General features: G+C 41.5%; 61 protein-coding genes and 1 tRNA gene (1 of these 62 only partly in view). 19 read left to right on the top strand and 43 right to left on the bottom strand.

Annotated features, from left to right (window positions below; genetic code table 11):
* From EHS15_RS16655 to EHS15_RS16695, 9 genes are all read right to left on the bottom strand, one after another.
* Positions 1-75, bottom strand: the start of a protein-coding gene (locus EHS15_RS16655) for a VOC family protein (RefSeq protein ID WP_135761712.1). The gene continues 384 nt to the left of window position 1, outside the view; the window shows 75 of its 459 coding nt (coding positions 1-75); its start codon is at positions 73-75; its stop codon lies off the left edge, out of view.
* Positions 76-148: 73 nt separating this feature from the next.
* Positions 149-970 carry an AraC family transcriptional regulator gene (locus EHS15_RS16660; RefSeq protein ID WP_135761713.1) on the bottom strand — a complete coding sequence of 274 codons (822 nt, stop codon included), beginning with the start codon at positions 968-970 and terminating at the stop codon, positions 149-151.
* A 747-nt stretch (positions 971-1,717) separates the two neighbouring features.
* Positions 1,718-2,335, bottom strand: a complete 618-nt coding sequence (locus EHS15_RS16665) for a hypothetical protein (protein WP_135761714.1) — start codon at positions 2,333-2,335, stop codon at positions 1,718-1,720.
* Between the two features lie 188 nt (positions 2,336-2,523).
* A complete protein-coding gene (locus EHS15_RS16670; protein WP_246052254.1) occupies positions 2,524-4,473 on the bottom strand; it encodes a PP2C family protein-serine/threonine phosphatase in 1,950 nt (649 codons plus the stop codon).
* A gap of 3 nt (positions 4,474-4,476) precedes the next feature.
* Positions 4,477-4,884, bottom strand: a complete 408-nt coding sequence (locus EHS15_RS16675; protein ID WP_135761715.1) for a peptide chain release factor family protein — start codon at positions 4,882-4,884, stop codon at positions 4,477-4,479.
* A 52-nt stretch (positions 4,885-4,936) separates the two neighbouring features.
* A complete protein-coding gene (locus EHS15_RS16680) occupies positions 4,937-5,623 on the bottom strand; it encodes a hypothetical protein (protein WP_135761716.1) in 687 nt (228 codons plus the stop codon).
* A 48-nt stretch (positions 5,624-5,671) separates the two neighbouring features.
* Complete coding sequence (locus EHS15_RS16685) at positions 5,672-6,724, bottom strand: Mrp/NBP35 family ATP-binding protein (protein WP_135761717.1); 1,053 nt, start codon at positions 6,722-6,724, stop codon at positions 5,672-5,674.
* 11 nt (positions 6,725-6,735) lie between these two features.
* Positions 6,736-7,611 carry a metallophosphoesterase family protein gene (locus tag EHS15_RS16690; RefSeq protein ID WP_135761718.1) on the bottom strand — a complete coding sequence of 292 codons (876 nt, stop codon included), beginning with the start codon at positions 7,609-7,611 and terminating at the stop codon, positions 6,736-6,738.
* A complete protein-coding gene (locus EHS15_RS16695) occupies positions 7,608-7,850 on the bottom strand; it encodes a biotin/lipoyl-containing protein (protein WP_135761719.1) in 243 nt (80 codons plus the stop codon). The genes EHS15_RS16690 and EHS15_RS16695 overlap by 4 nt, the downstream gene beginning before the upstream one ends.
* An 86-nt stretch (positions 7,851-7,936) precedes the next feature.
* On the opposite strand from EHS15_RS16695, the gene EHS15_RS16700 reads away from it, so the two are divergent.
* Both EHS15_RS16700 and EHS15_RS16705 read left to right on the top strand, forming a co-directional pair.
* Positions 7,937-8,770, top strand: coding sequence for a hypothetical protein (locus EHS15_RS16700; protein WP_135761720.1), 834 nt, complete (start codon positions 7,937-7,939; stop codon positions 8,768-8,770).
* Complete coding sequence (locus tag EHS15_RS16705; RefSeq protein ID WP_135761721.1) at positions 8,686-10,638, top strand: bifunctional chorismate-binding protein/class IV aminotransferase; 1,953 nt, start codon at positions 8,686-8,688, stop codon at positions 10,636-10,638. Before EHS15_RS16700 ends, EHS15_RS16705 begins: the two co-directional genes overlap by 85 nt.
* On the opposite strand, the gene hslU is transcribed toward EHS15_RS16705, so the two are convergent.
* From hslU to xerD, 5 genes are read right to left on the bottom strand one after another with little or no spacing between them, the layout of a single operon-like run.
* Positions 10,635-12,056, bottom strand: coding sequence for an ATP-dependent protease ATPase subunit HslU (gene hslU / locus EHS15_RS16710; protein ID WP_135761722.1), 1,422 nt, complete (start codon positions 12,054-12,056; stop codon positions 10,635-10,637). The genes EHS15_RS16705 and hslU overlap by 4 nt on opposite strands.
* Before the next feature lie 6 nt (positions 12,057-12,062).
* Positions 12,063-12,596, bottom strand: coding sequence for an ATP-dependent protease subunit HslV (hslV, locus tag EHS15_RS16715; RefSeq protein ID WP_135761723.1), 534 nt, complete (start codon positions 12,594-12,596; stop codon positions 12,063-12,065).
* Positions 12,597-12,647: 51 nt separating this feature from the next.
* A complete protein-coding gene (locus tag EHS15_RS16720) occupies positions 12,648-12,872 on the bottom strand; it encodes a DUF167 domain-containing protein (protein WP_135761724.1) in 225 nt (74 codons plus the stop codon).
* 6 nt (positions 12,873-12,878) lie between these two features.
* Positions 12,879-13,313, bottom strand: coding sequence for an ATP-binding protein (locus EHS15_RS16725; protein WP_135761725.1), 435 nt, complete (start codon positions 13,311-13,313; stop codon positions 12,879-12,881).
* Positions 13,313-14,209 carry a site-specific tyrosine recombinase XerD gene (gene xerD / locus EHS15_RS16730; RefSeq protein WP_135761782.1) on the bottom strand — a complete coding sequence of 299 codons (897 nt, stop codon included), beginning with the start codon at positions 14,207-14,209 and terminating at the stop codon, positions 13,313-13,315. Before xerD ends, EHS15_RS16725 begins: the two co-directional genes overlap by 1 nt.
* Positions 14,210-14,317: 108 nt before the next feature.
* Between xerD and EHS15_RS16735 the strand changes: the two genes are divergently transcribed.
* Both EHS15_RS16735 and trxB read left to right on the top strand, forming a co-directional pair.
* The gene (locus tag EHS15_RS16735; RefSeq protein ID WP_135761726.1) at positions 14,318-14,842 is read left to right on the top strand and encodes a tetratricopeptide repeat protein; all 525 of its coding nucleotides are present in this window, start codon (positions 14,318-14,320) and stop codon (positions 14,840-14,842) included.
* Between the two features lie 64 nt (positions 14,843-14,906).
* Entirely contained in the window at positions 14,907-15,848 is a 942-nt protein-coding gene (gene trxB, locus EHS15_RS16740; RefSeq protein WP_135761727.1) for a thioredoxin-disulfide reductase, read from the top strand.
* A 2-nt stretch (positions 15,849-15,850) separates the two neighbouring features.
* Here trxB and EHS15_RS16745 read toward each other — a convergent pair whose 3' ends face one another.
* From EHS15_RS16745 to ilvB, 3 genes are read right to left on the bottom strand one after another with little or no spacing between them, the layout of a single operon-like run.
* Positions 15,851-17,692 carry a peptidase MA family protein gene (locus EHS15_RS16745; protein WP_135761728.1) on the bottom strand — a complete coding sequence of 614 codons (1,842 nt, stop codon included), beginning with the start codon at positions 17,690-17,692 and terminating at the stop codon, positions 15,851-15,853.
* A 35-nt stretch (positions 17,693-17,727) separates the two neighbouring features.
* Complete coding sequence (ilvN, locus tag EHS15_RS16750) at positions 17,728-18,216, bottom strand: acetolactate synthase small subunit (protein ID WP_135761729.1); 489 nt, start codon at positions 18,214-18,216, stop codon at positions 17,728-17,730.
* Positions 18,213-19,919, bottom strand: coding sequence for a biosynthetic-type acetolactate synthase large subunit (ilvB, locus tag EHS15_RS16755; protein ID WP_135761730.1), 1,707 nt, complete (start codon positions 19,917-19,919; stop codon positions 18,213-18,215). The genes ilvN and ilvB overlap by 4 nt, the downstream gene beginning before the upstream one ends.
* Positions 19,920-20,030: 111 nt before the next feature.
* Between ilvB and EHS15_RS16760 the strand changes: the two genes are divergently transcribed.
* Positions 20,031-21,137 (top strand): tetratricopeptide repeat protein, encoded by a 1,107-nt coding sequence (locus tag EHS15_RS16760; protein ID WP_135761731.1) that lies wholly within the window; start codon positions 20,031-20,033, stop codon positions 21,135-21,137.
* 64 nt (positions 21,138-21,201) lie between these two features.
* Complete coding sequence (omp85, locus tag EHS15_RS16765) at positions 21,202-22,731, top strand: Omp85 family outer membrane protein (RefSeq protein ID WP_135761732.1); 1,530 nt, start codon at positions 21,202-21,204, stop codon at positions 22,729-22,731.
* A 292-nt stretch (positions 22,732-23,023) separates the two neighbouring features.
* On the opposite strand, the gene EHS15_RS16770 is transcribed toward omp85, so the two are convergent.
* The gene (locus EHS15_RS16770; protein ID WP_135761733.1) at positions 23,024-24,709 is read right to left on the bottom strand and encodes a P83/100 family protein; all 1,686 of its coding nucleotides are present in this window, start codon (positions 24,707-24,709) and stop codon (positions 23,024-23,026) included.
* A gap of 128 nt (positions 24,710-24,837) precedes the next feature.
* On the opposite strand from EHS15_RS16770, the gene serC reads away from it, so the two are divergent.
* From serC to EHS15_RS16790, 4 genes are read left to right on the top strand one after another with little or no spacing between them, the layout of a single operon-like run.
* Positions 24,838-25,935 carry a 3-phosphoserine/phosphohydroxythreonine transaminase gene (gene serC / locus EHS15_RS16775; protein WP_135761734.1) on the top strand — a complete coding sequence of 366 codons (1,098 nt, stop codon included), beginning with the start codon at positions 24,838-24,840 and terminating at the stop codon, positions 25,933-25,935.
* Between the two features lie 7 nt (positions 25,936-25,942).
* Positions 25,943-26,566 (top strand): hypothetical protein, encoded by a 624-nt coding sequence (locus tag EHS15_RS16780; protein ID WP_135761735.1) that lies wholly within the window; start codon positions 25,943-25,945, stop codon positions 26,564-26,566.
* Positions 26,566-27,006 (top strand): ribose 5-phosphate isomerase B, encoded by a 441-nt coding sequence (gene rpiB, locus EHS15_RS16785; protein ID WP_135761736.1) that lies wholly within the window; start codon positions 26,566-26,568, stop codon positions 27,004-27,006. The genes EHS15_RS16780 and rpiB overlap by 1 nt, the downstream gene beginning before the upstream one ends.
* A gap of 2 nt (positions 27,007-27,008) precedes the next feature.
* A complete protein-coding gene (locus EHS15_RS16790; protein WP_342775529.1) occupies positions 27,009-28,667 on the top strand; it encodes a concanavalin A-like lectin/glucanase in 1,659 nt (552 codons plus the stop codon).
* Here EHS15_RS16790 and EHS15_RS16795 read toward each other — a convergent pair.
* Genes EHS15_RS16795 through EHS15_RS16810 form a run of 4 tightly spaced genes read right to left on the bottom strand, consistent with a single transcriptional unit; the run spans position 28,632 to position 30,865 of the window.
* Positions 28,632-29,045, bottom strand: a complete 414-nt coding sequence (locus EHS15_RS16795; RefSeq protein WP_135761737.1) for a hypothetical protein — start codon at positions 29,043-29,045, stop codon at positions 28,632-28,634. The two genes, EHS15_RS16790 and EHS15_RS16795, sit on opposite strands and share 36 nt — an antisense overlap.
* The gene (locus EHS15_RS16800) at positions 29,042-29,233 is read right to left on the bottom strand and encodes a ribbon-helix-helix domain-containing protein (protein ID WP_135761738.1); all 192 of its coding nucleotides are present in this window, start codon (positions 29,231-29,233) and stop codon (positions 29,042-29,044) included. The genes EHS15_RS16795 and EHS15_RS16800 overlap by 4 nt, the downstream gene beginning before the upstream one ends.
* Positions 29,233-29,838: a tetratricopeptide repeat protein gene (locus tag EHS15_RS16805; protein ID WP_135761739.1), complete on the bottom strand. Its 606-nt coding sequence runs from the start codon at positions 29,836-29,838 to the stop codon at positions 29,233-29,235. Before EHS15_RS16805 ends, EHS15_RS16800 begins: the two co-directional genes overlap by 1 nt.
* Complete coding sequence (locus EHS15_RS16810) at positions 29,810-30,865, bottom strand: hypothetical protein (protein ID WP_135761740.1); 1,056 nt, start codon at positions 30,863-30,865, stop codon at positions 29,810-29,812. The genes EHS15_RS16805 and EHS15_RS16810 overlap by 29 nt, the downstream gene beginning before the upstream one ends.
* 162 nt (positions 30,866-31,027) lie before the next feature.
* Between EHS15_RS16810 and EHS15_RS16815 the strand changes: the two genes are divergently transcribed.
* On the top strand, positions 31,028-31,996 hold the full coding sequence (locus EHS15_RS16815) for an alkaline phosphatase family protein (protein ID WP_135761741.1): 969 nt from the start codon (positions 31,028-31,030) through the stop codon (positions 31,994-31,996).
* A 13-nt stretch (positions 31,997-32,009) separates the two neighbouring features.
* On the opposite strand, the gene EHS15_RS16820 is transcribed toward EHS15_RS16815, so the two are convergent.
* Both EHS15_RS16820 and EHS15_RS16825 read right to left on the bottom strand, forming a co-directional pair.
* Entirely contained in the window at positions 32,010-33,218 is a 1,209-nt protein-coding gene (locus tag EHS15_RS16820) for a tetratricopeptide repeat protein (protein ID WP_135761742.1), read from the bottom strand.
* Complete coding sequence (locus EHS15_RS16825) at positions 33,215-34,906, bottom strand: tetratricopeptide repeat protein (RefSeq protein ID WP_246052258.1); 1,692 nt, start codon at positions 34,904-34,906, stop codon at positions 33,215-33,217. Before EHS15_RS16825 ends, EHS15_RS16820 begins: the two co-directional genes overlap by 4 nt.
* A gap of 91 nt (positions 34,907-34,997) precedes the next feature.
* Here EHS15_RS16825 and EHS15_RS16830 point away from each other — a divergent pair, with 91 nt between their 5' ends.
* A complete protein-coding gene (locus EHS15_RS16830) occupies positions 34,998-35,654 on the top strand; it encodes a class I SAM-dependent methyltransferase (protein WP_135761744.1) in 657 nt (218 codons plus the stop codon).
* A gap of 22 nt (positions 35,655-35,676) precedes the next feature.
* Positions 35,677-36,393: a DUF4846 domain-containing protein gene (locus tag EHS15_RS16835; RefSeq protein WP_246052260.1), complete on the top strand. Its 717-nt coding sequence runs from the start codon at positions 35,677-35,679 to the stop codon at positions 36,391-36,393.
* Between the two features lie 10 nt (positions 36,394-36,403).
* On the opposite strand, the gene EHS15_RS16840 is transcribed toward EHS15_RS16835, so the two are convergent.
* Positions 36,404-36,727: a DMT family transporter gene (locus EHS15_RS16840; RefSeq protein ID WP_135761745.1), complete on the bottom strand. Its 324-nt coding sequence runs from the start codon at positions 36,725-36,727 to the stop codon at positions 36,404-36,406.
* Positions 36,728-36,793: 66 nt separating this feature from the next.
* Between EHS15_RS16840 and EHS15_RS16845 the strand changes: the two genes are divergently transcribed.
* Together EHS15_RS16845 and EHS15_RS16850 are read left to right on the top strand one after the other, a co-directional pair.
* A complete protein-coding gene (locus tag EHS15_RS16845) occupies positions 36,794-38,092 on the top strand; it encodes a UvrD-helicase domain-containing protein (RefSeq protein ID WP_135761746.1) in 1,299 nt (432 codons plus the stop codon).
* A gap of 15 nt (positions 38,093-38,107) precedes the next feature.
* Positions 38,108-38,184: transfer RNA gene (locus EHS15_RS16850), tRNA-Val, on the top strand.
* Positions 38,185-38,191: 7 nt separating this feature from the next.
* Here EHS15_RS16850 and EHS15_RS16855 read toward each other — a convergent pair.
* The gene (locus EHS15_RS16855; RefSeq protein ID WP_135761747.1) at positions 38,192-38,677 is read right to left on the bottom strand and encodes an RrF2 family transcriptional regulator; all 486 of its coding nucleotides are present in this window, start codon (positions 38,675-38,677) and stop codon (positions 38,192-38,194) included.
* Positions 38,674-39,150: a carboxymuconolactone decarboxylase family protein gene (locus EHS15_RS16860; RefSeq protein WP_135761748.1), complete on the bottom strand. Its 477-nt coding sequence runs from the start codon at positions 39,148-39,150 to the stop codon at positions 38,674-38,676. The genes EHS15_RS16855 and EHS15_RS16860 overlap by 4 nt, the downstream gene beginning before the upstream one ends.
* 124 nt (positions 39,151-39,274) lie before the next feature.
* On the opposite strand from EHS15_RS16860, the gene EHS15_RS16865 reads away from it, so the two are divergent.
* The 4 genes from EHS15_RS16865 to EHS15_RS16880 are packed head-to-tail and all read left to right on the top strand — an operon-like array spanning position 39,275 to position 43,649.
* The gene (locus EHS15_RS16865; RefSeq protein ID WP_135761749.1) at positions 39,275-39,955 is read left to right on the top strand and encodes a DUF6989 domain-containing protein; all 681 of its coding nucleotides are present in this window, start codon (positions 39,275-39,277) and stop codon (positions 39,953-39,955) included.
* 2 nt (positions 39,956-39,957) lie between these two features.
* Complete coding sequence (locus EHS15_RS16870; RefSeq protein ID WP_135761750.1) at positions 39,958-40,929, top strand: hypothetical protein; 972 nt, start codon at positions 39,958-39,960, stop codon at positions 40,927-40,929.
* A gap of 42 nt (positions 40,930-40,971) precedes the next feature.
* The gene (locus EHS15_RS16875; RefSeq protein ID WP_135761751.1) at positions 40,972-42,219 is read left to right on the top strand and encodes an LA_2490 family SGNH/GDSL-type esterase; all 1,248 of its coding nucleotides are present in this window, start codon (positions 40,972-40,974) and stop codon (positions 42,217-42,219) included.
* Complete coding sequence (locus EHS15_RS16880) at positions 42,219-43,649, top strand: MBOAT family O-acyltransferase (protein ID WP_135761752.1); 1,431 nt, start codon at positions 42,219-42,221, stop codon at positions 43,647-43,649. The genes EHS15_RS16875 and EHS15_RS16880 overlap by 1 nt, the downstream gene beginning before the upstream one ends.
* A 64-nt stretch (positions 43,650-43,713) precedes the next feature.
* Here the strand turns inward: EHS15_RS16880 and EHS15_RS16885 are convergent, their stop codons facing one another.
* The 16 genes from EHS15_RS16885 to infC are packed head-to-tail and all read right to left on the bottom strand — an operon-like array spanning position 43,714 to position 56,868.
* Positions 43,714-44,304, bottom strand: coding sequence for a LemA family protein (locus EHS15_RS16885; protein WP_135761753.1), 591 nt, complete (start codon positions 44,302-44,304; stop codon positions 43,714-43,716).
* Between the two features lie 56 nt (positions 44,305-44,360).
* A complete protein-coding gene (locus EHS15_RS16890) occupies positions 44,361-45,515 on the bottom strand; it encodes a DUF1343 domain-containing protein (protein WP_135761754.1) in 1,155 nt (384 codons plus the stop codon).
* A complete protein-coding gene (locus EHS15_RS16895; protein ID WP_135761755.1) occupies positions 45,502-46,410 on the bottom strand; it encodes a prephenate dehydrogenase in 909 nt (302 codons plus the stop codon). The genes EHS15_RS16890 and EHS15_RS16895 overlap by 14 nt, the downstream gene beginning before the upstream one ends.
* Positions 46,407-47,495 (bottom strand): prephenate dehydratase, encoded by a 1,089-nt coding sequence (gene pheA, locus EHS15_RS16900; protein WP_135761756.1) that lies wholly within the window; start codon positions 47,493-47,495, stop codon positions 46,407-46,409. Before pheA ends, EHS15_RS16895 begins: the two co-directional genes overlap by 4 nt.
* Positions 47,492-48,157 carry an SMC-Scp complex subunit ScpB gene (gene scpB, locus EHS15_RS16905; RefSeq protein ID WP_135761757.1) on the bottom strand — a complete coding sequence of 222 codons (666 nt, stop codon included), beginning with the start codon at positions 48,155-48,157 and terminating at the stop codon, positions 47,492-47,494. Before scpB ends, pheA begins: the two co-directional genes overlap by 4 nt.
* Positions 48,158-48,160: 3 nt before the next feature.
* A complete protein-coding gene (locus tag EHS15_RS16910; protein WP_135761758.1) occupies positions 48,161-48,904 on the bottom strand; it encodes a segregation and condensation protein A in 744 nt (247 codons plus the stop codon).
* Between the two features lie 4 nt (positions 48,905-48,908).
* Complete coding sequence (locus EHS15_RS16915; RefSeq protein ID WP_135761759.1) at positions 48,909-49,271, bottom strand: response regulator; 363 nt, start codon at positions 49,269-49,271, stop codon at positions 48,909-48,911.
* Between the two features lie 3 nt (positions 49,272-49,274).
* Positions 49,275-50,333 (bottom strand): protein-glutamate methylesterase/protein-glutamine glutaminase, encoded by a 1,059-nt coding sequence (locus tag EHS15_RS16920; RefSeq protein WP_135761760.1) that lies wholly within the window; start codon positions 50,331-50,333, stop codon positions 49,275-49,277.
* Complete coding sequence (locus tag EHS15_RS16925) at positions 50,333-53,548, bottom strand: chemotaxis protein CheW (protein WP_135761761.1); 3,216 nt, start codon at positions 53,546-53,548, stop codon at positions 50,333-50,335. Before EHS15_RS16925 ends, EHS15_RS16920 begins: the two co-directional genes overlap by 1 nt.
* A 19-nt stretch (positions 53,549-53,567) precedes the next feature.
* Positions 53,568-54,071: a chemotaxis protein CheW gene (locus tag EHS15_RS16930; RefSeq protein WP_135761762.1), complete on the bottom strand. Its 504-nt coding sequence runs from the start codon at positions 54,069-54,071 to the stop codon at positions 53,568-53,570.
* A gap of 37 nt (positions 54,072-54,108) precedes the next feature.
* Positions 54,109-54,693 (bottom strand): 5-formyltetrahydrofolate cyclo-ligase, encoded by a 585-nt coding sequence (locus EHS15_RS16935; RefSeq protein WP_135761763.1) that lies wholly within the window; start codon positions 54,691-54,693, stop codon positions 54,109-54,111.
* Positions 54,690-55,007 (bottom strand): cell division protein ZapA, encoded by a 318-nt coding sequence (locus tag EHS15_RS16940; RefSeq protein ID WP_135761764.1) that lies wholly within the window; start codon positions 55,005-55,007, stop codon positions 54,690-54,692. Before EHS15_RS16940 ends, EHS15_RS16935 begins: the two co-directional genes overlap by 4 nt.
* A gap of 5 nt (positions 55,008-55,012) precedes the next feature.
* A complete protein-coding gene (locus EHS15_RS16945; protein ID WP_135761765.1) occupies positions 55,013-55,681 on the bottom strand; it encodes a hypothetical protein in 669 nt (222 codons plus the stop codon).
* 56 nt (positions 55,682-55,737) lie between these two features.
* Positions 55,738-56,091, bottom strand: a complete 354-nt coding sequence (gene rplT / locus EHS15_RS16950; protein ID WP_135761766.1) for a 50S ribosomal protein L20 — start codon at positions 56,089-56,091, stop codon at positions 55,738-55,740.
* A gap of 3 nt (positions 56,092-56,094) precedes the next feature.
* Positions 56,095-56,295 (bottom strand): 50S ribosomal protein L35, encoded by a 201-nt coding sequence (rpmI, locus tag EHS15_RS16955; protein WP_135761767.1) that lies wholly within the window; start codon positions 56,293-56,295, stop codon positions 56,095-56,097.
* A gap of 15 nt (positions 56,296-56,310) precedes the next feature.
* Positions 56,311-56,868, bottom strand: a complete 558-nt coding sequence (gene infC, locus EHS15_RS16960) for a translation initiation factor IF-3 (RefSeq protein ID WP_135761768.1) — start codon at positions 56,866-56,868, stop codon at positions 56,311-56,313.
* Positions 56,869-57,083: the final 215 nt, after the last annotated feature.

A 57,083-nucleotide genomic window follows, 5' to 3' on the forward strand; every position in this document is an offset into this window, starting at 1 on the left:
AACTTTATCTTCTTTTTTGCAATTGCTCATTCCCATTCCAAGAATGATTGCAGTAATGATTAACAATTGTTTCATTGATTCCTCGTTTCTTTTTCATAGTTTATCCCAAAGAAGATGAACAAAATTGTAAAAATACGACAGATTAAGATTATTCTTCTGAATAAATAAGAGAGGATAGAATCATTGTTTCGTTACCAAAGAACTTTTTAGGATTCATTCCTGTAAACTCTTTGAAATCTTTTATGAAATGAGCTTGGTCGAAATAATCACTCTCGTAAGCAATTTGAGTCAGACTTGTAGATTGTCCTTTGAGAAGCATTTTTAAAGCGGTTTGCAAGCGAATGATTTTCCCCAGTTTTTTTGGACTGATTCCAATCTGCTTTTGGAATTTTCTTTCCAACTGCCTTCTTTTGGCAAGGTCCTCTTCCAGAATATCATTGATAGAAATACTTCCGTTTGCCGTCATAATTGCATCAATCGTCGTCTTTACGATCTGATCTACCGTTGATTTTTCTCTCAGTTTACTCAAAAGAAAAGCTTCTACAATTCGTATTCTCTCTTGTGTATTTGCCGCTTGAACGATTTTCGATTTCAATTCCTTGGCAATCTCTTCACCGAATAAAAATTCCAGAGGTGTTTCTTTATTTGCCAAACTCTCAACAGACACATTCACAAAGTTAGCAATTCCATAAGGATAAAACTTAACCGCAAAGGAATCCACATATCCTGTCGGTTCAATGTAAAAAGGTTCGGTGATTTGTCCGATCACCATTGCTCTAGGCTGAAAAATAAAATCATTTTCAAAAGTATAACGTTTGATATCTTCTCCCAGAATAAAAGCCATTTCGATACAGCCATCAGGAAGAATTTGTTGTCGTTCATAATGACTTTCAGCCGGTATTTCCAACGTCCAATAACATTTAACAAGAGAATCTAAATCCGCTTTCGGTGAGAAGGTTTCGTATTTCATAAAAAAATCCTTTTAAATTGCATTGCAATATAACCATATAATTGAAAATTTATTTCTGTGTTTTTATTTCATTCTATAAAATATATCAAAGCAGATAATGCCGATTTAGTTCTCTGCTTTATCGTATATGTTTCTTTAGCAAAATAAATGCTCAAGGACAACCGAGACTCTTCCGAAAATTTCAAATATTTCAACATACAAACTCAATTCAATGCCTTTGCGATTGAAGGCTCTTGCGATATATCCATTTTAGGCAAGCTCAAAGAACATAAGAAAGTATACATTCCTGATGTTTATGAAAACTCTAAATTATATTCCAAACCTTTCTTTCTCAGGACCGAAGTTCGATGTACATCACTTTCGGATCTCTCCCAATATAAAAATAGGTTCCATAATTTTCGGATTGTTTCATTACAATTTCGACTCAATTTCCTCTTCAAGGAAAGATATAATGGTAAATCAAAATCTTTCATAAATTTATGGACAATCCGCTTCACTTACGATTCAAGAAGATTCGAATTTGCACATGGATTATATCATATACATTACGAAGACAATGTTCTTATTACTTATATTTTTCGTTATCGGGGAGTTTTTCTATCGATCTTCTCAAATTAAGTTTTTTGATCCCGCATTGTCCGAGGAATTGAACATGTATAGCCAAAGAGATGATATATTGATTTCTGATCTAAGCGAAACCAATTCAATAATTTAAATATGTAAAATCCGGCTCTTAAAAATACACTATTATAACATAGAAGGATAACTAAGAATTATATATGTGCCGCAGAATGGCATGGAAAGAAAATACTTGAAAGATTTATGATCAAAATTTCTTCCTGTAGCTTCATTTCTAAATCCGATAAAACATACAGCGCCAAAAGGCATTCCGATTGTATGAAGGGTACCGGCAACTAAATCATAAGAAAAAGCCAAAGGATATACAGGCATCAAACCAAACCTCATTTGATTTGTATTCATTTTAGAAATACTATGATCAGAAATATTCTCAAATTTAGGAACACCGGTTATTTCATAATAATCAACTTGATTTTCATCCTGTGCAAAAATAGGGATCTTAAATTTCATGTAGACTGAATCTGTATTGATCCATTCTTCTTTACTCAATAATTTAGCATCTATTTTCTTTGTATTTGGGATAGGCTTACATTCGGAAAAGACTACTTCCAAATATCGATAAGGGGATTTAATGTAAGTGCAAAGATTTTTAAATATTACTGATTCATTCTGAATATCGGCTTCAATGATTATAACATTTTCAGGCGTAATACTCCAAGAGTGAAGTTTTTTAATTTTATATACACTTTTTTCATTTGTGATGGCGTTAGTAACCTTTTCGGTCATTCGAAAAGTATAACATGAAGTCACAAGAGTCATTGTTATAAGGATTATATTTAGCTGGCGATATCTCATAAGTATTTTCTTTATTGAGTAAGATCAAAGAATCTTACCATCCTCTTCCGGATTTGCTAATCCTGCCTCGCTCAGACACATATCCCAGACCTATTTCATTGTAAAAGAAAAAAATACCATTATAAAACTTCCAAAATAATCAAAGTGATGTCGTCGTGAGGGAGACCATCTAACGAAAGTTCTTTTTTGAACTCATCGATGATGGAATGAACCGCCAAATTACTTGGCAGACTCACCGCATCGAAAAAACATTTTTTCAATTTTTCGGAGCCGAATTCCTCTCCTGTTTTATCCAGCTCTTCCGTCAAACCGTCCGTATAAAACAAAAACTTATCCCCTACTTCAAAAGGATACTCCTCTTCAAAAAAACTCAAGTTTTCCAGAATGCCCAGAGGTTTGCCTTTTGGTTTGATTTCGTTGATCTCTCCCTTGGAACGACTCCAATGAAAACAAGAAGGATGCCCCGCACTGGAAACGGTAAAATGCATCTTTTCCCGATCCAAATAAAAATAAGAAGCAGTTGTGAATCTTCCCTGAGATCTTTTCACCAAATCGTCGTTCATTGCAGCCAATAAAAAACAAGGATTCGTCCAATATTGATGATTTTGAAAAAAAGCGAATTTGGATAGGGATGCAATAATAGACGCACCTAATCCATGTCCTACGACATCTGCGATTAAAATTCCGTATTTACGGTTTCCAAGGGCCTGAAAATCGTAAAAGTCTCCCCCTACTTCATGGGAAGGCTGATAATAAACGGCGATTTTCATATTTTCCCAATTAGGCGGGCTGGGAGGTAAAATCGCATTTTGAATTCTCGCGGCAGTTACGATCTCTTTCTGCAAAGCCACATATCTCACTTCTGAATCGCGAAAGATATGTTCTCCGTAAAGAGACAAAGAAAGTACGAATAAAAAAAATCCCCAAGGCGCCAGTCTACCGATTGCGTGAACCAAATCCATCGCAACAAGAATGTCATGTCCGTTGAAAACCAAAAGTATCAATGCACCGATGGCAAGTATCCAGGCTCTAGGTTTACCGGAAACGATTTCACTCCATGCGATTAAAACCTGAAGGATGAGAGACGGCAGAGAAACCCATGCAAATGTAATCAATGCTAAAGTAAAAGTGACCGCACCAGAAAACGCTAAAGTCAGTATCACAATGCTGAAAACGATATGGAACTGCCATAACATTCGTATGATGTTCATCCTTCCGACTCCGAAGAGTTTATCGAAAAAATACAAACCGGAGATGGGGATGGCAAACAATGTCAGAACGAAAATATAAAAATCAGGAAGACTGTCGTCATAGAAAAAATATCCCCAAAAACCTACCTGGGACATAAAATGAAGCCCTGATACCAAAGAGAATATGGTAAATGCGATGAGAGATCTTTTTTTTCTGCGCAGATAAAGATAACTGGAAAATACACCTAACACAATGAAGAAAAAACCGATCCCTGCGAAAGACTGATTTCTATTTTCCAATGCTTTGTAATTCGAAGTCAGATCGGAATAAACGGGAGACTCGGTAAAACCAACGGGGAAATTATTTTCCGAGAAGAAAATCACATATAAGTTTTGATTTTTGCAGGATTCGGGAAGAGCAATGACAGGAAAAAAGGAAGAATCGTATTTTCTTTGATAGGTGATATTTCCGGAGGCATTCGCTTTTTTTTCCAAAGAGAATTGTCTGGAGATTTTTTCAGAGCCGCAGTAGATATCATACAACCTGGCCCCTCCCCGAATGTAAAGGGAAGGGTGTTCATTCTCTCCCCCTCCTGTCCATTTTTTGCGGGCAATGAAGATGTTTCCTGTAGGATGTTCCATCGAGATATGAGGGATTCTATATTGTTTATAACCGGGAGCTTTGTTTTCCTCATCGGGACTAAACTCGAAAAACCTTTCTTCATCGACCCAGCGCATTTCCCACCCGCTTCTCCAATCCTCCGCATGATACGGAAGAAAAACATCGGAACAGGAAAAAAACAAAGGCAAACAAATAACAAATGAAATGTGAAAAAAAGGACGTAAGCCGGAAAAAATATTCATCTGCGGAAAAGACATATCTCAATCATCCTCATGATTTTCATTCGATTCGACGGATAAGTTTTTCCGCTCATTGATCTTATTTTTGATCCTTCTCGCTTTGTCCTTTTTTCTTTTTGCAATTTTTAATCTTTCCGTTTCTTTATCGGAAGCAGATCCTTCGGTAATTCCCGATAGGCGCTCACATAACAAAGCTCTTGCTTTATATCGATTCAATCCCTGCGTGCGATACACGGAACATTTTACGCTGATACCTGTCGGTTTATGAACTAGAAAAACTGCGGTAGATACTTTATTGACGTTCTGTCCCCCTTTCCCACCGGAACGGACAAAACTTTCATCCAAATCGGATTCTAAAATTTTGAGTTCCCCCATTCTTTTCCGAAGCGATTCGTTTTTTTCCACCGATACGGGAAAGGATAGGGGCATTTGAATATCTTAGGTTTTGGAATCTTGTCAAGAAATTTTTGACGAATTTAGATTAAGACATCGATTCGATAGCAAGGATTCTGCGGCGTAAGTCTGAGGCATCCTCGTAATTCTCGATCTGAATGGCATTGAATTTTTGGATATAAAGACTGACTAGTTCATCCCCTAACTTTCCGGGAAACACAAGCGCCTTTCTGAAATTATCGATATCCAATTGAGGATGGTGGTTTTGGAAATAATCCACAATGCGATCCATTTTCAAACGAGTCGCTTCTTTGGCGATCCCGGAAGAATTACGAAACTCCAAAGAAAGATTGGCCAAAGTTTCCAAAGGCTGTGCGATTCCCTCGATTTTATCGTCAACGACTGTAGACATTTTCTTTTCCTTGGATTTACAGAACTCTACGTAACGCATCACCATGGAATTGAACTGCTCCATCCTTTCTTGGATGTATTGATTTGCTTGGTCTTTTTCTTCCGGCATTTGGAAGTCGGGAAGCTGAACCACATCGTAAAGTTGGATGTTGTCCGATAAAATTTTCAATAATTCGTCTTTAGAGGATAAGGCGACAGGAGGAAAGGTCACTACCGGATAATTGTCCCCGATTTTGAGGAAACTCACTACTACATTGGAAGCGATGATTTTCCCTCCGGGGGCGATCGGATTCTCCCCGAAGACATGGCAATAGGCAATTAGATTGCCTGTAGGATTCGGTTTGGAGCCTCGTTCAAAGTTCATACTCTTACTCTCTTTAGACTCCAAACTCTTGAAAGAAACAACTGATTTTTAATCTTCCCATAAAGCAATTTGAGATTCTAGATTTTTCACTATGTTTGCATACGAATCGTTCAGTGGTCCTTTCGATTCCGCTAAGATCGCAGGCGTTCCCGATTCACCGGATCGCATTACCTCCACAGTAAGAGGAACGGAACCTAGTTCAGGCACTCCTATCTGCGCCGCCAATTTTCCTCCTCCCCCTTTGGAGAAAAGATCTGTGACATGTCCGCATTTAGGGCATGCAAAACCCGACATATTTTCAACGATACCTAAGATAGGGATTTTCACTTGTTTGAACATCGCAGCAGCTCTTCCCGCATCCAGGACGGCTACATCTTGAGGAGTTGTCACAATCACGGCGCCATCCAAATCGATGAGCTGCGCCAAAGACAATTGAACATCTCCCGTACCGGGAGGAAGGTCGATGAGAAGATAATCCAACTCTCCCCATACCACATCGTATAAGAACTGTTCAATCGCTTTTCCAAGCATAGGTCCCCGCCAAACAACAGGTTGATCCTCTGCCACCAAAAACGAGAAGGAAATAAGTTTTAATCCGTGTTTGTCGAGAGGATAAATTTTATCTTCTTCCGACTTCAAAGCGACTCTACCATTCACTCCGAACATTTTTCCCAGAGACGGTCCGTAGATATCTGCATCCAGAATACCTACTTTTTTACCAGCCTTCAAAAGTGCAGAGGCTAAGTTGGCGGTGACGGTAGACTTTCCGACTCCCCCTTTTCCGGATCCGACCGCGATCACTTTTTTGACTCCGACGATTCTATTCCCGTCTTCCATCTTCATATTCTGGTCGACTTCGAACTTAATCTTTACCTTTCCGGCACCTTCCAATTTGGAAACAAGCTGTCTTGTTTGTGCTTCCAGTCCGATCTGCAATCGTCTGTCATTATTAGGTGTTTTGATGAAAATTTGAATTCCGTCGTCGGTAGGTTCCACCTTCGCGACCATTCCCAAACTCACTATGTCTTTTTTGAGTTCGGGGTGTTTCACTTGCATCAACTGTCTTTGTATGGAAGTCAGGTCCGGTTTTGCATTTGCCATATAATCTATCCTTACACTACGCCGTTTTCTTCATCGAGAAAAACAAGAGGGCTTTCCTTAAATTCGTTTTTATTTTTCAAATATATATATCGTTTGAATGAATACTGACCGTTGTTATCTTTTTCGATCAAATGGAATCCGCATTCATGGCCTGAATCGGAAAGTCTGGTACTGGATGCGGAATTCACGATGTAAAACGGCATCAAGTTCCCCGGTTTTTTGATCCAATTCGTGTGCGTATGACCATGTAAATATAAGGACGGCGGTTGGGAATTTAAAGATTTTGCCACATCGGCACGATTGCTCATTTTATGACCGCTTGATTCCTCCTGCCCTTTGGGATTCCAGAGGGGATGGTGGCAGACAAGCACGTAGTCTTTTTTCTGTTTTTCAAATGTTTCGCCGATCACTTCCAAAGGAACGTATCCGTTGGCCTTGGCAATGGGCAAAGGTTGGTTGGAATCCCATCCGATAAAACTTTGGCCTGCGATCTCTTTTCTTCTTAAATAATAAGAGGAAGAAAGGGATTCTCCCAAATAATCGCCGAAATGTTTTTCGAACAAAGATTCGGGTTTTAAGGACTCTTTTTTATAACGATCGTGATTTCCTGGAATGAGGAAGGCTTTTTCATTTAAAACGGGACTTAGTATTTTTTTTGCGCGAATAAATTCACTTTCATGGGAAACATTCGTAATGTCCCCTGAAATCACTAATGCATCATATTCTAAATCTTGAATGGTAGAGATAAGAGTCTCTACCAGCTTCATGGGATATTTTTTTCTTCTGCGAAGACTGTAATTCAAATACCCTATGACGGATTTCCCTCTCAAGGAGAACAAAGGCAGATGAGTCGGAAAATGAAGATCGGAAATATGAATGATTTTCATTCTGAGATTTCCATTACCCCCAGAACATCCCCTTTTTTAACGACGGAGCCCGATTCTATTTTGATTTCTTTCAGGATTCCCGTGTAAGGAGATTCTACAGGGAATGCGGCTTTGTCCGTAACTAACTCTATGACTTCGTCTCCCTGATTGATTTTTTGACCGGGAAGAAACAACCAGCGCACCAATTCTATCTTTTCCGTATCACCTAAATCGGGAGTTTTTAAGAGGAATTCTTTCATTAGACCAAACCCTAAAACCAGATGGAAAACTGGTTTACAAATCCATCTTTCCCTAGTTTTTTAACATAAAAGTTCTGAATAGCCCAATGGGAAACGAGAAAATCAAATACAAGGGTCAAGAAATCATAGAAAACCTTGACTCCATTCTAAAGAGTGACCACTTTCATTTCGAATTAAAAGGGCTCACAAAACCGACAAGAGACATCATCAACGAGGTAGTGCAGAGGATTTTGGATCGAGTGGGCGCCAACCCGCTGACCTCTTTCCATCTTTTCAGCGGCCTTATGGAAGCGCTTCTCAATGCAGTAAAAGGTAACATTCGTTTTGTGATCTTTCAGGATGAACTGCTTTCCAAACTAAAAGGTGCAGGACAAACTCCCGAAGAAGAAGCGGAAGAATTATTAAACACCATTTTGCAAACGGAACCTCTTCGGGACGCAATGCAGCGTTATATTGTTCCTGATAAAATCAAAAAGACGGTTCAAAAAATTCTCACTCTTACCGACAAAAGAAAATCCAAAAAACAGCTCACTGAGAACGATTTGGAGTTTCTGGATTTGGTTCGGGAAAAAGTTAAAAAATACGATCTTCGTATTTCTTTGAAAATCGAAATCCGACCTACTACACTTTACATCCGAATCCGTAACGATTCTCCTATTATGGGAATGGATTTGTCCCGCATTCAGAAAAGTCGGGGAAGACATGCAGAACTTGCCAAAGAAGGAAAGTCCGCAGAGTTTTTCCGTCCCGACTTTTTGGATGAGAAAGAAAGTGCAGGTTTCGGAATTGCGATGATCGACGAAGGGTTTTATAATTTAGCGTTAGATCCTCTCGATTGTTTCGACATTCAAACGAGCAAACATGCTACTTCCGTTTACCTCAATTATCCGATCGATGCGCTGCAACGGATGGAGTTCTAACCACGAAAGAAATCCTAAGCTGGAACGCATTTTACGAAGAGTATTCCCTCACCAAAGGAGTGCTCTTCGAAGATAATGTCAGCGCCCCAGGAATCACGACCGCCGATTGGTATCATACCCTCCAAGAAGAGTTCACGGTATTTTCAGAAAACTCTCAGCCGGAAACAACTCTCCAAAAACTGAAACAAACCCTGGATGATCTGGAAGCTCGCGCCAAATCGGGATCTTTCATCATCTGTGCGATGAATTACGAAGCAGGTTTTTTATTCGAGCCGAAACTTCATCAGGTCGCAAAACAGTTCACAAACGAAATAAGGCTTCTTCAAGCTTTCGTTTTTCAATCTAAAAAGAAAATCAGATACCAAACTCCCAACCTAAACGAACTTGGTGTTTCTGAAATCGAATCCATCCTTCCTGAAAACGCAAAACAAATCTATACGGATCAAGTGAAACGAGGACAATCCTTCCTAAAAGAAGGAGAGAGTTACGAATTGAATTTGAGTTTTGAAACCAAGGTCAAAGCCAAAGGAAATCCGTTTTTTATTTATCAAAAACTCAAACGTAAACAGAAAACGAAATATTCCGCCTATCTTCCCTTAAATAGAAGCGTGATTTTATCCCTCTCTCCCGAATTGTTTTGGAATCTGGAAGATAAAAACATCACTACCGAACCAATGAAAGGCACGTCTCTACGAGGGATCTCCTATCAGGAAGATCTGATTGCCAGAAAAGATCTGGAAACTTCAGAAAAGGAAAGAGCGGAAAACGTGATGATCACCGATTTATTCAGAAACGATTTGGGTAAAATTTCCGAAATCGGTTCGGTGGAAGTTCCTTCTTTGTTTCAGACAGTTCCTTTGGATTCCGTATGGCAGATGGTGTCTGTCGTAAAATCAAAGTTAAATGGAAACATTTCCTTTTCCAATCTGGTATCCCAACTTTTTCCTTCCGGATCGATTACGGGAGCTCCCAAAATCAGATCCCAAGAGCTCATTCGGGAAATCGAAAACAGGGAAAGAGGCATTTATACAGGATCCATTTTCAATCTGGAATTCGAAAAAGGAAAAATGCACTCCACTGCCAATGTTGCCATCCGCACACTTGAATTGAAAGGGGAAGAAGGAACACTGGAAGGAAACTATTCCGTGGGCAGCGGGATCACCGTTTTGTCCGATCCGGAAAAAGAATATAATGAATGTTTATCGAAACTGCACTTTCTTTCTTCGGAAGACAAGCCGGATTTCGAGATTTTGGAAACCTTACGTTTTTTCGACGGAAGATACAGATTAAAATCCCTTCATCTGAAAAGAATGAAAGAATCCGCATTCCGATTCGGATATCCCTTTTCGGAACAAAAAGCGAACGAGGCATTGGAATCCATTTCCCAAGTAGCATCCGGTTTATTGAGAATCAGGTTGTTATTGAATCGAAAAGGAGATTTCAGAGCGGAGTCCTTCGCTTTCACAAGAACAGGAAAATCCAGAACAGTCACACTTTCCTGGTCGAAAAACAAATTGAATCCGAACGATTTGTTCTTATATCACAAAACAACTGTTCGTAATTTTTATCAGGAAGAATTGGAAAAAGCCCAAGAAGAAGGATGTGAAGACAGCATTCTGATCCAGGAGAACGGGGATGTATCCGAAACCTGCATTCGAAATTTGTTTTATCAAAAAGAAGGAATCTGGTTCACACCCGATCTGCATTCAGGAGGACTTCCTGGAACTTTCAGAGAATATCTGATTCAAAAGTCTTGGGTAAAGGAAAGGAAAACCGCTCCCAAAGATATTTTGGAAGCGGACTTGGTGTTAGTAGGAAATTCTTTGAGAGGACTAGAAAGAGTTTCCTTAAGAGAATCGATTTCCTAAAGAATAAATCGACTCAAGTCTTTATCTTCGATGATTCCTTTCAGTTTGGATTGAACGAAATTCTGATCGATTCGAATTTTCTTTTGGTCCGCAGGTAAATCCGGCGCATCGAAACTGGTGTCTTCCAAAAGTTTCTCCATGATGGTATTGAGCCTGCGGGCACCTATGTTTTCGTTTTTCTCGTTCATTTCGAAAGCTAAGTTTGCAATCTCTCTCACACCGTCTTCCGTAAAGTCCAAGTGAACTTCTTCCGTTGCCAAAAGAGCTTCATACTGTTTGGTGAGAGAAGACTTAGGAGTGGATAATATCTTTACGAAATCTTCCCGGGAAAGAGTGTCCAATTCCACACGGATAGGAAAACGTCCCTGTAGTTCCGGAATCAAATCGGAAGGTTTGGACATATGGAAGGCGCCCGCAGCGATAAACAGAATGTGATCGGTGCGAAGAGGTCCGATTTTAGTCGTCACGGTAGAACCTTCTACGATAGGAAGAAGGTCTCTTTGCACTCCTTCTCGAGATACATCCGCCCCTTGCCTTCCTTCCCGCCCCGCGATCTTATCGATCTCGTCGAGAAAGATGATTCCCATTTCTTCCGCACGGCGAATCGCTTCCGACTGCATCTTCTCCGCATCGATGAGCTTTTCCGCTTCCGCATCACTCACCAATTTTTTTGCCTCAACTACTTTGATTTTTCTTTTGCCTTGTTTTTTAGGCATCAGATCACCCAATATGTTTTGGATTTGATTGTCCAAGTCTTCCATATTTCCTGCACCGAACACTTGCAACATAGGCATCCCGGAAGGAGAAGGAAGTTTAGGAATGTCGAGTTCGATTTCTTGATCGTCTAACTTTCCTTCTCTGAGTTTGGCCCTGAATTTTTCACGGGATTGTTTGTAACTCTCGAAACGTTCCCTATCTTCCGCACTCAACTCTTCTTCTTTTTTATGGAAGATGGGAGGAAGTATGATATCTAAAATGGTTTCTTCCGCTCTTTCTGCAGCCTTCTCCTTAACTTTTTCTCTGAATTCGTTTCTCACCAAATTCATGGAGATGTTTGCAAGATCACGGATCATGGACTCCACATCCCTTCCCACATAACCGACTTCCGTGTATTTGGTAGCTTCCACTTTCAAAAAAGGAGCACCGCATAACTTGGATAATCTTCTTGCGATTTCCGTTTTTCCTACACCGGTAGGTCCGATCATGATGATATTTTTAGGATAAATTTCTTCTTTCAGATCGGCGGAAAGTTTTCTACGACGAGTTCTGTTTCTCAAGGCAACTGCTACCGCTTTTTTTGCTTTGGATTGACCTATGATGTGTTCGTCCAATTTCGTTACGATTTCTCTAGGAGTCAGATCGAACGAAGGGTTTTCAATGTCGGAAGCCACTTCCGCTATAATTTCTTTCATTTCCATATATGATTATAATTCCTCTAACACCAAATTATGGTTTGTATAAATGCAGATTTCCGCAGTGATCTTCATCGCTTTTTCTACGACTTCTTTAGGAGAAAGGGAAGTGTTTTGCACAAGCGCCCTGGCGGCAGAAAGCGCATAATTTCCACCGGAGCCGATGGCAAGAACTCCGTCATCCGGGGAGATCACATCCCCTGTGCCTGAAATTAAAAAACATTCGGACTCGTCACAAACGATGAGAAGCGCCTCCAGCCTTCTCAACATACGATCCATTCTCCATTCACGAGCCAGCTCCACCGCCGCTCTGGAAACGGAACCGCTGTGTTCGTTCAGTTTTTTCTCAAATAACTCAAACAAGGTGAAAGCGTCTGCGGCGGATCCTGCGAATCCTGCCAGCACCTTACCGCCGTAGAGCCGTCTCACCTTACGGGCAGTATGTTTCATAACCGTATGACCCATGGAGACTTGGCCGTCTCCTCCCATAGCGGTTTTGCCGTCTTTTCTGACGCAAAGGATTGTAGTGGCGTGAATGGCTTCCATAGGGATAGAATCTAAAGGCAGGAAAGAATGTCGAGGAAAATGGATTTGAATTTAATCCAGATTCACAAGTATCTTTTTTTTCTTAGAACTGAGACCGGAAAGAATCGAAACCTTCGATTTTGCTATATGAAATTCTTCTGCGATCCTGCGGATCAATTCCTCATTCGCCTTGCCGTCTACAGGAGGGGAATTAAGACGCACGATCCATTCGAATTCTGAAATTTTTTCGATGCCAGGTCTCTTGGAACCGGGACGAACCTGGACGGATAAAACCAACGATCGTTACTTCTTTTTGATGAGGACCATCTGGTTTCCCTGTTCGAAGGATTGATCCAAAAAATAATAATCTGTCAGATGTTTGATGAGAAAAATTCCGATCCCACTTTCTCTATAATCGCTTAGATCGAAACTCTTTAGATCTTTTGCTTGCGTTTTGACTCCGTAGTCCCTGATTCTAATTTCCACTCGATCCCTCTCGAAATAAAAATCGATAAAGATTGGTTTGTCGGTATGTCCCTTATACGCATGTTTAATGACGTTGGAGACAGCTTCCCCTAGTATGAGCTTCAGATCGACCGCATCGAACAATGTGTAACCATGATCGAGTGCTAAGTTAAAAAAATAGTTTCTGGTTTGGGAGATGTATCTGGGGTGAGAAGGAATTTGAATACGGACTACTTTTCCATAGTCCGTTTTTTTCAATTTAGAAGCGGACATTATCCACGCGGATGGAACTTTTTATGCACTTCTTTCAGTGTTTTGTTCGCCATATGCGTATAAATCTGAGTGGTAGAAATATCGATATGTCCGAGCAGTTCCTGAACCGATTTGAGATCTGCATGGTTTTCCAAAAGATGAGTGGCGAATGAGTGTCTGAGAGTATGCGGAGTCACTTTCTTTTTGATTTTGGTTCTTTTGATGTAATGGTTCAAAAGACGCCAAACCGATTTACGATTGATATATGATCCTTTTTTGGAAACAAATACGAATTCGCAGGTTCTTTTTTTCAAAATTTCAGGGCGGCTCTCTGTAAGATATTTTTTTAGAATCTCCAAAGATTTTTCACCGAAAGGAACTAGTCTTTGTCTTCCGCCTTTTCCTTCCACAGTGATGGTCATATTTTCCATATCCACATCACCGATTTTCAGGTTGCAGGCTTCCGAAATTCTGAGTCCGGAAGAATATAATAATTCAAAAATACATTTGTCTCTCAATTCGTAGAGATTGTCTTCTTTGATGTTTTTGAAGAGCTCATCGATTTCGTTTTGAGTCAGATAGTCGGGAATGGTTCTCGCGACTTCGGGAGTTTCTATCTTTTCCGTAGGATTGGAATCGAGTCTCTTTTCATCACGCAGATACTTATAGAACTGTCGGATGGCGACCACTTCCCTCGCCAAAGTCTTCGCAGAGATTTTTCTCTCTCTTTCTTCTTCCAAAAAGCGCATGATATCATTCGCTTTGACTTCAAGGAAGTTGATATGCTCCTTTTCTAAGAAGATCGCAAACTTATTGAGATCGTAACCGTAGGAATAAATAGAATTATCGCTTAACCCTTTTTCAACGGAAAGGTATTCTTGGAATGTTTGCAGAAGCTGATTTTGAGAACTTGGCAATTTGGAACCCATTGTGACTCTCTTATGTTACTAAAAGAGTCGGACAAAAACCTTAAAGAGACTTATTATTTTTTTGCCACATGGGTGAATGATTGGAAAAAAGGTTAAGTGAGAGATTTTAGCAAAAGATTCTTCCTTCTGGCATTAAGCGCCTTGTTAGTTGCTTCCTGTGCGGAAAAGGAAAAAAAGCTCTTCCAAGAGGGAAAATTTTGGGAGGAAAAAGGAGAAAAGACGAAAGCTCTTTATTATTATGAACTTTCTCTTAGGGAAAACTCAGACTATCCCCCTGTTTTAAAAAGAATGGGTCTCCTTTTGGCGGAATCCGGTGGGTCCACAGCCACTTCCCTTTATTATCTGGAAAAATATTACAAAACCCACAAAGAAGACCAGGACATACAAAGAGAACTCTTCCGTCTTTACCTCACTACCGGTTACGAAAAGGAAGCTCTTCAAATCCTGGAAGAAGTGCGCTTTTTAGGGAAAAAGGAGGTAGCAGATTTTTTCGAATCTACCTACCTTTGTTTGACAAGAAATTACAAACAAAAAGATTATCTGCAAGCCCTAGAAACGAACATTCTTTCCAACGATCCCTACTACGCCCCTTGGGTGAGAGCTTGTGAATCCAAGATTTAAGAATACGGACTCGTTGACAGAAAAACCGTCTAAGAATTAGAATCATTATAAATTGGAGTAAAATATGGCACATAAAGTCGTAATCATCGGATCCGGTCCAGCAGGACACACAGCAGCAATTTATGCAGCGAGAGCAAATTTGAATCCGGTGATGTATGAAGGCTTTATGGCGGGAGGAGTCGCCGCAGGCGGTCAGCTCACTACCACTACCGAAGTTGAAAATTTTCCAGGTTTTCCTGAAGGAATCGACGGAACCAAACTCACTCAGCTTTTCAGAGAACAATCCGCAAAATACGGAGCTACCATCCATACCCAAACCATCACCAAAGTCGATTTTTCCAAAAGACCTTTCGTTCTCTGGTCGGATGATGAAAAAATAGAAGCGGATGCTGTGATCATTGCAACCGGGGCAACTGCAAAACGTATGCATGTCAAAGGAGAAGAAACCTACTGGCAAAGAGGAATCTCCGCTTGTGCCGTATGCGACGGAGCTTTGCCTATCTATCGAAACAAGGAACTCGCCGTCATCGGAGGAGGAGATTCCGCAGTCGAAGAAGCCAACCATCTTACCAAATTTGCGTCCAAAGTGTATCTTGTGCACAGAAGAGACCAATTGAGAGCTTCTCAAATCATGCAACAGAGAGCGCTCAATCATCCTAAAATTGAAATTCTTTGGAACCAAACCGTTACGGAAGCTAAAGGGGAAAACTCAGGACTCACTGCGATCACTTTGGAAAACACTGTGGACAAATCTGCCACAGAACTTAAAGTAGGCGGTCTTTTCTATGCAATCGGCCACGTTCCTAATACTGAAATTTTCAAAGGCCAATTGAATTTGGACGAAACAGGTTATATCATCACAAAACCAGGAACGACTCAAACTAATGTAGAAGGTGTTTTTGCCGCAGGAGACGTTCAGGACAAAGTGTACAGACAAGCCATCACTGCGGCAGGAAGCGGATGTATGGCAGCGCTCGAAGCGGAACGCTGGTTAGAAGGCCACTAGAATCAAAGATCGATTTTTTTCCCCGATTTATCGAAGTAACCTTTTTGTTCTCTGGACCAAAACATAACCGATGTTCCGTCCGGAGACATCGCTTTTTTCGTTCCATCCTCCCACTCTATAAACTGCCAACCGTCCTTTTGTAAAACGATTTGATCGCCTGGAAATACTCCTACTTCCCAGGTAGAAGTGAACCATTTATAGAGTCCGTTTTTGAACAAAAAGAAAATCGCATTTCCAGGAGCATCAAACTCCCCTTCTCTCAGCTTGGAATAATCTTCCACGTTTGCCTGAAAGATTTTCTGAAGATTGGGCACATCGTCGTAATTCCGAATGTCTGCGATAGAAGAAGGAACGGTATATTCTCTGGATACGAATGCATCGTATTCTCTTCTGTTTTTCGGCATCATTACCGTAAAACCTTGCATAGACGATTTTTTCATGTCTTTTTGTTTCAAAGACTGCATCTTGGTTTGAAAATCGGATACTACCGTTTTTATAAACTGATCCGGGTTCATTCCTGTCGTTTTTTCCAAAGCGGAAGATAGATCCATTCCCAGACAAGTGTTCTTGTGGTATTCCGTAACCGCCCTTCCTCCGTAACGGGAATGCATATATTCCACCATATATGCGCCTAACGTATAAGGAATCATGTCCTTGTATCCTTGATCCACAAGTGTTTTGAATGTTCTGGGAATTTTACCTTCTTTGATTCTTTTGTCTAATTCCGTATATATATAGTTTTTTTCACGAGGAGAGAATTGCCCCGCCACATAGTTTGCAAATCCTTCTTCAAACCAATGGTCGATCGTCACAGGAAGACTCAGTTTATCCGCCTCTGCTTTATAGGAAGTGCATGTAATTTGAGTTAAATTATGGGTCGCTTCGTGATAAAAGGTTTCATATCGTCCTCTTCTTTTTGCATCCTCGTTCAAAACGGAACTGTCAGTTTCTTGAAATTGTTTGTTCCCGCAGCAGAGAGTGATCGCATTTTGACTTCCGAAACCGCCTTCTTCGGAACCGCCGACTAGTTTTTTTCCTTCATAGGTAGTGATCTCCGCATTGGAGGCAAACATCAAAACGGGAACCTTTCCCCGATTCTCCAAATTGAATTCTCTCCTTACGAATTCAAAGAACTCTTTGTCTTTGAAATTTTCTTTAAGGCCTTTCACGAAAAGATTCCAGTTAGGAGAGTGATACAATTCATAAATGGAAACATTGCTTTTTTGGAAACCTCGTTTCGAAGGATCTACGATCTGCCAATTCAGAAGAGGAGGTGTTGTCTTTTGAAAGACCCATTCAAAATCTTTACGATGAGGGATCCACTCTTTCCAAATCTGAGTTCCATCTCCCCATCTCCAATGCAACTTCGGCAAACAACCGCTACAGTTCAATGTATAGGAAATGAAGCTGGAACCGTTGCTTAATTCAAGCCTCCAGTTGCCTCCTTCAAATTCGAAAAAGGTGCTTCCGTCTTTTCTTTTCCATTGGTATTGATTCGGCTTGAAAATATATACTTCCCCACCGTCCGGACCGGTATAATACCCAGGGATTTGCGCATTGAATTTTAAACGTAGATCTTTTAGATTCGGTTCTTCCAAAGAGGACAACTGGTCATATTCTCTAGGAGCTGTAGACCCGAAATCGTATCTTTTGGTTTCTATTTTACGGGAAGGATCCGAATAAACCGCCTTAGGTTTTGCCTCTTGAGAAAACAGGGAAAACGAGGAACTAACAAAGAGAAGGGAAAAACAGAATAGAAAAAAGCGGGTTTGATTTTTCGAAAACATGAACTTACCGTTAGGGGAGATGAGGTAAGTTTCCGGTTTAATTTTGATTCCGGTCAAGTTTCTTTCATCAAAGAAACCCACCGGAAACTTATTTATGTAGCGATTTGATTTCTATAGGCGATTGCGATTTGGCCGGTTCTGGAAATTTCCCTGATTCCGAATTGTTTCATCAAAGAAATCATATTTCCTACCTGTCTGGAATTGCCTGAAAATTCGAGTAAAAGAGAATCTTCCGTGAGTTCCAAAATTTTCGCACCAAACCCATTGCATACGGTCAAAGCTTCCGAACGATTTGTCTCTGTGATCACTATGGAGATGAGGACCAGTTCTCTTTGCACGGAACTGGCATAGGCCATATCCTGCACTTTCAGCACATCCGGAAGTTTGAGTAATTGATTTTTTACCTGGCCGACGATGGTGTCGTCTCCGTTGAGGACGATGGTCATGGAAGATACTTCGGAATCGTCTGTGACCCCTACTGCGATGGAATCGATGTTATATCCTCTTCTGGTAAAAAGTCCGGAAACATGGCTCATCACTCCCGGATGATTGTTCACAAGTATGCTTAATGTATGTTTCATTTTTTTAACTTAGCCAAGTCCTTAAATTCAAGAAGATCTCTTTGCGATTTTCCGGCAGGGATCATAGGGAACACTTTTTCCTCAGCAGGAATCATCACTTCGATGAGAGAAGCTCCGTCGTCTTTCAGAAAAAAATCGAGCCCTTTCTGGATTTCCGATTTTTTCTCGATTCTCATAGCAGGGATATCGTAAGATTCGGCAAGCTTCACAAAATTAGGGTTATAGGTCCATTGGGACTCACTGAAGCGTTCTTCGTAAAATAGCTCCTGCCATTGACGAACCATTCCCAAAAAGTTGTTATTAAAAAGAAGGATTTTTACACCTAACTTAGACTGTGCGATTGTAGCCAATTCCTGAATGCACATTTGAAAGGAACCGTCTCCGGTTACGCAAATTACAGTTTTATCCGGGTTTCCGAATTTGGCACCTATTGCGGCAGGAAGTCCGTATCCCATCGTTCCTAGTCCGCCTGAAGTAAGCCAAGTGTTCGGTTCGTCAAAAAGAAAGTATTGAGCCGCCCACATTTGATGTTGGCCCACATCCGTGGATGCGATGAATTTTCCTTTAGTGCGCTCATAAACTTGTTTTAGGAAATCTTGAGGTTTGATGTCTTCCGTGGAGTTATCGAAAGCGAGAGGATGATTCTTTTTCAGATCGTTGATTTGAGAGATCCAGTCGGTTCTGTCGGAAGTTTTGATATAAGGAAGAATTTCACGGACTGCATCTTTCAGATCTCCGTGCAGAATGTAATCAACATTGACCCTTTTATTGAATTCGGCTGCATCAATGTCCACATGGGCACGAACCGCATTAGGAGCGAAGTCTTGGTAACGAGCGACTCGATCGTCAAAACGAGCTCCTAAATTTAGAATATAATCGCATTCTAAAACTGCTTTATTCGCATATGCAGTTCCATGCATTCCTAACATTCCCACGCTCAAAGGGTGAGTTCCGGGAAAAGCTCCCAGTCCCATAAGAGTGGTTGTCACGGGAGCATTCGCTTTTTCGGCAAGAGCTTTGATCTCTGCGGATGCGAAAGAGTTGATGGCTCCTCCGCCCACATAAAGTAACGGACGTTTTGCGTTATTTAAAGCTTCCGCAAATTCCTGAACATCCCCTTTTACCTTTTGTCTTTCGTAATGATGAGTTGCGATTTTCAGAGAGGTAGCTTTTCTCACTGTGGTTTTTTGGTTTTGAACATCTTTCGGGAAGTCCAAAAGAACGGGACCGGGACGTCCTCCCAGTGCGATTTTCATCGCTTCTTCAAAATGACGGGGAATATCGTCTGCGGATTTGATCAGTGCATTGTATTTCGTGATGGGAATGGTGATTCCATAGATGTCCGCTTCTTGAAAAGCGTCCGTTCCTATGTCGGTTGTAGGAACTTGACCGGTGATCGCTAAGATGGGAATGGAATCTAGTTTAGCATCAGTGAGCCCGGTGATTAAATTAGTAGCACCCGGACCGGAGGTGGCGATACAGACTCCCAACTTTCCTGTGGATCTGGCGTACCCTTCTGCCATATGTATGGCACCTTGCTCATGTCTGACAAGAATGTGTTTGATTTTTTTGCTATGATAGAGCTCGTCATAGAAAGGAAGGATCGCTCCACCGGGATAACCAAACACGATTTCGACACCTGCTTCTTCCAAGAGTTCGACCATGAGTCTGCCGCCGGTAATGGCTTCGGATGATGATGACATGTTGATTCCCCCTATGTCATTTCTGCAAAAAAGGGCAATCCGTCAATGTTCTCTCGTTTTTGAGTCGATTTTTGCTGTCTAAAATTTCAAACTGATTATTGAGCCTTCCTCATGGACAACACCGAAATAGAAAAACCGCAAGAAGACGAAAAATTCTCTAAAATCAAATCGCTAGCTAAGGAAGCCTATCGCTTCCTCGACCAGGGCCGCTTTCGAGAGGCAAAGGAACGCCTGGAGATCCTATTGGAAGAGGATCCTACCAATACCTACGGACTGGTAGGTCTCGGAGACTATTACGCCAAAACAAAACAACCTGCGGAAGCCATTAATTATTACAGACGATGTTTGGCTCAGGACGGAACCAATAAATTTTCCCTAATGGGGCTGATGAACTGTTACAGAGACTTGAACAGTCTCAAAAAAATCATAGAAGTAGCGGAAGAATTTCATCATATAACAATCACAGATGCAAGTATCCTTTCCAGAGTGGCAGACGCTCATAGAAAATTAAAAAACTTCAAAGAATCGGAAGTTTATTATATGGAAGCGCTTCAAATCAATCCCAACGACCAGTATGTGATCGTAGGTCTAGGCCATTTATTTTTCGCCTGCCAAAGATATGCGGAAGCAATCCAATGGTGGGAAAAACTGCTTTCTACACAACCTAACAATATTAAAATCCTGACGGAAATAGGAAACAGTTACCGCAAAATCAAGGACTTCGACAAAGCGGTGATTTATTACGATCGAGCCAAAGAACTGGACCAAAAGAACTTTTTCGCTCTCTATGGGCTTGCGGAATCCTATAGAGGAAAAAAAGATTTTCAGACCGCCATCCAATACTGGGAAAGAATTCTGGAATTCGATCCGGACAACAAACTCATTATCAACCGTTATGCGGACTCACTCAGAGGTCTGGGAAAATACGACAAAGCTTTGGAATGTTTCAATAGAATTCTAGCTTCCGGAGACGATTATTTCGCCCTCTTGGGAAAAGCGGCCGCATTGAAGCTGATTGGTGACCTAAACAAAGCGGAAGAAATTTATATTTCCCTTCTCAGCAAGTCCCCGAACGATCCCAGACCTGCGTTGGAACTTTCCGACCTTTGGGATACGATGGGAAAAAAGATCCAAGCGATCAAAATGTTGGAAGATTTGTCGAAGAAAATCCCCTCGAACGAAGCCATCCGAGAAAGAATCGAATACTTAAAAGATTAATCTCTTTTTCTTATTGACTTTGATTCATTTCGGTTTATCCCCATGACAATCACGGGGATCCCAAATGAATCAATGGAAATCTTTCTTTTTGATTTGTACGTTTATTGCGTACGTTGTGTCCATTAAAGAACAATCTGCGGAAGATGTCACTCCGGAGGCCGGCTGCGAAAAACCTGCCCCCAGAACCGACCTCCCCTTTCCGATGGATCCTTCCAAACAACTTTGTAAAAAAGATATTGATAATAAGAAAGACGGATGGTATCCCACCGGGCTTCCTCTCATCAATTCCGATCCGAACGAAGGGATCGGTTACGGAGTAAGGGCCTATCTTTACGACAACGGAAAAAAGGAAGATCCCCTTTTTCAGTATACTCCCTACCGAATGAGGTTGTTCGCTCAGTATTTTAATACCAATAAAAACGCTCAATACCACCAGCTCAGTTTGGATATGCCTTTCATCGCCGATACGAAATGGAGATTGAGAGCGGACGCATTTTTGACGATCACTCCCACTACACTCTATTTCGGTGTAGGGGAAGACAGTATGAAGCCACTTTCCTATTTGGACAGAAATCAACCTGACGGAAGATATGTTTCAAATGCAAGTTATGCGGATCAGGAAAACAATCTAAATTACTTTAGAAGCGGTGGGCCGTCCGATCCGGTTCGAATCGCAAACAGGACCTATGCGGGTTTTCCCAGCCAGCCCGGCTTTTTAGTCACGGACAAAATGTACAATCGTTATGAGATAGAAACTCCCATGACTACTCTTAGTACGGAACGTTCTTTCGTTGGCGGGACAGTCCGACTCGTAACAGGATTCAAACTTTCCAATAATATCGTAAGAACCTATGACGGAAAATATGTTCAAAGTAAAGATCCCATGCTGGGAGGAGAACCTCTCAACTACGGCGCAGAAGTCCCCAACGGAACGACTAGACTTACGGAAGATCAAAACGCCGGTAAAATTTTAGGATATAACGGTGGATATGTGAACTCGGTGCGTATAGGGATCGTTTATGATACTAGAGACTTCGAGCCTGATCCCAACAGTGGAGTTTTTCTGGAAGCAACCTACGAAAAAAACGCAAAGGCGATCGGCTCCGATTATGAATTTCAAAAATATTTCGCACAGGGGAAATTCTTCTGGAGTCCGTTTCCTAAAGTATTCGATAAACTTGTGTTAGCAAATAGGTTCGCAATGGGAATCACCGACGGAGAAATTCCCTTTTTCGAATATAGAAACCTCTGGGGAACGGAAGGAAGCATCGGAGGACTGGGAGGATTACGAACCCTCAGAGGATTCAAACAGGATCGTTTCGTAGGAAGAACAATGGGATGGGGAAATACGGAAATACGTTGGAAGTTTGCCGAATTGAAATTAGGTGAAGAATACTTCGCATTCAATCTGGTTCCATTCTTTGACTACGGAAGAGTTTGGGACGACGAACATAAAATCGGATGGAAAGGATATAGATATTCCAGAGGGATCGGACTTAGGATCGCTTGGAACCAGGCGACGATCATCATGATCGACTACGCCAAATCAAGGGAAGACGAGCAGCTCTTCGTAAATTTTAGCCACGTGTTTTGAGGGTATTATCTCCCCGCCCTGACATTGGGTGGGGAATCCTCCCGCCACCCAATGACCTCTCTCTATCATTTTCGTTTCGAACGGGCAATCGGTTTTCGAAGGCTTGCATTTTTTTTACTTTTCTTTTCGCTCTTTTGCCCAAATGTTTTCGCCTTTTTGAAAATACGGAGAAAAGAAGGAATCTTGCGGTAGGTACCACACAAATAAGAAATAGTTACGCACATAAAAAAAGCACAAGAAAAGGAATCCCTTTTCCTGTGCTTTTACGCATTCTCTTCTTATAGAGAGAGAATTACGGAGCGATTGTTTTAATCAAAGTTAGATCCCCTTTCTTGAAGATCTTAATTGTAGTTTTGTCACCCTCTTTCGGTTTTCCAGTCACATACAACTTATCTCCGAAGAAAGTGATTTCCGAATTTTCTTCGATCGCTTCTGCGGAACGAGCTTCGAAAGTAAGATCCGATTTGAATCGAGCAACATGATACTTATCTTGGAATTTTTCGATCACGTAAATTTTATCTTCACGGTTGATCATCGGAGTTCTCCAGAAAATATCAGAAGCTTCACTTGTTTTCTTCACTCCCAATTTATCAGGATCGAGTAGAACCAATTTATGTTTTCTTGTTTCTACTTTTTCTCCGTCATAACCCAAAACAAGGACTCCTTGATTGGCGATTTCCTTAAACTCTTTTGAACAGATGTTATTGTACGGGCTTTTGAAAAGAGCGTCATCTTTCGCAGTATCGATCGCCCAAAGTTCGTTGGAATAGTGACCGTCCGCATCGTATTTGATGAACTTCATAAACAAAATTTTATTGTTCACTACGTTATCGCTTTGTTCTTCTTTCTTTTTGAGTTCTTCCTTAACTTCCTGAAGTTCCGTCTTCAACTCTTCCACTTTTTGCTCAGCAACTTTTACCGCTTCTTCCGTTTTTGTAGGAGTTGCAGTCGTAGAAGAACCGTCGTCCTTACGAGCTTCTTCTTTCGTAGCGAGTTGTTCTTCTTTTTTATCCAACTCGTCTTTCTTTTGCTCTAACGCTTGTTCTTTTGTCTCCGTAGCTTTTTGTTCTTGCTGAATTTGTTTGATTTCTTCCGTTTTTTTCTCAATTTCGACTTTGTTTTTAACAGGATCTTTTTTGAGTTCATTCAAGCTGGCGACGGAAGTAGTTTCTTTTTGTTTAAGCTCTTCCTTCTTTTCTTGAACTTGTTTTTGTTCTTTAGCTACTTCTTGTTTTTTATCTTGGACGATCTTCTTTTCTTCTTTGATTTTATCATCTTGAAGTTTGTCCATTTTTTTGGCTTCTTCCTGCATCTTCTGTTTTGTAGCAGGATCTTTCTCTTTATCCTTAATGATCTTGTTTACTTCTTTTTCAAGTTCGTCCGTTGTGACGTCTTTACCGCTGTCTTTTAGGATGTTCTTTTCGATCGGAATGATCAATTGAGTTTTGCCGGACCAGTTTTTGTAGTTTGTATCGATACCTACTTTCTCAGCAGAAAGAGTTTTGACTACGTTCTCGGAATATTTACCTGAGAAATATTTTAGATCCTTTCTATGAGCGGCATTATAGTATAACACATATTGTGCGAGAGTGTCCGCACCGCCGGCTTTATATTGGAATGAATTTTCCATATAAGCGGCAACGATACGAATGATCGAATTTACGTGATCGAAAGATTGAGACTCGCTGATGGAAAGGATGTCCGCTCCCAGTTTCCCGTCGGCTCCCGGCTGAATTCTCTGAATGGTAACACCGTTCTGAGTGGACGAATCCGACTTTGCCAAAGCTTGGGAAAGTTTTTTACCCAGCTCCTGGTTTTCCTGTAAAATGTCCGAAGTGGCACGTTTTAAGGATCTGTTGATAAACTCTATTTTTTTAGAGCCTTTGATTTCGGACTCACCTAGCGGAGCTTTCGATTGTGCAGAAAGTCCGGTAACAACAACAAACAGCAACAAAGCGGTAGCGCGAGATAATCTCATTTCACCCTCTTGAAATTTTTTTATAAGAATTCAGCTATTTTATAGCATCAGAGTGAATCTGCAAAGCAAGATTTCCCGACAGGAAAAAGATATTTACCCCACCGTTTCAAATCGAATTTTGGAAGAGAATGGCTAATTTTACGACCAGAGTCTATAATTTCAATGCGGGTCCTGCCATGCTTCCCACGGAAGTGATGGAAAAGGCACAAGGAGAATTCCTAAATTACCAAGGAACCGGTATGTCCGTTATGGAAATGAGCCATAGGGGAAAACATTTCCAAGATATTTTGGACAAATCCGTCCATGACCTGCGCAAACTTCTCTCCATTCCCGACCGCTACGGGGTGGTTTATTTTCCTGGAGGAGCCACCCTTCAATTTTCCGCCATCCCTCTCAATTATCTAGGAGAAGGAGACTCCGCAGATTTTGCGCTGACTGGAGTTTGGGCGGTCAAAGCCAGAGAAGAAGCCAAAAAATTCTATCCCAATGTAAATATCATTTTCGATGGAAAAGATTCGGGTTATATGAATCTTCCTACGATCACGGATGCTTCCGTTTCCGACAAAGCGAAGTATGTTTATATCACTTCCAACAATACGATCTACGGAACCAGATATTCCACTCTTCCTAAACTTACGAAAGCTCCCCTGATTGCGGATATGACGAGTGAACTTCTCAGCAGAAAATTGAACGTGGAAGATTTTTCAGTGATTTTTGCCGGAGCTCAAAAAAACATAGGACCTTCCGGTTTAACTGTTGTTATCTTCGATAAGGAAAAACTGCCTCAGGTAAGCCATCCGATCCCCAATCTGATGAACTATATATTGATGGAAAAAAACGGATCCCTTTACAACACTCCTCCTACTTACTCCATCTACATTGCAGGTCTCGTCTACTCTTGGTTACTCGAAAGAGGAGGTTTGGAAGAAATGGAAAAACAGAACGAAAAGAAAGCGGCACTTCTTTACGATGCGATCGATTCCTCTTCTCTTTACAATGCACCTGTTCCGAAACCTTTCCGTTCCACAATGAATGTGGTCTTCCGAATGAAAGACACAAAGTTGGACGAGAAGTTTTTGGAACTTGCAGAAGCAAACGGATTGGCTGGTCTCAAAGGTTACAGAGATATGGGAGGCTTTCGAGCTTCCATCTACAATGCAATGCCTCTGGCAGGAGTAGAAACTCTAGTTTCCTTTATGAAGGAATTCGAAAAAACAAAGGCTTAGGTTTTTCTTGAAATTAGGATTCTTAGTTTTTTTCTGTTTCGTTTTCATACTGAAGGCAAGTTCCGTCTGGATTCCGGAGGAACTTCCTTTAGGCAAAGAATCCTCATCCTGTTTTTTTCCTTTGCAAACAACATCCAAATTGGAACCGCTTTCTAAGGATCGTATGCCGATCGCTCTTTCCATCTTACAAGAGTTCGCAAATGATTCCGCAAACATACGATTCAAATCCGTAAACTGCCTTCGTTCCTTGGCGAAAACGGAAGCAGACACCGCCAGTCTTCTTTATGGTTACGAAACCGGCCTTGCCAGAGAAGATCACCTGTTTCTACTGGAGATCAAAATCCTGCTGTCCTCCAATCGGGAATACCCTCTCACTCCCCTCGAAGAAAAATCGGTCAAAGACTGGATCGAAAGCCGCAGGGAATTAACAGAAGGAATTCGCTCTCTCACGAAAGAAGCGCTTCAATTCTCCGACAGAGACTGGGAAAAGAACAAAGAGGAATGGAAAGAAAATATCTCCTCCCACTACGGAAGTTTGCTTAGAGAGAGGGAAAAGTTCCTACTCTCCCTTTCCTTGGAATCCCGCTCGTCCTACATCCAATATTTAAAAAAATTCACGGAGAACAAATAATGAAGCCCAAATTAGGAATCGCATCCGATCACGGTGGATTTGCACTGAAAGAATTCCTCAGGAAAAGTCTGGAGGAATCCTTCGAAGTGGTCGATTACGGTACTAAGAGCGAAGATTCTGTAGATTACCCAGTCGTCATCGGAGACGCCTGCAGAAAGGTATTGGCAGGAGAAGTTCCCAGACTGATCGCCCTTTGCGGTACAGGAATTGGAGCTTCCATTGCAGCCAATCGAATTCCAGGAATTCGAGCTGCCCTTTGTCACGACGAATTCACAGCCGAAATGTCCAGAAGACATAACGATGCGAACGTAATCGTGCTCGGAGGAAGGGTTTTGGGAACGGATCTGGCTCTTCGGATAGTGCAAAAATGGATCAATACATCATTCGAGGGCGGTCGCCACGAAAGAAGGCTGAATTTAATCGAAGAACAAAAACCTTAATTTTGTTTTTATTCTTGGCACTTCCTTTAAGTGCCAAGGAAATCACTCGCCTAACAACTTCATCTTTGACGGATTGGAAACGAATCGACGCAGTTCTGGAATCCCATCCCGGCAAAAAAGACATCATCCGCACCAAACAAAATATCCCTAAGTCGGGAGAGCTGTTTCTGGATTTTGAAGGAGAAGTTTCTCAACCGGAAGAATCCGAATCTCCTTTGATTGCAAAAGCGAAGTCTTTGTCCGTTCTTTCTTCTTCTTATATCATCGATCAGAAAAATTCTTTCTACGGAAAAAAGTCCGCTTACTTTTCAGGGAAAAGAAATCAAATTCATTTATCAGTATCCGGCTCTTCCCTCTTCGGACCCAATCCGGAATCGTTCAGCATCACTGTTCCTATTTTGATCAATGAACAAGGAGCCACCTCTACGATTCTGGATCGAACCGTTTTCATCAAAGGCAAAAAATACGGATTCAGTTTGGAGTTGGAAGAAAACAAACCGGTGTTCTACGTGAATAATTTAATACACTTGAACAACGGAAATACGACCAGTGCGGAGATAAGATCCACCACTTCCATTCCGAGAAAGGAATGGCAGATCATCTCCATACTTTTCGATACGGATGAAAATCGTTTCGTATTGTTTCAAAACGGATATGAAAAAGCGAAATTCGAAGCAAACGGATCTGAAGTGACAGGAATCGGATTTCCTGAATACGACTCTTCCAACTTGATCCTAGCGAAATCCTTTTTCGGGAATATGGACGGACTTCATATTCATAAAGGAGAACCTTATCCTTCCAAAGGTTATACTAAATTTCCCAAAGTGCAGTATTCCGATGAAACGAAGTTAGCTTCCCATAACGGAAGTTGGGTGATATCTCCCGTTTATTCCACAGAATTCAGTCATTCCGCACTTTTGTCCTACGAGGCATTGTTCGAGCAGCCGAAGGATACTTCCGTAGCCGTTTATTTCAGGGGAGACAATCGCAAATTTGCGGATTCTTCAAAAGACGAACCTAAGTGGATTCGATTGGAAGATCCTAAAAAACTTCCTTCTGATTTACCCAAGTTTCGTTTCCACCAATGGAAAGTTTGGTTGAGATCAGATCCGGAAGGAAACAATTCTCCTTCTTTTCATTCGTTCCGTTACCAAACGCAAGAACTCACTCCTCCCGACGTACCTACAGGTTTTAGAGTGGCAGAATTTTCATCCAGCGAAAGGAAAATCTGTTTTTCTTGGAATTCCAATCATGAGAAGGAAGTTCGAGATAAGGGAGGATACATGATCCATTACGGAGTGGAACCGAACCGAATGATAGGGACACTCTTCGTAAAAAAAGCACAAAACGGAAGTTTTGCTGCAATCGATGGAAACGAAACTGGAAGTGACTACAAAAATTTGAAATATTGTGCAGATGAAGATTCCCTGATTTCCAATTTTTATATTCCGGAAGCGGAAAAAACTCCTCAAGGGACGGAAGACCCCAGATTCTCTTCCCATCATGAAAGAAGAGGAAGTTTATTTCAGTCGGGTATCACTTATTATTTTAAAATATCCGCATACAATCATAAACATGACGAATGGGAAGGAAGGGATCAAAGAAGCAAACTTTCTTCCCCTATTTCAGTTCATTTCCCGAAAGAGATTTCGGAGAGATAGACCGGTTTTCTTTTTGGGGAGAGAAATATCTCCCTCTTCCCAAAATAAAACCTCATCCATCCCTTCCAGAAGAGAGATCGAAATTTCCATTCCAGCTATAGAAAAACCCTCCGTCGATTCGTTCGAAGTAAGCACTTCCAAACTCTGTTTTTGTAAAGGCAGAATTTCTTCCGTAATTTCCTCGATGAGATGCAGTATGATTCTATTTTTCGTATTTTTATGGGAAGGAAGGGAAGAAAAAACATTTAACATAGAATAAACGGATGTATACAATTTGTCCTGGTTCTGGACATATTCCTCAAGAACCTCGGAAATGTTTTTTTTCTTCGGATTCGTGAGAAGGGAAAACAAAACTCCTGAAGAAAGATATACTTTCAATCCAATATCTCCGTTAAGTTACGGATCGCACGGATGCGGGTGAAATTGCTTTTTTGAGTGATCTCATTCCTGAGAGCGAGACGAAGAAGTTCCCCTTGGGAAATCCCTCTTTTGTCCGCTTCGTTTTTAAGAAGTAGAATCTCTTCCTCGGAAAAAAGAATCTGAAAACGTTTGTCTATTTTCGGCATCAGTCTTCTTCCTCCAGTTCCTTTTCCGCTTTTTCATATTTACGCCAATACAATTCCGCATCTTTCCACTGCCCCAAGGATTCGTACAAAGATGCGATGTTATAGTAGGATTCCGTCAAACGATAATCCAACTTTACAGCCTTTTGGAATAGTTTGATCGACTTTTCTTTGTTATCCGAAAACCATTCACTGAAGGCCCAAACATAATACCATCTCCCCAAATTGGGATCCCTAGGCCTTACCTTTTCCAGATGTAAGACGTTCTCTTGGAAGATTTTAGAAGCCTTATTGTAGTTGGTTTGGATGGCTTTGGTTTTGTTGATTCTAGTTTCTATATTTTCATCGTTTCTGGGGACAGGAAGATCGTCCCGATACAGAAGCGCTTTTGCATAAATGAGTTTGAAATAAAGTTCGCTCGGGCTTAATGTAAGATACTTTTCCAGATAAGGAATCGATTTCGTTTCTTCATCGGAACGATGGAATCCGAAGATTTGTTTTTTCAGAACGATCGTCTCTTCTTTACGTTTGGAAGGCCCCGCCCAAATTTCCGAACCGATACAGAAAAGAAAAAGAAACTTAAAGATATAAATAATAGTTTTGTCCATCGTCCGGATATTTCATAAACTTACATTCATAAGGAAAGGGATAGGTTCTAAGAAGTTTTTCCAAAACCTCCTGAATGTTTCTTTCGCTAATCACCAAAAAAGAATTAGGCGAACTCTCGATCACCCTGTCTTTGCTGTTCAGAATATCAGTGACTTTTTCCAATAAGGACGCTTTTTTAGATTCGTTGGCGTCGCTTGGATGATAGTTTTCCCAAATCACTCTGGAAACATAAGAAGTTCTTTTGCCTCCTAAAGTGGCTTGCATAAAAGAACGAACCATCCAAGACAGACTGTCTTCGAAAAGATCGGGAGTTTTATCTTCCTTATCCATAAGGACATGAAGTCCTGGGATCAGCTGCTTCAGTTTTTCACCTATCATTCGTTTGTGCGAATCTGTGAATTTTTCTTTTTCTGTTCCGTCTAGCAGAACCATAAAAATACCCGGGAACCCGAGAAAATCCAACTGGAATGCAATGATGGATTCTACCTGAGCCAGAATCTCCCAGGAAAACTTTTTGGAGATGAATTTATCTTGTCTGACTTGTTCGGAAATATCGATCGATGCGAATCCGCTTTCATCAAAAGGAAGAAATGGATCTTTGTGCAAAAAAATCAAATTAGAGCGAGTGTTGTAGTCCAAACCGTAAGAGATTTGGCTGTGATAAGAACCGATGGTATTGTTTAAAAATAAAAAAGAAAAACGAGGAGAACCTAACCTGGAAATAAAATTGCGTGTGTATTCTACGATTCCATCCAGAGAAACTTCATCTCCTCTATAGATTCGATCGAGAAGGGAATATTCGAATTTTTTCTCCTCAGGAATCGGCCATTCCGGAGAATAAGAATCGGAACGAACGGAAGAAACTTTTTTTTTCACAGGAGCTTCATGAGAAGCCACTTGATCGACTAACGACTTAAGTTCGGAATTGAAAATAGATTCTCTTTTCTTTTGGAGTTCGGGAGAAATCGGATTGCCCGCTTTTTTCCAAATGCTAGGGGGAATGTATTGATGGATTTGTTTTTTCACCGTTTCTGTTCCAGTTTATAGGATAGGCAGTTCTTCTGCAATCGCTTCCAATAAAACGCAAAAAATAAGACAGGAAAAGAATAGAGGCTTGTCCTATTTTTCCTTTCCTTATACTCTAATTATCGGCGGCGGAATGAAAAACCCGACAGTCCAAGGATAGGAATGATATTTTATATTTTTCTGGATGGGATCGGTTTGGGGAAATACAATCCGGAAGTGAATCCTTTTTCCCGTTTTGCAAACGGATTTCTTTCTCCTTTGGGAGGCAAACCCCTCTCCGATGCAGACCTCCCCTCTCTCGGAGCCACCCTTCACTATGTAAAGACCGACGCACAGATGGGAATCCCAGGCCTTCCCCAGTCTGCGACGGGACAAACCGCACTTTGGACGGGGATCAATGGGCCGCAGGTTTTGGGAAGACATGTCAGCGGTTTTCCTACAATCACTCTTCGCAAAATCATTGCTAAATACTCTATGCTGAAGGTTCTGAACGAGAACAATATCACATCCGACTTTCTAAACTGCTTCACCCCACCTTATCTGAAACATGTGGAGGAAAAACCGAAATTGGTTTCCGCATCCACACTGCTCCAATTGGCAAGCAACAGACCTCTTAAAAACATGGAAGACCTTAGGGAAGGAAGAGGTCTTTATATGGATCTCACTCACGACATCCTCCGTACTTTGGACATTCAAAATCTACCTAAGGACGATCCTCTTCTGGAAAGGAGAGATCCTAAAAAACTGGGAGAATCCGTTTTTACTATGTTTGGTGACTACGGACTTGCTTTGTACGAATACTTTCTTACGGACAAAGTGGGCCATGCGATGGATTGGGATAAGGCGGAAGCAGTGATCGGAGTTTTGGAAGCGTTTTTCTACGGAATTCTTTCTCGAATGAATCCCGAAAAAGATCTTCTCATCGTATCGAGCGATCACGGAAATATGGAAGATCTAAGTCAAAAAAACCATACAGAAAACTTAGTGGCGACCGTTTTGTACGGGAAAGATGCGGATCGTTTTGCGGAGAATATCCAATCCTTAAAGGACATAGTTCCGGAGATCTATAAAACTTTCGGATTGGAAGAGGCGCTTGCGGATCTGGTAAAAAATGAATTTTACCAGAATTAAACTTTAGAAAACTCTAAAATTCTAAATCGTTTCCTCCGGGCAAAGAATCCGACTCGGTTCTTTTTTTCTCCATCAAAGGAGATACACTTCCCTTTTTCTCTTTCTGGAGAGAGGAAAGATCCGAAGAAGTGTCTGCATCTTCCAAGTCGTCTTCATCCTTAAACTGATCCAAAGACTCTTTTTTCCAAGCGATCGCCTTCTCAGTGATGTGATTTTTGGGATATTTATCCACAATCGTCTGAAACACGGATGCCGCTTTGTCGAATTTTCCCTGTCTGAAGTAGATCGTTCCTTTTTTATAAAGAGCCGCCTGATCCAAAGAATAATTCCCGTTGTTTAAGGTTTTATTCAAATAGTCCAAAGATTCGTTTTGACGACCTAACGCATCATAAGCGGAAGCTATGTAATATAATGAATTTTCTTCTACGGAAGGGCTAGGATTCAAGGTAAGCGCTTTTTGAAATAATTCGATGGATTTCCAATATGTTTTTTTGGTATAAAGAGCTTTTGCATCCGTAAACACGGAATCCTTATATTCATCGACAACCTTTCCGTCAGCTCCGCTCAATTGATTTTCCGTATCGATGTATTCGTCGAAAACATCGAAGGAAGCCCAATCTTTTCCTTGTTTACGAAGGCTTCTTCCCCAACCGATGCGTGCTTCCGTATTTGTGCTGTCTTCCTGAAGCGCCAATACGTAGTTTTTTCGGGAAGGTTCGAATTGTTTATGTTGGTAATAAAAATCTGCAAGGGACTGCAAAGCCTTGGAACGAAGTTTCGAATCGTTTGACGAACGTAAAACGGATTCCAAATGACCTTTTCCTTCCGCTTCATTATCCAATTTCAAAAGAAGATTTCCTAAAGAATAAGCCAAACGATCTTTTTCTTCCTGACTCAAACCGGATTTACTTCTCAGGTTTTTATAGATGTCCAAAGCAAGATAATGATCTCCGTTTTTTTCCAAAGCTCTCGCTTGGTTGTATTTGATACGGAACTCATAAAACTCGGCACCTTTTTTTCCAGCCAATTCGGAGAAAATAGAAACCGCCTTTTCCTTGCTAGTTGGATTGGACTGCTTTAAGTATTCCTCACCTTCGGTAATCTTTTCCAAAATGCTTTGATTCTGATCTTCCCTGGTAGAGATCGTAGTTTGATAAAATGCGGTCATGATTCCTGCACAAATGAACAAAAATCCTGCGAGCGCAACGATGGAACGGTTCATGATCTACCTCTACCCAATTTTTCTAATGTTTGGTTCGTCCAGAATTCGGATCTTTCCGGCGAAAAAGATTTGGTTTCTCTCTTCATAAAATATCTCAGCGCTTTTTTGGGTTCATCAGTTTTCAGATAACTGATCCCCAAATAAAAATACGCCTTCCCTAGCAGATGAGAGTTCTTTTGACGGGAAATATATTTTTCTAAATGATCTACAGCTAGTTCGAATTTTTTCTTTAAAACGGTGGATTTGATGATTCGATTCAGATCCGTATCCGCCAAATCATAATCAACCGTTGTATGTCCGTTAGGAGAACGAGTGTCGTGTACCCATTCTGTCATTTCACTTCCGGGATGAATCTCAGTAGGAGTCACTCCATGTTCATTCGTGATAGGAGGAACATTCGTTTTATTTTCTTCCTTAGGTTTATCCTCGGTAACCGAAGAAACGGTTGCCTCAGGAACCGCCATATCTTTGGAAAAATCCAATCGGAAATAAGAAACTTGTTCTTTGAGCTGATAATCTTCAGGGATTGTTCCTGACTTCACAGTAACCCCGAAATACAATTCATCAATTTCTTTCAGCTCTTTGATGTAAAAATTCGTTTTAGGATGATTCACGGAAGCAACCTTCACTACAGTGCCTGAACCGAAAGAACTAGGACCTTGGTTCAAAGGTTTCGTAGAAGCATACACTGAATAGACGGTAGAATCGTCCGCAGCTTCCGGAGGAAGCCAGCTGATCACTACACCCTTACCCACTCTTTCATAACCAACACCTCTCACATGCATAGTGCCTGGACGATCTTCAGGAAGCGTAACAGTGTTGTTGATTTTAGTATTGGTCGATGCAGGAACAGAATCGTCCGGAATCATCTCCGCATGGTTTTTTCCGTAATCTCTGATGTAAAAAACACGAAGGGTCGATTTTTTATCTTCCAAAGGAAGAGACTCTTCTCCGTCCAAATCCTTAACGGACACTCCGTAATACAAAGTTTGCGACTTATCCAAACCTTGGTCGAGAAAAGTCATAGTCGGATGACTCAGCTCCGCCAATTTCTGTGCCTTCTGCATCAAAGGAAGACTCGTAAGAGGAGACGCAGATCTATAAACAGTATAAACGGTTCTTCCGGAAACGGCTCCGGAAGGAGGATTCCAATCCAACCGAACGTTCTTTCTTTCCAATGTGGCTTTTAGATCGGAGATAAATCCTATTTTTCCCGAAGAGACTTTTGTTTCTTCAGGAAATGCAGGGAAAGCGGGATTATCGGATACTACCGCACCGCCTTCATCGATCGTAACGGGAACTACCGTATAATTCTGATTCGGAAATAATCTAACTTCTCTTTTGCGGACATCCGAGACCAAAACCACAGCATAATAATAGGTTCCAGGCTTTAGATTATAATCGTAATAAGTGCGTGTACCGCTGTTTCCTCCGGATTTGTATCTTCCCAGGGAATCTGCCACATAAAGTTTGTCAGGTGAATCGATGATGCTGTTGCTGCGTGCAATGATGACCTCTCCCTCTTCCTTGGGAGGTTCCCAAGCCAAAAGGATTGATTTTTTATCGGACAATTGATTCGCCCGAAGCACTCTGGCCGCATTCGGATACTTCCCTTCCTCAAAAATCGTTTGAGAAAAAAGCGGCACTAAGGCGCAAAAAAGCCCCAGGGCGGCAGTCCATCTTTTCATAGAGAGTACCATACCATCATTTTCGGTATTCCATAAGACCGAATTGAATTTTTCTATTGTACTTCTATCCGGATTTCAGTAAGTTTGGATTATGTCAGAAACGGAATACTATCGTTCCTTAAAATACCAGGAGTATCTCATTTCCAGCCATAGAAGAGAGGTGTGTTCTCCCGAGGACGTTTATTCCTTCTTCAACTGGAAAGGGCTGCAAAACCTGGTCGATTTCGGATCCGGTTTAGGATTCTATTTCACGGAATTTCGAAAATGGTTCCCTCATGCATGGATTTGGGCCGGGGAATGCCAACAAGATATCATAGATAAAATCCTCAGAAGAAAACTTCTGGAAGGATTAGAAAACATCACTCCCTTTTACATCGACCAATCGGATCACCCTCTTTTGCCGGAATGGGTTCCCGTCCCTGAAATTATCTTCGCTTCCCTCTCGTTATCTACCTTTCCCAATCCGGGACTTGCCATGGACGGACTCATTCGTTCCATGAAAGCAGGAGGAAGATTGTTCATCGTGGATTGGTCCAAAACGGAATCTGGGTTCGGTCCCAAGATCAACGAAAAGATCTCACTGGATAAAATGAAATTCCTTGCGGAAGAATACAAATTGGAAGTCACTAAATCGGGAAGGATCTCGGAATACTTTTACGGGATGGAAGTCAAAGCAAGTCCCTCCTTCGTTTACGGCTATTACGATCTAAAAGAAGAAGAGGACGATTCCACCATCTTTAAGATTTAACTACCGTATTGTGGAAAACATAATGAAACGACTTATCTTCTCAGTTATCTTAGTAGCTTCTCTTTTCTCTCCCCTGTTCGCAAAAACGGTGGGAGATATTTCCCTTCCTTCAGGATTTCAAAGGATAGATACGAAAGAAGGAAGTTTTTCAAGATATCTTAGAAACCTAAATCTGAAAGAAGACGGAAAAGTATATTCCTATCGAAAAAAGGATCTAAGCCATTGGTATGATTCCCTCGGAGTGATCGATAAACCATTGTTATTTTCAGATGATTTGGAACAATGTGCCGATTTCTCCATGAGACTTTGGGCGGACTACCATAAAGACAGCGGAAAACTGAAAGATCTTTACTTATTTCATTACGACGGCAGAAAAAATAAATTTACGGAATCGCAAAAAACATACGTTAAATTTTTAAGAACCGCTTTCGCCTCTTCCAATTCTCATTCCTTAAAACAAGGAGGGAAAAAAATCACGAAAGAAAATCTCACTTCCGGAGATCTATTCGTTCAGAATGAAAACGGAGGGATAGGACATGTCTCCATCATACTGGACGAATCCACGAACGGAAAGGAAAGATTATATTTGATAGGCTTTAGTTTTATGCCTGCCCAAGAGATGCATATAGAGAAAGCACCTTCTGACAGAGGAAAGAACGGGTGGTTCACCTATGAAGGGTTTATCGAACATCTTAAGGAAAAATATCCTTACGGAACACCCGTTCTACGAAGATTTTAGGAATAGAATTTTATTCTTTTCCGGAAAGTTTCAATCCGATCACTCCCAGAATGATCAAACTTACGGACAACACTCTCCATAAACCGGAAGAATCTCCGAAAAAAATCACACCTAATAGAAACGCACCTGCGGCTCCGATCCCTGTCCATACTGCATAAGCGGTTCCCATAGGAATCGTTTTTTGTGCGTACCAAAGGCAGATCATACTCACCGCCATACAAATCACTGCAAAGCCGATCCACAATGCCTTTTGATTTCCGGACTCGGAAAGTTTCATTCCTAAAGGCCAGCCGATTTCAAAGAGTCCTGCGAGAACAAGGACGATCCAATTCATTGATTCTTCTCCATTTCTTCCATTTTTTTAAGGCTCCGATCCCTGTCAAATCCACCCCTCATTGTTATGTGGAACGAAGAACAAAGGAAAGTGATAGAATCAAACTCTAATTACAAACAAGTGATTGCTGCGGCGGGATCCGGTAAAACAGCAACAATGATAGGGATTTTGCAACATAAAGAAGAAAGAAAAACAATTTCTCCCGAAAGAACCTTGATCGTGACCTTCACAAAAAAAGCGACTGAAGAATTTAAAACTAGAGTCGAAGCCAAACATCTTTCAGAGCACTATCACATCTCTACATTTCACTCTTTCTGTTATCAAAGTCTTTTTGAACTTCATCCAGAGTTTCATAAAATATCTCTCCTTTCCGAAACGGAAAAGGAACAACAAACGAAAAGAATTTTATATAAACATAGAATGCGTTTGGGAGGAATTCCCTTTGCCATTCTTTTTTCTTCAAACTATTCCATTCTGAGAAAAGAATTTCCCGATGTATTCGAAGACTTTCTTTTCGAAATGGAAACATATAAAAGGAAAAACAACCTATTTGAATTCGAAGATTTGATCCGCATCGTAAAACAATCTTTGGAAACAGGAGAAAGATGGACATTCCCTTTGAAACAAAGATTCGACTCGCTCATCATAGATGAATTTCAAGATACGAATCTTTGTCAGATGAAAATCATACAAATGTTACAGATCCCTCAAATCACGGTTGTGGGAGACGATTGGCAGGCAATCTACGGATTTAGAGGAGCCACGCCGGAACCATTCTTGAACTTCTCCCGATTTTTTCCAAAAACGGAAATCTTTCAGCTAACTACGAATTATCGTTCTTTAAAAGGGATCATCGAACTTTCTTCCATTCCCATCAGAAAGAACAAAAATAAAATCGAAAAGAAAGTTTTCTCTCACAGAGAAGGAAACACATTCTACAGAACATTGACATTGAAACATCCGAAAAGAGATCTTAAATCAGCAGTTTACGAGTTAAAAACTTATTTCGAATCCGATCGGGAAACCATGATTTTAGTTCGTTCTAATTTTAGAAAAAGAGAATGGATGGATGCGGGGATCCGTTCCGAACAAATCATGACAATACATGCTTCCAAAGGTTTGGAATTCGGAACAGTAATTTTAGATTTGAGTTCCGGTTGGAACCTCACTGGAGAAGGAAAAGAGATTCCGGAAGAAGAAAGAAGAATTCTTTATGTGGGAATCTCCCGCGCCAAAGACAAACTCATTCTAATCGGAAGAGAAACATCCAAATTCAAAGAGAGACCTGAGGACAAACTTTTCTCCTATTTTCCAAAGACCGATTCTTGGGGAAAACTGACTTTACGCTCGTACCGCTTCTGGTGACATGGTTATACGTTTGGGGGATTAGCTCAGTTGGTTAGAGCGCTACCTTGACATGGTAGAGGCCACTGGTTCGAGTCCAGTATCTCCCACCAAACGCATTTAGATCCTTTCCAAAAACCACTCTTTCGATTCCGCCAACGATTTTTGAGGAACGGTTGCGTTCACATCTCGAATCACATCGGAAAGTTTCGTTTTTTTCAATACGTCTCTCCATGCATGATCCGCTTTGTACATCACCGCAGCGATGGAACATACGGGAGATTTTTGACCAGTGGTTTTATTACAGGGATTGTTTTTACGAATCTCTTGGCAATGAAAGCTAGATTGCCTTCCTTCCACCGCCTCTATGATTTCCAGTAAAGAAATTTCTTCGGGAGATTTCGCCAAACGGTACCCCCCCTTGGGGCCTGTGGTAGTTACCACAATCCCCGCTCCCGCCAGTCTTTGTAAGGCTTTCAAGAGATAGTCCTTTCTTACTCCGTGGAATTCTGCGAGAAGTTTGGAAGGAACGGCGACGTCTTCCGGAAACCAGGATAAAACCGACATACAATGAAGCGTCCATTCTACCTGGTTTCCAAGTATCATAAACCGGCTCGATCCAAACCGTACATTTTGTCCATAGAACCTGGAACCGCTCTAAAACTAACAGCGATTCGATTCCAAGAATTCATATGAGCGACCGCCATCGTCAAGGAAACCATCTCCTGTTCGGAAAAAACGGATCTTACTTCTTCGTAGACCGCATCAGGAACATTGTTTTCACTTAACAAGGTCACGGTTTCCGCCCACAAAAAAGCGGCTCTTTCTCTAGCGTCAAACAAAGGAGATTCCTTCCATCCTGCAATATGATGCAGACGAATTTCCTTCTCTCCGTCTATTTTCGCCTCTTTCACATGCATATCTATGCAAAAGATACATCCGTTGATCTGCGAAATTCTTATATTCAAGAGATGGATCAAATTATGGCCCAAAGAGGAGGAGCGGATCAACTTTCCGATTTCCACCATCTTTCCGAAGGCATCCGGGAAGTGAGGGTAGTATTCGATTCTGGATTTCATAACAACATTCCTTAATTATGGATATTTTTTATCCATAATTAACCCTCCCTAATTTTCCGTAAAACACTTTATATAAAGATTGCAAAAAGAATATTTAGGGATAGTTTGAACGCCTAAAGACATTATGAAGAATCGTTCGTTTGCGGAAGAAACACTTCTGACAGTTTATTTCATTCTCTATTCACTGATTGCTGCTTTGGTGATCGGGTTTACCGATTTCTCTCCCGGTTGGAAACTGTTCTCCCTAACAGCCTTGTTTCACATCAGTTTCATCTGTTTGACAAAACCGTTACGTTGGTTCGTCCCCTTTCAGATTTGGAAATTTTTGTTTCCTCTTTCTTTTCTTATGGTGTTCCCCGATTGGTTTCTTTCGGACGTGCTCCAAGTGTTAGTCTTTCCTGAAGACGGTTTCCCTAAAATAGGAACTGTTGCCGGTTATATGGCAGGGCTTTGGGCGATTCCTTTATTCATATTGGTTTATCTGGGAATCAAACTGGAAGAAAGATCCGTTTCCATCATAGGAACCTGCTTTTGGGTTGCCTTCTTTTCCTTATTGATTTTCGGATCTGCGGAAGCCACTATGTGGATTCTATCTTCCTGGTATGCGCAAGACGTAAAAATGGTCGGATCCGTAGCCCTTTATGTTCTAATCCCTGAAATGATTTTAGGAGTCACAACATATCTTGCCTACCAAGGTTTCGGAACCAGCCACTACTTGATCCGAGTGGGAATGGGATTTTTGATTATGATTTTTTATTTAGGAAATCTATCTTTATTCTATCTTCTTTTTGAAAGAATATTCTAATATTGAAACGTTTTTCACTTTTCCTATCCGCTTTTTTTCTTTTTTGCCTCCTTTTGTTTTTCGCCCCTCTTCCCTTCGGGGAAGAGATTCGAAACGAATCTAATTATAGAAAGGCACATTGTTTCCATAAAACGGATCTATTCCTCTGCCCGAACCGCAATTTTTCCTTTCTCCGACCGGACGGAAAAATTTGGGATTTGGAAACAAACGAATACGGAGAAAGAGTCACCCGTCTAACAAAAAAATGTGAAAAAGATACGAATGAAATTTGGCTGATAGGAGATTCCATGTCTATGGGTTTTCTATTAGATGGAGAACATTCTCCGGGACAAGTTTTGGAAAACAAAATAGGAATTCCCGTTCGTGTGATGGCTGTGGATGCACTTGGCACTCTAGGCATTTTAAGAAGATTTCAAATGGGAATAGAACAACATAAAAAAGGTTCCTCTTGTCCCAAGTCACCTAAACATGTTTTCTGGATATGGAACACTTCCGACTTCTTGGACGATAGCAAAGAAAACCATTCGTTTCTTAAAAACATCATTTATAGACTCCACTACTTTATCACCAAACACTCACTTGTTTATTTATACCTTCGGAATTCGAAACAAGAATTCAACAGACTGACAGCTCAAACGAATAGAGACCCTTATCCCAAAGACCACATCACCTATCAAAATCTGCAGACCCTCTCGGATTACTTCCAAAAAGAAAACATACCGATCACTCTCATCTATGGATGGGGGATGAGGCAGGATGGAACTCCCGATACGGAAGATCCCAATTATTTCGATCTTCCTCAAACCTTACAAAAGATAGGGCTGGATCAAATCGATTTGAGAAAACAGGTGGAATCCGAATTCCAAAAAGGAGCCTCCCTTTTTGTTCCGAACGACGGGCACCCCGATTCCGATTTTTCCCGTCTGGTAGCAGAGGAAATCACAAAGAAATTTCCGGAGATCGGCAGGCCTTAGAAATGCTTGCTTCCAGAGAGTCAGACGAAAGTCTAGAGGGATATGAAGTTACACCTTCAAAGAATAGGGATCTATATCGCCCTAGGTCTTCTGATTCTTGTTTTTTCAGAAATCACTCTCAGACTCCTCAATCCTCCCGCACTTCAATACTATAGAGATGTGAAATTACTGCACTCCTATCACCCGGACTACGGGGTGACCTTGGAGGCCAATGAAAGCAGATATGTTCGGCACTATGCGGATCTTTGGGAAGGGAGATTCACGACAAATTCCCTTGGACTGAGAGGGAAAAAAGAGCCGAACCAAAACGCGCCCAAACTTCTCTGCTTGGGAGACAGTATGGTGATGGGCTTCGGAGTTTCCGACGAAGATACATTTTGTTCGCTTCTGGACGGATTTCGTCTGGGCGAAAACACATATCAGTCCTTAAACCTGGGAGTGGATGCTTACGGCTCCCTCGGTTCCATGAAACGATTGAAAGATCTTTCTGGAAAACTAACAAACATTAAAGAAGTATTGTTTTTCATTTCTCCCAACGACTTCAGTATGCCTCAAGTATTGAGAGACCAAGGGATTCTTCCTGACGATGAGCTGGACTCACTTCATGAAAACGATGAAGAATGGAAACGTAATTTCAGAATCCAATTCGAAGCCACTCGTTTGTCCTTTTTACTCCAAGCGATGAAACTAGGATTGGAGCAGACAAAAATTCTGCTGACGCAAACGAAACTATCCTCCTCGGCTGAATTTCATTCAGCAATATCGAATCCGTATCGTTATGTGATGGATTCTTTTTATAGAACTCCCAAACAGCCTGACTGTTCGAAAAAAACGAATGCGGGACCGGTTTGCCCGGAGCCTGTTCCCATTCAAGAGTTCACTTGCATCGACAAGGCGCCTTCTTCCGATTTGCTTCCTCCCCTTTCCGATGTAACCATTCATGCTTATGAGGAAATGATCACACTTTCCCAAAAACACGGATTCAAACTGAGACCGGTGATCATTCCGATGCAGATAGAAGAATTGTTCTGCCATGTCAACGGGAAGTATCATCCTTTAGGCAATTATGCAATCAGAGCGGAAGCTTACTGGAAAACCAAAGGAATTCCAGTCATTAAACTCATGCCTTATATCAGCCGGATGTGCGGACAACCTTTTGTAAAAAAGGGGAAAAATAAAACAGCGGGAATCAAAGATTATTTTATCCCGGGAGACGGTCATCTTACAGTGATCGGAAACAAGTGGGTGGCTGATGCCGTAAAACAAGAATTAGAGAAGGAATTCCGCTAATGTTATTTAACTCCACACATTATTTTATTTTCGCACCGATCGTAATTCTATTCTACTTCACCATCCCGAAACGTTTCCAAGGGTTATGGCTTTTCGTAGTCAGTCTTTATTTCTATGCGATCTTCAAAGTCCCTTTTCTCATACTATTGATATTTTCCTTCGTTCTCACCAAACTTGCGGTAGATGCAATGGAGAAAGCGGTATCCCGTATATGGAAGATATTCTGGTTGAACGTCTCCATCTGGGGAAACCTGGGACTACTATTCGTATTCAAATATTTGGATTTTTCCATTTCCGTTTGGAACACCTTCCTCGGATTTGAACCATGTGATCCTGAATACGTATCCGCATTGGGAATTATGCTTCCGATGGGAATCAGTTTTTTCACCCTGCAAGCAGTCTCCTATGCGGTAGACGTCTATAGAGGGACGGTCACTCCCGCAAAGTCGGTATTTCACTTCGGACTCTTTCTCTCCTTTTTTCCTCAGTTGGTTGCAGGACCCATCCTTAAAGCGACGGATGTACTCCACCAATTTTTAGAACCGAAAGAATTCCAAAAAGACAACCTCATTCGAGGACTCAAACAATTGTTTTGGGGTGTTTTCAAAAAGACATTCATCGCTGATCCTATTTCTTATGCCATCGATCCGGTTTACGGAGATCCTACTTCTTACAGTGGAATTGCAATGTGGGTGGCTGCCAGTTTGTTTGCAGTGCAGGTCTATTGCGATTTCTCGGGATATTCCGACATTGCCATAGGAACAGGAAGGATCATGGGATTCCATATTCCTAAAAACTTCGACAGACCTTTCCTTGCGGGGACTCTCAGCGAACTTTGGAGAAGATGGCATATTTCCTTCACTACATGGCTGAGAGAATACATCTACATTACCTTAGGTGGGAACAGAAGAGGTGAATTCATCACCTATATCAATTTATTTATGACCACATTCGTTTCCGGGATTTGGCATGGAGCCGACTGGACCTATATCATCTGGGGAGCGACACATTCCGGAATGATGGTAGTGGAAAGATTCGTATTCAAATCACAAGCGATCAAAAACGCATGGGACAAAGTTCCCCGCACCTTACAGCCGATTTATCCTTTGACGATTTTCATATTCACTATGTTTTTCTTCAGGGCCAAACCGACAGCGGAAGTTCCTAGCGGACTCAAAATCGCAACGATGATGATCGATAGAGCGTTTCATTTTGTGGACGGGAACATGCCTGATGTTCCTCTCTCTCTCGTTGCAGTGATCGGAGTTTTATTTTTAATCGATATCCTGCAGAACCAAAAAGAAGACAGATTCGATTTTATCATGAACAAACCTTTGGTGCTTTATACGGTTTGTGGAGTGATGTATGTGACTGCGTTTTTGATCTACAGCGTCACAGTATCCAGCCCTTTCCTATACTTTCAATTCTAAGGAAGGACAAAAAAATAGGGGATCTCTCCCCTATTTTCAGATCTCGAAATGAATGTTTCGAATTTTAGAATTCTACTTTCGGAGCATTCTCTACAGCCTTTACATCTTCCACAGTAAAGTTCGGCTTTGCATCATAACCGAATGCTTTTGCTGTGAGGACAGCAGGAAATTGTCGAATGTAAATGTTGAATTCTTTCGTTGCAGTGATGAAACGATTTCTAGCAACAGTCACTCTGTTTTCCGTTCCTTCCAACTGTGATTTTAAATCCAAAAACAACTGATCCGCTTTCAATTGAGGATAGTTTTCTTGAACCATCAACAAACGGGAAATAGCCGAACCTAATTGGTCTTGAGATTGAGTGAACTTTTTGAAAGCGTCAGGGTTGTTGATCAACTCAGGAGTCGCTTGGATGCTTCCCAACTTGGCACGAGCCTCGGCGATATCTTTCATGATCTCTTTTTCGTGCTGCATGTAACCTTTCGTAGCAGCAATCAAATTCGGTATAAGATCTTCTCTTCTTTTGTATTGGTTCAGAACCTCAGACCAAGAAGCAGTGACCTCTTCATCCAATTCTTGAATGCGGTTGTAACCGCAATTCGTAAGGGAAAGTACAAGCACTACGGCTAAGGACAATCTTTGAACAATTTGTATCATGGAGTGTGTTTTACCTACTCCTTAGAGTCTAGGCAACTCGAATTCGGAAAAAAAAGTTAGTATCGAAAGCGTTTTGAGGCCAAAATCCAATTTTTTTCCTCAATTTCGAGATAAGATTTCAGATCGGAGTCGGTCATTTGGCCCGCCAAGTAGGAAAGAATTTTCCGATCCCCCGCCAAAAGTTCGATGGCTGGTTTGTCGGAGCGGAATTCATAAACCCCTTTCAAGTATTCGAATTCGGGAAAAAGTTCGGAAACTTGCCTCAGGAAAAACAAGGTAAAATACAAAGAATGGAACTTTTTAGGTTTTTCCACTAAAAGCTGATACCCTTCGCAAATCTGCCCTTGGAATTTATGAAAGGTAGGGAGAAAACGAAGAGGCCGAAGCAGAACCGAGGAAGATTGATGTTTGGAAAGTCTTTTGTCCAATTCTTCTTTGGCTTTTCCTTTCAGATAAGGCGCTCCGAAAGTTTCGAACGGTTTTGTGGTTCCTCTTCCTTCGGAAAGATTGGTTCCTTCCAAAAGACACTGCCCCGGATACACATAACAAGTAGTTTGTGAAGGAATGTTCGGAGAAGGAGGAATCCAAAGACTAGGATTGTATTTTTTAGGATGATACACTCCCGAGGAAATCACAGCCAATTCCACATTCAACTGAAAGGTTTCGTTATAATAATTCAAAAGCCCTGCGGGCGTTAAACCGTGTCTATGCGGAACGGAACGAACTCCCACGAAAGATTCAAACTCCTGCGAAAGAGGAGTTCCTTCTACAGCATCTCCTATCGGGTTCGGAGAATCGACTACGATGAAAAGAGGGGCCTTGCCTGTATTCTTTTTCAGTCGGGAAACTGCATCTAACATATAGTAGGCAGTAGTCAAAAAAGTGTAATAACGAGAACCCACATCCCTGATATCTATGATCAGAATGTCTAGTTTTTGCAGAACTTCTTGTTTGGGTACAAGACTCTCTTCCGTATCTCCGTAAAGATTTACTATATTGCAGTCTCCGAACAGATATTGAAGATCGGAACCGCTCACTTGATCCTGCAACTCCGCAAACAATCCGTGTTCGGGAAGAAACAAGGTGTCTATTTTGAGATATTCGGAATAGGATAAAAAATGATATTTGCGATTCCAGCCGAATGCACTTTGATTGGTGAGAATTCCCGCCTTACAGCCGCTTAACTTAGATAGGTTCTTAATAAATTTCATGAGTTTTTTGAATTTTCTCTTTGGAAAGAAGAGACTCCTTCCAAAATTCCGTGATTCGATCTCGGTCCAAAGGATGAGACGGATGAAAAGCCTCAGTTACTTGTTCCAATTCCGATTTCAGGTTTTTTAAAGATTCGTAAATTTGATTCTGGTTTTCCTGAAAAATAGAAAGCCACATCTCTAAATTCGATCCGGCGATTCTGGACATATCCCGAAACCCTCCTCCCGTAATGGGACGAGGCGCTTCCGAAACTTGTTTGTTTACGACAGGATTTCCAATTGCAGTTTGAACCAACAAAGAAGAAACCAGATGAGGAAGATGGGAAAGATAAGCCAAGGTTTCGTCATGTTCCTTCGCTTCCATATCCAAAGTCCAACACCCTATGGCTTCCCAAAACATCCGAATTTCATCCGCAATGCCCGACTGAAGGCCGTTTGGTGAAGTTACAATACAGAGTTTTTCCTCGTATAAATTCTCTTTTGCGGCGCCAGGCCCTGAATGTTCCGAACCGCACATAGGATGAGAAGAAACATAACGATGAGATTCATTTGAAAATTTTTTATGAACCGCATCGATGATCGTTTTTTTAGTGGAGCCTAGATCCGTATAGATCGTTTGAGAATGGGAATTTAAGTTTTGGATATGATGGATTACTGAATGAACGGGAGTTGCGAAAATAACCAAATCATATTCTTCGAATTTACGATTTTGAAAAAACTCCTCTTCCAGAAAAACGAAGTCGGAGATGTTCTGTTTGAGAATCACATCCTTGGATGCTTCGGAGCGTACGACTCCTGTGGTCTTTGCCGTTTTGATTTTTTTTCTTATGGCAAGGGAGAGAGATCCTCCCATCAAACCCATCCCGAAGATCAGGATGTTTTTCCATTCTCTCATCCAAACTGTCCTGCGGAAGGGTATGATCCCAATAGTTTAAAGACAGTGCACTCTTCTTCGATCGATTTCAGTAAAGAAGCGATTTTCGGATCGGACTTGTGTCCCAGAAAATCGATGAAAAAATGATATTCCCAAAGGTTTCTTTTCAAAGGTCTGGACTCTATTTTGGAAAGATTGATATTAGCTTCATTAAACTTTTGTAATACGGAAAACAATGCACCTGTTTTGTTGGGAAGAGAGAATACGAGTGAAGTTTTGTCTAGCCCGGTTCTAGGGCATTCCGTTTTACCGATCACAAGAAAACGAGTGGTGTTGCCGGAATAATCCTCGATTCCCTCATGGATGAGTTCCAATCCGTATTGTTCCCCTGCAATTTTGGAGGCGATGGCAAGTCCGTCCTTTCTTTCCGCAACCAATTTGGCAGCCATAGCAGTGGAAGAAGTTTCTATGATTTCCGCATGAGAAAGGTTAGCTGAGATCCAATTGCGGCATTGTTCATTTCCGATTCGAATTCCGTAGATCTTTTTCACTGACTTCAGATCTTTTTCAAAACCGAGAAGTGAAAAACTGATTCGTTGGTAATGTTCCGAATAAATTTTAACTCCCGTTTCCAAAAACATATCCAGAGTGGAACTGACTTGACCTTCCGTTGAATTTTCCACAGGAACCACCCCGTAGTCCAATTTTTCGGAATCCACCTCTCTAAATACATCGGGGATGGTGGGTTGAGGGAATGAGTCGATGGAAGAACCGAATTTCGAACGAAGCGCTTCGTGGGAAAAACTTCCTTCCGGGCCTAAAAAACCGATGCGTAACGGATGTTCTAAGGCGATAGTTCCTGACATCATCTCTCTATAAATGGCACGGATGACGGATGCAGGAAGAGGGCCTTGGGATCTGGAAGAAACTTTTTCATACACGTCCCTTTCCCTATCCGGCCTATAAATAGGATCACCTGCATTTCTTTTGACCCTGCCGATCTCTTGTGCGAATTCGGCTCTTTTCTGGATCAAAGAAATGATTTGTCCGTCTAACTGATCTATTTCGGAACGTATCTTTTGTAATTCTTCTTCGGGAGAACTCATGTTGGATCCTCCTCTGAGGAATCGGGAAGAGCCGCTTCTTCTTGCAGCTCTTCAGGAAGAGATGTTTTATCAAAATCGGGACTGATTTCGTCTTCCGCATCGGAAACAACGATGGAATCGGGAGTGAAATCCTCAAACTTGAGTTCTTTGACTTCCACGGGAGTCGGTAGATCTGCCAGTTTGCTCAAACCGAAATGGAGAAGAAACTCACTTGTGGTTCCGTACAAAGTAGGCCTGCCGGGAACTTCTTTTTGTCCCACAGCTTTGACTAATTTTTTAGAAATCAAACTGGCAACCATAGCCCTGGAGGAAACTCCCCTGATTTCGTCTAACTCTGTCAATGTGATCGGCTGTTTGTATGCTATGATGGCGAGAGTGTCCAGAGTTCCTCTGGAGAGAGTTTCCCTTTTTTTATCTTTGAATATATGAGACAGTGCTTCGCTGTACAATTGATTGGTGATGAACTGGTAACCGCCTGCGATTTCTCTCAAGAGAAAACCGCCTTCTTTTTCGCTGTAATCCAAAATCAATTCATCTAATAATTCTCTGGCTTCTGTCTTTTCGATTCCTGCGGACTTGGCAAGGGAAGAAAGTTTGATCGGATCCGACGATAAAAAGAGCAGAGCTTCCAAAAGCCCTTTTGTGTATTTACGATCTTCCAAAACCTAAGCAACCTTAACGATTTTAATTTCGCCGAACACTTTGTGCTGAACGACTTTGCAGATACGGATCTTCACCGTTTCCAACACGGCTAAAAAAGCTGCCACGACTTCTTTTTTCTCGGGAGAATCCGTTTGGAAGATATCCAGAAAATGAACTTCTCCTCTTTCCTGAAGAAGTTTCTGCAGATATTCCATTTTATCTTCTACGGAATATTGTTGGTGACCTTCGTAAATAGGAGGAGGCAATTCCTCGTTCGAAGATTCCCTTTCTAAAATGGAATTGAATGCGGAAATTAAATCCACCAAACTTACATCCAGCCAAGTTTCTTCATCTTCCAAAACTTGATTGGTTTCTCTTGTGAACATACCCGCAGTGATGCGGTCCAGTTCCGCCAGTTTTTGGCCGGCCATTTGGAATTTTTTGTGTTCCAAAAGTTTATCAACAAGTTCTTTCGGAAGTGGTGGATCGTAGTCTTCTTCCTCAAAACCGGGATCGGGAAGAAGAGCTTTCGATTTCAAATAAACAAGATGAGATGCCATTACGGCAAACTCTGAAGTCAGCTCAATCGACAAAGATTGACTCGTTCTTAAAAATTGAATGAAATCCGAAGTAATGCGAGAGAGGGATACTTCGAAGATATCAACCTTATAACTATCGATTAAGCTCCAAAGAACACTGATTGGTCCTTCCGTGAGCCCTCCGTCCTGGTTGTTCCACCGGACAACAAATTCCGGAGTCTGCGACACGAAATTAGATTCCTAAAGCTTTTGCTGCTGCTTGTTGTAGTCGTTCCGGAGGGAAAGGTTTCACAACAAAATCCTTAACGCCCATTTTGATCGCTTTCGCAAGCAGATCTTCTTGTCCGAGGGCGGTTACCATAATGATCTTAGCTGCTGCGTCGAACTTAATGATTTCCTTGGTTGCTTCGATCCCGTCTTTTTCGCGCATGGTGATGTCCATAGTCACTAAATCGGGTTTGAGATTTTTGTATTGTTCCACGGCAATGTTTCCATTTTCCGCTTCTCCTACGATTTCATGACCTGCGCCAACTAACGCATCTTTTACAAGCGTACGCATAAACTTAGCGTCATCTACAACTAAAATTCTTGCCATTTTTTAATTCCCTCTCGTTTTCAATAATTCAATCATCTTCGGAACAATTTCTTCCAAAGGTAACACAAAATCAATGCCACCTAACTCGACCGCAACACGGTTCATTCCGTAAACCACCGATGTCGGCTCATCCTGCGCAAAAGTGACTCCACCTTTCGCCCGAATGTTAGAAATGGATTGAGAACCGTCTCTTCCCATTCCCGTCATAATAACAGACATTAAATGATTTGCTCCGTAGACTTCCGCCATCGAATCGAATAAAACTTCTATCGAAGGTCTGTGACCGTTGACCGGCCCGCTCTGATGCAATTCGATTACCTTCGCATTGTCCTTAGAGACAACACGCATTTGATAATCACCGGGAGCGATATATGCTTTCCCCGGCTCTATAATGTCGCCGTTTTCCGCTTCTTTTACTTTGATTTTGCTGAGAGAATTCAATCTTTCCGCAAAAGCTTTCGTAAAACCCGCCGGCATATGCTGCACCACAAGAATGGGCTTTGCAAAATCGGCAGGAAGTGCGCTGAATAAAGTCTGCAGCGCTTTCGGTCCGCCTGTGGACGTCCCAATTCCGATAGCGTTTACTGAGACTGGTTTTTGAAAACTTTTATTTCCCGGAACTTCGTGAACTATCTTAACAGGGGGTTTGATGCTTGCCTGACGGGAGTCGAGAAATCCCTTAATTTTCCCGGAGAGAACATCGGCGATTTCTTCCGGCGAAAATTGATTTCCACTGGAAGGTTTCGGAACGAAATCGATAGCACCTAACTCCAATGCTCTAAAAGTAGCATCTGCTCCATGCTGCGTAAGAACGGACAACATAATGACTGCGGAAGGAAGTCTTTTCTTTTTGATTTCCGCAAGTGCAGTCAATCCATCCATGATAGGCATTTCGATATCGAGGATGATGAAATCGGGTTTCAATTTCTCTGCGAGTTCAATGCAGTCGACGCCGGTTTTTCCGGTGGCGACGATATGAAATCCGTCCTTTTTCTCTAGAACATCACTTAGGATGTTCCGTACCAAAAGAGAATCGTCTATGATTGCGATATTCGTTGCCATTATGATTTTTGGATCAACTCTACAAGTTCGTCAAAGTCGGGAAGGAACACCAAAACTCCCAAAAGATTGCTTCCTTGGTGATTGAACTCGGTATGCATGGAAAGGAACTTAGTTCTTTCCGGTTTTACGATATCGATTACATCCAAAAAGCTTCCTGTGATCATTTCAGGAACGGAAGGTAAAATTTCCTTTTTCATTTTGTTGGAAAGAGAATTCATCACACTGGAACAAACGATATTGGAGATTTCGGAAAGTACGGATACCATATCGTCGGAAAGAACATTTCCGTTAGGGCCGAATTTAGCCTCTTCGGAACCTAACAGTTCTCTTGCGATTTCCGTTCCGTTTTCCTGGGAGAACATCATCAAAAGATTTCCGTTCAAATCGCCTGTCATTCGGATCTTCACTCCGAAGAAGTCGTCATGAGAAAAACGAAATTCGCGGGCAAGTCCTTCCCTATCGGTTAGGATGATTTCAGGAATGAATAACTCCACCTCCTTTCCAACTAACTGGGAAAGTACGACACCTGCGTTCATCATTCCTGTGTTGACTATATTTTCCAGTTTTTTGATGTCTTTTGCAGACATGAGTTCGGAAATGTCTCTGGATTGGGTGCTTGCCACCTGGTTGATTCTTTCTTCTTTCTGCTCAACAAAACCTTTGATGATTTGTGCGGCTTGTTCCCTTTCCGTCAGATTTACAGCATCTAACTTAGCTTTATCGGCAAGTCGATGCACTTCATCTTCTTTCGGATTGAAAGTGAATTCGTCTTTGGTTTTTTCAGGCACTTCCGCTGCGGCAGCATGAGTATGCCCGTTCCCGGAACCCACTCCCACAAGCTCAGCGGAAAGAACCACATTCGTAGTTGGCTCTTCTGCGAATACTTCCTCTTTAGGAACGATTACGTGCCTTTCCGTCTTCAATCTGTCCTTTTTGAGACGGGTTTTTTCCTTCGAACGAAGTTCGGAAAGTTTCGCATTATAAAAGTTAGTAGATAACTGGGATTTAAAAATAAGATCGGAATCGTTCATTTCCAAAGAACGGATGGAAGATGTGCGTTTCATCATATCTCCCGTCAAACGACTCTCGGACCAATCGATTTTATCTGCCGCAATTTCCACAAGGCCGGGAATATCCAAAACCAAAATGATGGTTCCGTCTCCCATGATGGTGGCTCCAGTCAGACCTTGCACGTCCTTGAAGTTTTTACCCAAGGATTTAATCACTGTTTCGTGTTTACCGATGAGATCGTCCACGATGAATCCCAATTTTCTCGTTTTGTAATTTACGATGACTACCGGGACTTCCAGAATTTCCTGTTTGTCGGCCAACCCTAAAATACGATTCAATCGGTAGATAGGAAGAACCTCCCCTCTCAGGTTGATGATCTCGTGTCCTTCCAAAGTGGTGATTTGATCGACATTGACTTTGATCGTTTCAGAAACTTCGGAAAGAGGGAAAGCATACACTTCCTCTTCCATAGTCACAAGGATGGAAGGAATGATGGCAAGAGCCTGAGGGAAGGATAAAGTGAAAGAAGAACCTTTTCCTTCCTCGGAGTGAATCAAAATTTTACCTTTGAACTCTTCTATGAGTTTATTGACTACGTTCATTCCCACTCCGCGACCGGAGATATCGGACACTTTGTCCGCAGTAGAGAAGCCGGGAGCGAATATAAATTGAAAGATGTCGGATTCGGAAAGATTAACCGATTCGGATTCGGAAACCAAACCGCGTTCGACCGCTTTTTTGAGGATTTTATCTTTATTGAGACCTTTTCCATCGTCTCGAATCTCAACTAGAATATTCGAACCGCCCTGGTAAGCATTGAGTTCCACGATTCCTTCTTCCGATTTGCCTGCGGCTTTTCTTTCGGAAGGAGACTCGATTCCATGATCCACAGAATTACGGATCAAATGGATCAAAGGTTCTCCGATAGCATCTATGACTTTTTTATCTAACTCTGTGTTTTCTCCCCGCAAAACAAGGTTTACCTGCTTTCCGGTTTCCAAAGAGAGATCTCTCACTAATCGAGTGAAACGATTGAATACGGAACCGATAGGAACCATTCGAATGTTCATGATCCCTGTTTGAAGATCTTTAGAGATGCGGTTGATTTGATCGATTTTACCTTTCAGTTCGTTGAAAAGAGAATCTTCTCCGAATTGAGCCACTAAATCGTCGTAGATTTTTTGGAAGCCGGAGTTGGTGATCACAAGCTCACCCACATTGTTCATCAGTTGATCGAGTTTATCGGAAGATACCTTGATCGTCCGCATAACAACCTTAGAGTCTGTTACAGCCTTTTCAAAATTCTGATTGGAAGAAGCCGGAGGTTGAGAAGAACCGTTTTGTTTGGGAGAAGAAACTTCCAAATCTTTCTTTTTTTCCTCAGCTTCAGGAGGAGATAATGCTTCCATTTCGGAAACCGGAGGAGAGATAGGCTCCACTACAAGTGAATCAACCATATCGATATTACATTGTGCGAAAAGTTCGTCTTTAGTTTGTTTTGTGATAGTTAAAAAATTAAGAGTGAGTCCACCCTCTCCCCGATCCAATGCGTCTTCCGTAGGATCGGATTTGATTACTGTTCCGGACTGCTTCACTGCTTGCAAAATCAAAAGAAGACGCAGGTTTTGCATAGGAGTGTCGTTCTTCAATTTTAGATCGACTTGATAGATTTTCGCTTCCGGCGACTCCGCAAGAATTCCTTTGATGTCACCCCAGTCTTCTTCCGTAATTTGGATCTGTCGCGAAGAAACATTCGATGGAACAGAAGCAGTTTCTTTTCTTGGAAGAGGAACCGCATTCGGTGCGGACACCAAACCGGGATCGGATTCGTAATCCTGCAGTTTTTGAATCATATCCGTAAAAGGAGTTTCCACTTTGATTCCGTTCGCAACGTTTTCGATCACATGTTTGATCAAATCGAAACATTCGAAAAGAAGATTCACCAAAGTGACGTTAATCTCCAAACTTCCTTCTCTGATTTTTTGAAGGAGGTTTTCCATCTTATGCGAAAGATCGGACAGATTGTACAATCCCACGAAAGCGGAACTGCTTTTCAAAGAATGGGCGGCCCGAAAAATATCGTTTATGATTTCAGGATTGCTGTGGTCTTTTTCCAGCCTGAGCAAGTTGGCATTCAATTCTTCAATTTGATCTTCGGATTCCTCCAAGAAGACTTCCGTGTATTCACCTAATATTCCAGCCAATTGACTACCCTGTCTTTCGTTATTTACCGATCGCAACAAAATCGACGATTTGATCTAAATCCAAATTCAAAATAAGATGATCCTCATATCTGGAAACGGACTCTACCATCTTACTGTAGTTTAAGGATAAATCGTCTGTGGTATAACTAATAAATTCTTTTTGGATCTTTACCACTTGTTTCACTTCATCCACAAGCACTCCGATCCTTTTTTCTTCCAACATAACGACAACGATACGGGAGATAGGAAAAATTTCCGAATCGGACTGATGAAACCTTTTTTTCAAATCTACGATAGGAATGATTTCTCCTCGCAGATTGATAACGCCTAATATATACTCTTCGACATTCGGGATACGTGTGATTAACACAGGTTTGAGGATTTCATGAACCAGAAGAAGGCGGATCCCGAAAAACTCCTTTTCTATGGTAAAAGTGAGGAATTGTTCGATATCCCCTAAGTCGGATTCTGCCTCATTTTTGGTTCTTTCGGCGATCGAAGTAAGTAGGGTTTCTTGGTCCATAGTCTTTCCTATAGTTCTAAGCAGTGAATCTGTCGGTTCAATCTAAAAACGAAATTATGCGGGATTCCGTAATTATTTTTCCTATTTTGCAATCGTGTGCTTCCGGTGCGAAAGGAACGGGAAAAAATTTAGAAAAGCAGAATCCGATTGTTTTCGTTCTTAAATGATCTGACGAAAGAAGTCTGTCGTAAAACCCTCCCCCTCTGCCTAATCGAGTGCCATCGGAAGAAAAACCTAAAGCGGGAACCAAAATCAAATCGGCTTCTTCCACAGTGATTTTTTCCTCACCTTTCGGCTCCCAAATTCCCCATTTGTTTTTTTCCCATTCCCAAGGACGAACGAAGTCCAAACGTTTTTCGGGCATCATCTTAGGGAAATACCATTTTGCCGAATGGCGCAGCTCCCAAAAACCGGCCGGCCTTGGCAAAGGGCAAGATTCCACCAAAGGAAGTAGATCCACTTCCCAAGCAAGATCGGCAACATAGGAAATAATTTTTTCCTTACCGGAAAGAAGAGGGAAAAACCTGGTTAGAATTTGAGATTCGAATTCTTCCCTTCTTTCGAGAACGGGAAGATGCTGCTTCAATCTAGAGCGAGCTTCTTCTTTGGAAAGTAGATTCAATAAATATCACCGATGATTCCCTCTTCCAATAGGGAGATGATTTTTTTGGTTCTATCTTCTATTTCCTTTGTTTCTTCCGAAGCGAGTCCTTTCTCACGAAGCTGAAACAATTCATCGGCTAAATTAAGAGCACATAACACTGCTACTTTGGTTTTGGAAGCATTAGGAAGTGAGGAAGAAATTTCTTTCAGTCTTTCTTCCACATAATCGGCCACTTGAGAGATATACTTAGGCGAAGCCTCGCCTACGATAGTATATGACTCACCGAATATTTGTTTTGTGATTTTTTGGGGTGAAGAGGCAGAGTCTGCCATTTTGATTACTTAGGATCGTCTTCGATGATCAAAAAATCATCGTCATCGTCAGCATCAAAAACACTGATTGTATCGTCATCATCGTCAATGATGATGTCATCTTCATCGTCCAAATCGACCGTAGGAACATCGCTCTCTTCTGCCGCCAACACCACTTCTTCTTTTTGCAAAGAAACTTGTGCAGGAGGTTTTTCCAGAGATTCCTCAGGAGAGAAGTCTGTGTCTTCTTCATCTAAAAGTATAATTTCATCGTCTTCTTCAATGATGGAAGCAGGGGCGGATGCCGCTGCAGCCACAGCAATCGGTGCTTCTTCTGCGGCGGGCGCAGTAGGAACAGGTGGTGGTGTAGGAGGAGTGCTGCTAGCTTGAGAAGAAGATCCGGAAGATGGAGAAATTCCATCAAAACGATTGAGCAATTGATGAACTTTCGATTCGAGTTTTTCTTCTCTGGCTCTTAGTTCGCTCAGCTGTTGGTTTGCATCTTGAAGTTGGGATTTCAGAGAAGTGAGTTCTCTCTCTTTCTCCTCCATTGCAAGTTTCATCTGGTCATTTTCCGCTCGGAGAGATTCGTTCTCTGTTTCCAAACGGCTGTTTTCCGTCCTTAAGTCCTGGATGAGCTCCAGAGCTTTGACTACTTTGCTTTCCAGCTCTTCAATGGTTTCCAATTTCAACATGATGATATCCGATGGAATAGAATAGGAGACCTATTCTATTCCAATCAAGCACTAAATTATTTTGCGACTTTTGTTTTTTCCACGAGAGCGTTAAAAACTTCTTTGTGGTTGTATGCAAGATCCGCAAGAGTCTTACGATCCAAATTGATCCCCAAAGTTTTCAAAGAGTGAATGAATTTGGAATAGGAAATTCCATTTTCACGAACCGCTGCATTGATACGAGTGATCCAAAGTTTTCTGAATTCGGATTTTTTCTTTCTTCTGTCACGGTAAGCCCATTGGCCAGCTTTCATCACCGCAGATTTTGCAGTCCTGAAAAGTTTGGATCTTCCGCCACGGAATCCTTTCGCTTTTTCTAAAAGTTTTTTACGACGATTTTTGTGAATAGTACCATTTACTGCGCGTGGCATCGTTTAACCTCCGTAAGGTAGAAGTTTTTCTACTCTGTTGTAATCGGAGTCGTTGATAACGACCATTCCACGGCTTTGCAGTTTCATTTTAGGAGATTTTTTCTCCAAAATGTGTCTTTTGAAAGCATGACCACGTTTGATTTTACCGTTTTTGGTAAACTTGAAACGTTTCGCTGCTGCACGATTTGTTTTTAGTTTATACATAGTTGTTTTTTCCTTTCAGCTCTTGCTGCCTATTGGGTTCATCACGACCACTATTGTTTTTCCGTCGTGTACCGGCATTTTTTCGGGAGAGGCATGCTCTTTTAGGTCCTCGACAAACCGGTTAACAATATTCATTCCGATCTCAGAGTGAACCATCTCTCTTCCTCGGAATCGAAGTGTCACTTTCACCTTATCGCCCTTAGCTAAGAACTCCAAGGCATGACGCTTCTTTATCTCAAAGTCATGGTTATCGATCCGCGGACGGATTTTGATTTCTTTTACCGTGACAATGTGCTGTTTCTTTTTCGCTTCTTTCGTTTTCTTCAGTAGTTCGAATTTGTATTTTCCAAAATCGATCAACTTGCAGACGTGAACATCTTGATCTCCAGAGACTTCCACCAAATCCAGGTTAGCTTCTTTCGCTCTACGTAGAGCTTCCTCCAAAGTAACAATGTCAGATCCCTCGTCGGAAACGAGTCGGATTTTATCAACATTGGTGATTTGTTCGTTAATTCTAATGTGGGCGAATTTGTCCTGGTTTGGGTTCCCTCTCGGGTTGGGCCTTTTCTGCATTCAGTCTCCGAAATTACTTTAAATTCCCAATTTCAAGCGGGAAACCCCAGGATCAAGTAAATTTCTTGGGGGAAAAGCGAGGGTACAATTCCCCGCCCTGATCGTGGGTGGGGATATCCTGGAGTTCCTACAATAATTCGGACAGAAAAATCAAGCAATCCTTTGATCATATATCTTACGAAATTCCATAGGACTTGTAAAGTCCAAAGTAGAAT

It is taken from the genome of Leptospira idonii (assembly GCF_004770995.1).
In the GTDB taxonomy this organism is placed as follows: Bacteria; Spirochaetota; Leptospiria; order Leptospirales; family Leptospiraceae; genus Leptospira_A; species Leptospira_A idonii.

What these genes read in the sequence shown, in the direction of transcription:
- EHS15_RS16805 (WP_135761739.1), bottom strand. Translation starts at nt 29,838, where the DNA reads ATGGACAAAACTATTATTTATATCTTTAAGTTTCTTTTTCTTTTCTGT.
- EHS15_RS16760 (WP_135761731.1), top strand. Translation starts at nt 20,031, where the DNA reads ATGGACAACACCGAAATAGAAAAACCGCAAGAAGACGAAAAATTCTCT.
- rplT (WP_135761766.1), bottom strand. Translation starts at nt 56,091, where the DNA reads ATGCCACGCGCAGTAAATGGTACTATTCACAAAAATCGTCGTAAAAAA.
- EHS15_RS16685 (WP_135761717.1), bottom strand. Translation starts at nt 6,724, where the DNA reads ATGGCAAATGCAAAACCGGACCTGACTTCCATACAAAGACAGTTGATG.
- EHS15_RS16930 (WP_135761762.1), bottom strand. Translation starts at nt 54,071, where the DNA reads ATGGACCAAGAAACCCTACTTACTTCGATCGCCGAAAGAACCAAAAAT.
- EHS15_RS16875 (WP_135761751.1), top strand. Translation starts at nt 40,972, where the DNA reads ATGAAGTTACACCTTCAAAGAATAGGGATCTATATCGCCCTAGGTCTT.
- EHS15_RS16680 (WP_135761716.1), bottom strand. Translation starts at nt 5,623, where the DNA reads ATGAACTTTGAACGAGGCTCCAAACCGAATCCTACAGGCAATCTAATT.
- trxB (WP_135761727.1), top strand. Translation starts at nt 14,907, where the DNA reads ATGGCACATAAAGTCGTAATCATCGGATCCGGTCCAGCAGGACACACA.
- rpmI (WP_135761767.1), bottom strand. Translation starts at nt 56,295, where the DNA reads ATGTATAAACTAAAAACAAATCGTGCAGCAGCGAAACGTTTCAAGTTT.
- infC (WP_135761768.1), bottom strand. Translation starts at nt 56,868, where the DNA reads ATGCAGAAAAGGCCCAACCCGAGAGGGAACCCAAACCAGGACAAATTC.
- EHS15_RS16725 (WP_135761725.1), bottom strand. Translation starts at nt 13,313, where the DNA reads ATGTCCGCTTCTAAATTGAAAAAAACGGACTATGGAAAAGTAGTCCGT.
- EHS15_RS16835 (WP_246052260.1), top strand. Translation starts at nt 35,677, where the DNA reads ATGAAACGACTTATCTTCTCAGTTATCTTAGTAGCTTCTCTTTTCTCT.
- EHS15_RS16670 (WP_246052254.1), bottom strand. Translation starts at nt 4,473, where the DNA reads ATGTCTTTTCCGCAGATGAATATTTTTTCCGGCTTACGTCCTTTTTTT.
- EHS15_RS16800 (WP_135761738.1), bottom strand. Translation starts at nt 29,233, where the DNA reads ATGCCGAAAATAGACAAACGTTTTCAGATTCTTTTTTCCGAGGAAGAG.
- EHS15_RS16825 (WP_246052258.1), bottom strand. Translation starts at nt 34,906, where the DNA reads ATGAAAAGATGGACTGCCGCCCTGGGGCTTTTTTGCGCCTTAGTGCCG.
- EHS15_RS16885 (WP_135761753.1), bottom strand. Translation starts at nt 44,304, where the DNA reads ATGATACAAATTGTTCAAAGATTGTCCTTAGCCGTAGTGCTTGTACTT.
- hslV (WP_135761723.1), bottom strand. Translation starts at nt 12,596, where the DNA reads ATGGAAGCCATTCACGCCACTACAATCCTTTGCGTCAGAAAAGACGGC.
- EHS15_RS16675 (WP_135761715.1), bottom strand. Translation starts at nt 4,884, where the DNA reads ATGCCCCTATCCTTTCCCGTATCGGTGGAAAAAAACGAATCGCTTCGG.
- EHS15_RS16895 (WP_135761755.1), bottom strand. Translation starts at nt 46,410, where the DNA reads ATGAGAGAATGGAAAAACATCCTGATCTTCGGGATGGGTTTGATGGGA.
- EHS15_RS16770 (WP_135761733.1), bottom strand. Translation starts at nt 24,709, where the DNA reads ATGAGATTATCTCGCGCTACCGCTTTGTTGCTGTTTGTTGTTGTTACC.
- serC (WP_135761734.1), top strand. Translation starts at nt 24,838, where the DNA reads ATGGCTAATTTTACGACCAGAGTCTATAATTTCAATGCGGGTCCTGCC.
- EHS15_RS16665 (WP_135761714.1), bottom strand. Translation starts at nt 2,335, where the DNA reads ATGACCGAAAAGGTTACTAACGCCATCACAAATGAAAAAAGTGTATAT.
- ilvN (WP_135761729.1), bottom strand. Translation starts at nt 18,216, where the DNA reads ATGAAACATACATTAAGCATACTTGTGAACAATCATCCGGGAGTGATG.
- EHS15_RS16855 (WP_135761747.1), bottom strand. Translation starts at nt 38,677, where the DNA reads ATGATACTTGGAAACCAGGTAGAATGGACGCTTCATTGTATGTCGGTT.
- ilvB (WP_135761730.1), bottom strand. Translation starts at nt 19,919, where the DNA reads ATGTCATCATCATCCGAAGCCATTACCGGCGGCAGACTCATGGTCGAA.
- EHS15_RS16860 (WP_135761748.1), bottom strand. Translation starts at nt 39,150, where the DNA reads ATGAAATCCAGAATCGAATACTACCCTCACTTCCCGGATGCCTTCGGA.
- EHS15_RS16840 (WP_135761745.1), bottom strand. Translation starts at nt 36,727, where the DNA reads ATGAATTGGATCGTCCTTGTTCTCGCAGGACTCTTTGAAATCGGCTGG.
- rpiB (WP_135761736.1), top strand. Translation starts at nt 26,566, where the DNA reads ATGAAGCCCAAATTAGGAATCGCATCCGATCACGGTGGATTTGCACTG.
- EHS15_RS16890 (WP_135761754.1), bottom strand. Translation starts at nt 45,515, where the DNA reads ATGAAATTTATTAAGAACCTATCTAAGTTAAGCGGCTGTAAGGCGGGA.
- EHS15_RS16845 (WP_135761746.1), top strand. Translation starts at nt 36,794, where the DNA reads ATGTGGAACGAAGAACAAAGGAAAGTGATAGAATCAAACTCTAATTAC.
- EHS15_RS16920 (WP_135761760.1), bottom strand. Translation starts at nt 50,333, where the DNA reads ATGGCAACGAATATCGCAATCATAGACGATTCTCTTTTGGTACGGAAC.
- EHS15_RS16690 (WP_135761718.1), bottom strand. Translation starts at nt 7,611, where the DNA reads ATGAAAATCATTCATATTTCCGATCTTCATTTTCCGACTCATCTGCCT.
- EHS15_RS16865 (WP_135761749.1), top strand. Translation starts at nt 39,275, where the DNA reads ATGAAGAATCGTTCGTTTGCGGAAGAAACACTTCTGACAGTTTATTTC.
- EHS15_RS16820 (WP_135761742.1), bottom strand. Translation starts at nt 33,218, where the DNA reads ATGAACCGTTCCATCGTTGCGCTCGCAGGATTTTTGTTCATTTGTGCA.
- EHS15_RS16700 (WP_135761720.1), top strand. Translation starts at nt 7,937, where the DNA reads ATGGGAAACGAGAAAATCAAATACAAGGGTCAAGAAATCATAGAAAAC.
- EHS15_RS16880 (WP_135761752.1), top strand. Translation starts at nt 42,219, where the DNA reads ATGTTATTTAACTCCACACATTATTTTATTTTCGCACCGATCGTAATT.
- EHS15_RS16830 (WP_135761744.1), top strand. Translation starts at nt 34,998, where the DNA reads ATGTCAGAAACGGAATACTATCGTTCCTTAAAATACCAGGAGTATCTC.
- EHS15_RS16660 (WP_135761713.1), bottom strand. Translation starts at nt 970, where the DNA reads ATGAAATACGAAACCTTCTCACCGAAAGCGGATTTAGATTCTCTTGTT.
- EHS15_RS16815 (WP_135761741.1), top strand. Translation starts at nt 31,028, where the DNA reads ATGATATTTTATATTTTTCTGGATGGGATCGGTTTGGGGAAATACAAT.
- EHS15_RS16915 (WP_135761759.1), bottom strand. Translation starts at nt 49,271, where the DNA reads ATGGCAAGAATTTTAGTTGTAGATGACGCTAAGTTTATGCGTACGCTT.
- omp85 (WP_135761732.1), top strand. Translation starts at nt 21,202, where the DNA reads ATGAATCAATGGAAATCTTTCTTTTTGATTTGTACGTTTATTGCGTAC.
- pheA (WP_135761756.1), bottom strand. Translation starts at nt 47,495, where the DNA reads ATGAGTTCTCCCGAAGAAGAATTACAAAAGATACGTTCCGAAATAGAT.
- EHS15_RS16945 (WP_135761765.1), bottom strand. Translation starts at nt 55,681, where the DNA reads ATGTTGAAATTGGAAACCATTGAAGAGCTGGAAAGCAAAGTAGTCAAA.
- EHS15_RS16695 (WP_135761719.1), bottom strand. Translation starts at nt 7,850, where the DNA reads ATGAAAGAATTCCTCTTAAAAACTCCCGATTTAGGTGATACGGAAAAG.
- hslU (WP_135761722.1), bottom strand. Translation starts at nt 12,056, where the DNA reads ATGGAAATGAAAGAAATTATAGCGGAAGTGGCTTCCGACATTGAAAAC.
- EHS15_RS16940 (WP_135761764.1), bottom strand. Translation starts at nt 55,007, where the DNA reads ATGGCAGACTCTGCCTCTTCACCCCAAAAAATCACAAAACAAATATTC.